The organism is Azospirillum thiophilum, assembly GCF_001305595.1.
In the GTDB taxonomy this organism is placed as follows: Bacteria; Pseudomonadota; Alphaproteobacteria; order Azospirillales; family Azospirillaceae; genus Azospirillum; species Azospirillum thiophilum.
Genome location: NZ_CP012401.1, coordinates 1,937,750 through 1,994,122, shown reverse-complemented (window position 1 = coordinate 1,994,122; position 56,373 = coordinate 1,937,750). Strand labels below are relative to the sequence as shown.

54 protein-coding genes and 1 other RNA gene (2 of these 55 only partly in view) are annotated in these 56,373 nt (G+C 68.4%); 20 read left to right on the top strand and 35 right to left on the bottom strand.

Features of this window, described 5'->3' with window-relative positions:
- A protein-coding gene (locus AL072_RS09255; RefSeq protein WP_045580576.1) for a cation diffusion facilitator family transporter crosses the window boundary here: on the bottom strand, positions 1 to 443 show its 5' end (the start). Its footprint begins 469 nt before the window's first position; only the first 443 of its 912 coding nucleotides appear in the window; it begins with the start codon at positions 441 to 443; its stop codon lies off the left edge, out of view.
- Between the two features lie 108 nt (positions 444 to 551).
- On the bottom strand, positions 552 to 1,163 hold the full coding sequence (gene pdxH, locus AL072_RS09250) for a pyridoxamine 5'-phosphate oxidase (RefSeq protein WP_045580577.1): 612 nt from the start codon (positions 1,161 to 1,163) through the stop codon (positions 552 to 554).
- Positions 1,164 to 1,360: 197 nt separating this feature from the next.
- Between pdxH and AL072_RS09245 the strand changes: the two genes are divergently transcribed.
- From AL072_RS09245 to AL072_RS09235, 3 genes are all read left to right on the top strand, one after another.
- The gene (locus AL072_RS09245; RefSeq protein ID WP_082108812.1) at positions 1,361 to 1,834 is read left to right on the top strand and encodes an RT0821/Lpp0805 family surface protein; all 474 of its coding nucleotides are present in this window, start codon (positions 1,361 to 1,363) and stop codon (positions 1,832 to 1,834) included.
- Positions 1,835 to 1,877: 43 nt separating this feature from the next.
- Positions 1,878 to 2,834: a DnaJ C-terminal domain-containing protein gene (locus AL072_RS09240; RefSeq protein ID WP_045580578.1), complete on the top strand. Its 957-nt coding sequence runs from the start codon at positions 1,878 to 1,880 to the stop codon at positions 2,832 to 2,834.
- A 202-nt stretch (positions 2,835 to 3,036) separates the two neighbouring features.
- Positions 3,037 to 3,423, top strand: a complete 387-nt coding sequence (locus AL072_RS09235) for a DUF805 domain-containing protein (protein WP_045580579.1) — start codon at positions 3,037 to 3,039, stop codon at positions 3,421 to 3,423.
- A gap of 3 nt (positions 3,424 to 3,426) precedes the next feature.
- Here AL072_RS09235 and AL072_RS35965 read toward each other — a convergent pair whose 3' ends face one another.
- Positions 3,427 to 4,812, bottom strand: a complete 1,386-nt coding sequence (locus AL072_RS35965) for a YihY family inner membrane protein (RefSeq protein WP_045580580.1) — start codon at positions 4,810 to 4,812, stop codon at positions 3,427 to 3,429.
- Between the two features lie 118 nt (positions 4,813 to 4,930).
- On the opposite strand from AL072_RS35965, the gene fabI reads away from it, so the two are divergent.
- The gene (gene fabI / locus AL072_RS09225) at positions 4,931 to 5,782 is read left to right on the top strand and encodes an enoyl-ACP reductase FabI (protein WP_045580581.1); all 852 of its coding nucleotides are present in this window, start codon (positions 4,931 to 4,933) and stop codon (positions 5,780 to 5,782) included.
- Between the two features lie 233 nt (positions 5,783 to 6,015).
- Positions 6,016 to 7,104, top strand: coding sequence for a hypothetical protein (locus AL072_RS09220; protein ID WP_245636633.1), 1,089 nt, complete (start codon positions 6,016 to 6,018; stop codon positions 7,102 to 7,104).
- A gap of 87 nt (positions 7,105 to 7,191) precedes the next feature.
- Here the strand turns inward: AL072_RS09220 and ftsH are convergent, their stop codons facing one another.
- From ftsH to AL072_RS09130, 18 genes are all read right to left on the bottom strand, one after another.
- Positions 7,192 to 9,132, bottom strand: a complete 1,941-nt coding sequence (gene ftsH, locus AL072_RS09215; protein WP_045580583.1) for an ATP-dependent zinc metalloprotease FtsH — start codon at positions 9,130 to 9,132, stop codon at positions 7,192 to 7,194.
- 82 nt (positions 9,133 to 9,214) lie between these two features.
- The gene (gene tilS, locus AL072_RS09210; protein WP_052710022.1) at positions 9,215 to 10,603 is read right to left on the bottom strand and encodes a tRNA lysidine(34) synthetase TilS; all 1,389 of its coding nucleotides are present in this window, start codon (positions 10,601 to 10,603) and stop codon (positions 9,215 to 9,217) included.
- Complete coding sequence (gene ybgF / locus AL072_RS09205) at positions 10,603 to 11,466, bottom strand: tol-pal system protein YbgF (RefSeq protein WP_052709891.1); 864 nt, start codon at positions 11,464 to 11,466, stop codon at positions 10,603 to 10,605. The genes tilS and ybgF overlap by 1 nt, the downstream gene beginning before the upstream one ends.
- 259 nt (positions 11,467 to 11,725) lie before the next feature.
- Positions 11,726 to 12,196 carry a peptidoglycan-associated lipoprotein Pal gene (gene pal, locus AL072_RS09200; protein WP_045582361.1) on the bottom strand — a complete coding sequence of 157 codons (471 nt, stop codon included), beginning with the start codon at positions 12,194 to 12,196 and terminating at the stop codon, positions 11,726 to 11,728.
- Between the two features lie 149 nt (positions 12,197 to 12,345).
- The gene (gene tolB, locus AL072_RS09195; protein ID WP_045580584.1) at positions 12,346 to 13,698 is read right to left on the bottom strand and encodes a Tol-Pal system beta propeller repeat protein TolB; all 1,353 of its coding nucleotides are present in this window, start codon (positions 13,696 to 13,698) and stop codon (positions 12,346 to 12,348) included.
- Between the two features lie 2 nt (positions 13,699 to 13,700).
- Entirely contained in the window at positions 13,701 to 14,894 is a 1,194-nt protein-coding gene (locus AL072_RS09190; protein ID WP_045580585.1) for a hypothetical protein, read from the bottom strand.
- A gap of 16 nt (positions 14,895 to 14,910) precedes the next feature.
- Positions 14,911 to 15,393 (bottom strand): ExbD/TolR family protein, encoded by a 483-nt coding sequence (locus AL072_RS09185; RefSeq protein ID WP_045580586.1) that lies wholly within the window; start codon positions 15,391 to 15,393, stop codon positions 14,911 to 14,913.
- 3 nt (positions 15,394 to 15,396) lie between these two features.
- Positions 15,397 to 16,131 (bottom strand): protein TolQ, encoded by a 735-nt coding sequence (gene tolQ, locus AL072_RS09180; RefSeq protein WP_045580587.1) that lies wholly within the window; start codon positions 16,129 to 16,131, stop codon positions 15,397 to 15,399.
- Positions 16,132 to 16,185: 54 nt separating this feature from the next.
- Entirely contained in the window at positions 16,186 to 16,680 is a 495-nt protein-coding gene (ybgC, locus tag AL072_RS09175; protein WP_045580588.1) for a tol-pal system-associated acyl-CoA thioesterase, read from the bottom strand.
- Complete coding sequence (gene ruvB, locus AL072_RS09170; protein WP_045580589.1) at positions 16,673 to 17,773, bottom strand: Holliday junction branch migration DNA helicase RuvB; 1,101 nt, start codon at positions 17,771 to 17,773, stop codon at positions 16,673 to 16,675. The genes ybgC and ruvB overlap by 8 nt, the downstream gene beginning before the upstream one ends.
- Complete coding sequence (gene ruvA, locus AL072_RS09165) at positions 17,770 to 18,396, bottom strand: Holliday junction branch migration protein RuvA (protein ID WP_045580590.1); 627 nt, start codon at positions 18,394 to 18,396, stop codon at positions 17,770 to 17,772. Before ruvA ends, ruvB begins: the two co-directional genes overlap by 4 nt.
- A complete protein-coding gene (gene ruvC, locus AL072_RS36255; RefSeq protein WP_425388542.1) occupies positions 18,393 to 19,466 on the bottom strand; it encodes a crossover junction endodeoxyribonuclease RuvC in 1,074 nt (357 codons plus the stop codon). Before ruvC ends, ruvA begins: the two co-directional genes overlap by 4 nt.
- 36 nt (positions 19,467 to 19,502) lie before the next feature.
- Positions 19,503 to 20,255, bottom strand: a complete 753-nt coding sequence (locus AL072_RS09155) for a YebC/PmpR family DNA-binding transcriptional regulator (protein WP_045580592.1) — start codon at positions 20,253 to 20,255, stop codon at positions 19,503 to 19,505.
- Between the two features lie 179 nt (positions 20,256 to 20,434).
- Positions 20,435 to 21,271: a TIGR00282 family metallophosphoesterase gene (locus tag AL072_RS09150; RefSeq protein WP_045580593.1), complete on the bottom strand. Its 837-nt coding sequence runs from the start codon at positions 21,269 to 21,271 to the stop codon at positions 20,435 to 20,437.
- A gap of 21 nt (positions 21,272 to 21,292) precedes the next feature.
- Positions 21,293 to 21,877 (bottom strand): 5-formyltetrahydrofolate cyclo-ligase, encoded by a 585-nt coding sequence (locus AL072_RS09145; protein WP_045580594.1) that lies wholly within the window; start codon positions 21,875 to 21,877, stop codon positions 21,293 to 21,295.
- A 41-nt stretch (positions 21,878 to 21,918) separates the two neighbouring features.
- Positions 21,919 to 22,082: non-coding RNA, 6S RNA (ssrS, locus tag AL072_RS09140), on the bottom strand.
- A gap of 14 nt (positions 22,083 to 22,096) precedes the next feature.
- Positions 22,097 to 22,405 (bottom strand): cell division protein ZapA, encoded by a 309-nt coding sequence (locus tag AL072_RS09135; protein WP_045580595.1) that lies wholly within the window; start codon positions 22,403 to 22,405, stop codon positions 22,097 to 22,099.
- A gap of 4 nt (positions 22,406 to 22,409) precedes the next feature.
- Positions 22,410 to 22,634 (bottom strand): hypothetical protein, encoded by a 225-nt coding sequence (locus AL072_RS09130; RefSeq protein WP_045580596.1) that lies wholly within the window; start codon positions 22,632 to 22,634, stop codon positions 22,410 to 22,412.
- 581 nt (positions 22,635 to 23,215) lie between these two features.
- Between AL072_RS09130 and tkt the strand changes: the two genes are divergently transcribed.
- Positions 23,216 to 25,210 (top strand): transketolase, encoded by a 1,995-nt coding sequence (tkt, locus tag AL072_RS09125; RefSeq protein ID WP_045580597.1) that lies wholly within the window; start codon positions 23,216 to 23,218, stop codon positions 25,208 to 25,210.
- A gap of 74 nt (positions 25,211 to 25,284) precedes the next feature.
- Positions 25,285 to 26,292, top strand: a complete 1,008-nt coding sequence (gene gap / locus AL072_RS09120) for a type I glyceraldehyde-3-phosphate dehydrogenase (RefSeq protein WP_045580598.1) — start codon at positions 25,285 to 25,287, stop codon at positions 26,290 to 26,292.
- Positions 26,293 to 26,353: 61 nt separating this feature from the next.
- On the opposite strand, the gene AL072_RS09115 is transcribed toward gap, so the two are convergent.
- Positions 26,354 to 28,042 (bottom strand): methyl-accepting chemotaxis protein, encoded by a 1,689-nt coding sequence (locus AL072_RS09115; RefSeq protein ID WP_045580599.1) that lies wholly within the window; start codon positions 28,040 to 28,042, stop codon positions 26,354 to 26,356.
- A gap of 163 nt (positions 28,043 to 28,205) precedes the next feature.
- A complete protein-coding gene (locus AL072_RS09110) occupies positions 28,206 to 28,550 on the bottom strand; it encodes a type II toxin-antitoxin system HicB family antitoxin (protein WP_045580600.1) in 345 nt (114 codons plus the stop codon).
- A gap of 229 nt (positions 28,551 to 28,779) precedes the next feature.
- Here AL072_RS09110 and AL072_RS09105 point away from each other — a divergent pair, with 229 nt between their 5' ends.
- From AL072_RS09105 to AL072_RS09080, 6 genes are all read left to right on the top strand, one after another.
- The gene (locus AL072_RS09105) at positions 28,780 to 29,274 is read left to right on the top strand and encodes a hypothetical protein (protein ID WP_063840335.1); all 495 of its coding nucleotides are present in this window, start codon (positions 28,780 to 28,782) and stop codon (positions 29,272 to 29,274) included.
- 51 nt (positions 29,275 to 29,325) lie between these two features.
- Positions 29,326 to 29,571 (top strand): hypothetical protein, encoded by a 246-nt coding sequence (locus AL072_RS09100; protein WP_245636632.1) that lies wholly within the window; start codon positions 29,326 to 29,328, stop codon positions 29,569 to 29,571.
- Between the two features lie 166 nt (positions 29,572 to 29,737).
- On the top strand, positions 29,738 to 30,667 hold the full coding sequence (locus AL072_RS09095) for a class I fructose-bisphosphate aldolase (RefSeq protein ID WP_045580602.1): 930 nt from the start codon (positions 29,738 to 29,740) through the stop codon (positions 30,665 to 30,667).
- Positions 30,668 to 30,670: 3 nt separating this feature from the next.
- Positions 30,671 to 31,345: a thiamine phosphate synthase gene (thiE, locus tag AL072_RS09090; RefSeq protein WP_045580603.1), complete on the top strand. Its 675-nt coding sequence runs from the start codon at positions 30,671 to 30,673 to the stop codon at positions 31,343 to 31,345.
- Positions 31,346 to 31,428: 83 nt separating this feature from the next.
- Positions 31,429 to 32,235, top strand: coding sequence for a TSUP family transporter (locus tag AL072_RS09085; protein WP_045580604.1), 807 nt, complete (start codon positions 31,429 to 31,431; stop codon positions 32,233 to 32,235).
- A gap of 252 nt (positions 32,236 to 32,487) precedes the next feature.
- Positions 32,488 to 33,819 (top strand): OmpP1/FadL family transporter, encoded by a 1,332-nt coding sequence (locus AL072_RS09080; protein WP_045580605.1) that lies wholly within the window; start codon positions 32,488 to 32,490, stop codon positions 33,817 to 33,819.
- Positions 33,820 to 33,875: 56 nt separating this feature from the next.
- Here the strand turns inward: AL072_RS09080 and epmA are convergent, their stop codons facing one another.
- A complete protein-coding gene (epmA, locus tag AL072_RS09075; protein WP_045580606.1) occupies positions 33,876 to 34,955 on the bottom strand; it encodes an EF-P lysine aminoacylase EpmA in 1,080 nt (359 codons plus the stop codon).
- A 418-nt stretch (positions 34,956 to 35,373) separates the two neighbouring features.
- On the opposite strand from epmA, the gene efp reads away from it, so the two are divergent.
- The 5 genes from efp (at position 35,374) to AL072_RS09050 (ending at position 40,358) form a co-directional block, all read left to right on the top strand.
- Positions 35,374 to 35,940 (top strand): elongation factor P, encoded by a 567-nt coding sequence (efp, locus tag AL072_RS09070; protein ID WP_045580607.1) that lies wholly within the window; start codon positions 35,374 to 35,376, stop codon positions 35,938 to 35,940.
- 97 nt (positions 35,941 to 36,037) lie between these two features.
- Complete coding sequence (locus tag AL072_RS09065) at positions 36,038 to 36,835, top strand: inositol monophosphatase family protein (RefSeq protein WP_045580608.1); 798 nt, start codon at positions 36,038 to 36,040, stop codon at positions 36,833 to 36,835.
- 67 nt (positions 36,836 to 36,902) lie between these two features.
- Positions 36,903 to 37,658, top strand: coding sequence for an OmpA family protein (locus AL072_RS09060; protein ID WP_045580609.1), 756 nt, complete (start codon positions 36,903 to 36,905; stop codon positions 37,656 to 37,658).
- Positions 37,659 to 37,732: 74 nt separating this feature from the next.
- On the top strand, positions 37,733 to 38,926 hold the full coding sequence (locus AL072_RS09055) for a DNA repair protein RecN (protein WP_045580610.1): 1,194 nt from the start codon (positions 37,733 to 37,735) through the stop codon (positions 38,924 to 38,926).
- Positions 38,927 to 38,963: 37 nt separating this feature from the next.
- Complete coding sequence (locus AL072_RS09050; RefSeq protein ID WP_045580611.1) at positions 38,964 to 40,358, top strand: peptidoglycan -binding protein; 1,395 nt, start codon at positions 38,964 to 38,966, stop codon at positions 40,356 to 40,358.
- 12 nt (positions 40,359 to 40,370) lie between these two features.
- Here AL072_RS09050 and AL072_RS09045 read toward each other — a convergent pair whose 3' ends face one another.
- The 11 genes from AL072_RS09045 to AL072_RS08995 all read right to left on the bottom strand — a co-directional run bounded on the left by AL072_RS09045 (position 40,371) and on the right by AL072_RS08995 (position 54,397).
- Entirely contained in the window at positions 40,371 to 40,961 is a 591-nt protein-coding gene (locus tag AL072_RS09045; protein WP_052709892.1) for a GNAT family N-acetyltransferase, read from the bottom strand.
- A gap of 79 nt (positions 40,962 to 41,040) precedes the next feature.
- A complete protein-coding gene (locus AL072_RS09040; protein ID WP_045580612.1) occupies positions 41,041 to 42,300 on the bottom strand; it encodes a M16 family metallopeptidase in 1,260 nt (419 codons plus the stop codon).
- The gene (gene thrC, locus AL072_RS09035) at positions 42,297 to 43,718 is read right to left on the bottom strand and encodes a threonine synthase (protein WP_045580613.1); all 1,422 of its coding nucleotides are present in this window, start codon (positions 43,716 to 43,718) and stop codon (positions 42,297 to 42,299) included. The genes AL072_RS09040 and thrC overlap by 4 nt, the downstream gene beginning before the upstream one ends.
- Positions 43,719 to 43,941: 223 nt before the next feature.
- Positions 43,942 to 44,664 (bottom strand): protein phosphatase CheZ, encoded by a 723-nt coding sequence (locus AL072_RS09030; RefSeq protein ID WP_245636631.1) that lies wholly within the window; start codon positions 44,662 to 44,664, stop codon positions 43,942 to 43,944.
- Positions 44,665 to 44,873: 209 nt separating this feature from the next.
- The gene (locus AL072_RS09025; RefSeq protein ID WP_045580615.1) at positions 44,874 to 46,052 is read right to left on the bottom strand and encodes a protein phosphatase CheZ; all 1,179 of its coding nucleotides are present in this window, start codon (positions 46,050 to 46,052) and stop codon (positions 44,874 to 44,876) included.
- 134 nt (positions 46,053 to 46,186) lie between these two features.
- A complete protein-coding gene (locus tag AL072_RS09020; protein WP_012974572.1) occupies positions 46,187 to 46,552 on the bottom strand; it encodes a chemotaxis response regulator CheY in 366 nt (121 codons plus the stop codon).
- Positions 46,553 to 46,860: 308 nt separating this feature from the next.
- Complete coding sequence (locus AL072_RS09015; protein WP_052709893.1) at positions 46,861 to 48,912, bottom strand: aminopeptidase P family protein; 2,052 nt, start codon at positions 48,910 to 48,912, stop codon at positions 46,861 to 46,863.
- A 261-nt stretch (positions 48,913 to 49,173) separates the two neighbouring features.
- A complete protein-coding gene (locus tag AL072_RS09010; protein ID WP_045580616.1) occupies positions 49,174 to 49,644 on the bottom strand; it encodes a tellurite resistance TerB family protein in 471 nt (156 codons plus the stop codon).
- An 80-nt stretch (positions 49,645 to 49,724) separates the two neighbouring features.
- The gene (locus AL072_RS09005) at positions 49,725 to 50,615 is read right to left on the bottom strand and encodes a 50S ribosomal protein L11 methyltransferase (RefSeq protein WP_045580617.1); all 891 of its coding nucleotides are present in this window, start codon (positions 50,613 to 50,615) and stop codon (positions 49,725 to 49,727) included.
- Positions 50,616 to 50,739: 124 nt separating this feature from the next.
- The gene (locus AL072_RS09000; RefSeq protein WP_045580618.1) at positions 50,740 to 51,948 is read right to left on the bottom strand and encodes a hypothetical protein; all 1,209 of its coding nucleotides are present in this window, start codon (positions 51,946 to 51,948) and stop codon (positions 50,740 to 50,742) included.
- A 103-nt stretch (positions 51,949 to 52,051) separates the two neighbouring features.
- Complete coding sequence (locus tag AL072_RS08995; protein ID WP_045580619.1) at positions 52,052 to 54,397, bottom strand: ATP-dependent helicase; 2,346 nt, start codon at positions 54,395 to 54,397, stop codon at positions 52,052 to 52,054.
- Between the two features lie 657 nt (positions 54,398 to 55,054).
- On the opposite strand from AL072_RS08995, the gene AL072_RS08990 reads away from it, so the two are divergent.
- Together AL072_RS08990 and AL072_RS08985 are read left to right on the top strand one after the other, a co-directional pair.
- On the top strand, positions 55,055 to 55,735 hold the full coding sequence (locus AL072_RS08990) for a LuxR C-terminal-related transcriptional regulator (protein WP_045580620.1): 681 nt from the start codon (positions 55,055 to 55,057) through the stop codon (positions 55,733 to 55,735).
- Between the two features lie 257 nt (positions 55,736 to 55,992).
- On the top strand, positions 55,993 to 56,373 hold the 5' portion of the coding sequence (locus AL072_RS08985) for a LuxR C-terminal-related transcriptional regulator (RefSeq protein ID WP_045580621.1). Its footprint extends 282 nt past the window's final position; only the first 381 of its 663 coding nucleotides appear in the window; it begins with the start codon at positions 55,993 to 55,995; the stop codon falls past the right edge of the window.

Sequence of the window (56,373 nt, the reverse complement as noted above, 5' to 3'; positions counted from 1 at the left end):
GCGACCGAGCCGGTGGCCGCCTGCACCCGGCGCTGGAAGGTGACGAGGCCGGCCGTCAGCACGATCGACAGCAGCATCACCGCGATGCCCATCGCCCCCTCGCCGATCGGCTCCGGCCGGATCATGCGGCGCACCGCCTCGACGCTCAGCAGCACGGCCGAGCCGGCGATGAAGGCCGCCTGGGCCAGTCCCGCCAGTGCTTCCGCCTTGCCATGGCCGAAGCGGTGGTGGGCGTCGGCCGGGCGCAGGGCGTGGCGCACCCCCAGCAGCGTCACCACCGAGGCCATCAGGTCGGTGCAGGAATCGATCAGCGACGACAGGATGCTGACCGAGTCGGTCAACAGATAGGCCCCCAGCTTCGCCACGATCAGGGTGGAGGCCACCGACACGCTGGCGTAGGTGGCGTAACGGCGCAGGCGATCCCCCTGCGCGCCGCTCTCCATTCGTCCACTCACATCCACCCCCTGCCCCGATCCCATGCCCCGGCCCCTGGCCCGATCGGCACCCTGCCCGCCTGCGCCCGCGGCTATCGCCGCTGCCGATACAGCCGCTTACGGATACAGCCGTTCGGTCGACCAGACCGGCGGATTGCCGTCCGCGTCCTCGCCGGCGCGGCTGTAGACCAGCCGGTCATGCAGCCGGAAAGGGCGGTCGCGCCAGAACTCGATGCGAGACGGCAGCACGCGGAAGCCGGTCCAGTGCGGCGGCCGCGGCACCGCGCCCAGCGCGAACTTCGCGGCGAACTGCGCCACCCGCTTCTCCAGCTCCCATCGGCCCTCCAGCGGGCGCGACTGCTGCGAGGCCCAGGCACCGATCCGGCTTTCGCGCGGGCGGCTGTCGAAATAGGCGTCGGCCTCGGCATCGCTGACGATCTCGACCGGCCCCTCCACCCGCACCTGACGGCGCAGGGACTTCCAGTGGAAGCACAGCGCGGCGTTCCGATTCGCCAGCAGTTGCCCGCCCTTGCGGCTCTCGGTGTTGGTGTAGAAGACGAAACCGCGCGGATCGATGCCCTTCAGCAGCACCATGCGGACCGACGGCACCCCCGCCGCGTCGGCGGTGGCCAGCGCCATGGCGTTGGGGTCGTTGGGCTCGCTCTGTTCCGCCTCCTTCATCCATTCGGTGAAGAGTTCGTAGGGGTCGCGCTCGTTGGTGTCCGTCATGCCTCGTGGGTCCTGTCCCGATGGGTCCCGCTCCGTCCCGCCGCCGGCCTGGGCCGGCGCGGGGCGATCCCGTGCAAGAAAGCGTAAGGGTCACAGCCTCATCACAATTCACAGCAAGGATAGGGTCGCTTATATCACTGTCCACCGCGACGCCACCGATAAGCTGCCGCGGCAACCAACCTTTTCGAGGCGCAAGTATGTTCGTGAAGAAAGTCGTTCCGGCCCTGATCGTGACGGCCCTGCTGGCGGGCTGCACGATGGGCGGCCAGAAGGAATCGATCGGCACCGTCGGCGGCGCCGTGGCCGGCGGCCTGATCGGCTCGCAGATCGGCGGCGGGACGGGCAAGCTGGTCGCGACCGGCGTCGGCACGCTGCTGGGTGCCTTCATCGGCCGCGAGGTCGGCAGCTCCCTCGACAAGGCCGATGCCGGCTATGCCGAGACCGCGGCCCGCCGGGCCTATGCCGCCCCGCTCGGCGACCGCATCGACTGGAACAACCCGCAGTCCGGCAATTCCGGTACCATCGTAACCACCCGCGACGGCTACAGCAACTCCGGCACCTACTGCCGCGAGTTCCAGCAGACCATCGTGGTGAAGGGGCGTACGGAGCAGGCATACGGAACCGCTTGCAAACAGGCCGACGGTACGTGGAAGATCGTCGGCAACTCGTAACCCGCAACCCTTGAGCCCCGGTTGGGGCGGGAACTCTCTGCCCGTGGCAACGCGCGATCCCTACAGCGTTCTCGGCGTCAGCCGGTCCGCCAGTGCCGACGACATCAAGAAGGCGTACCGCAAGCTCGCCAAGCTGCATCACCCGGACCTGAAGCCGGGCGACTCCGCCAACGAGGAACGGTTCAAGGAAATCTCGGCCGCCTACACGCTGCTGTCGGATGCCGAGAAGCGCGCCCGCTACGACCGGGGCGAGATCGACCCGTCGGGGCAGGAGCGGCACGCGGGCTTCGGCCCGCGCGGCCGGACCAGCCGAGGCCGGGCCTACAGCGGCACCGCCGACGATTCCGTCTTCAGCGGCGGCGGCGGCGACGACTGGTTCTCCGACCTGTTCGGCGGCGGCCGGCGCCGTCCCGGCACCGCAGGGGCGGGAGCCGGCGGCGCTTCCACCGGCCCCAAGGTGCGGGGCAGTGACATCTCCTACTCCGTCACCGTCCCCTTCATCGAGGCCGCGGCCGGGGCAAAGCGCCGCATCAACCTGTCCAACGGCAAGAGTATCGACGTCGCCATCCCCCCCGGCACGGAGAACGAGGCGAAGCTGCGGCTGAAGGGCCAGGGCCTGCCCGGCATGGGCGGCATGCCCGACGGCGACGCCATCGTCGAGGTGCATGTCGAGCAGCACCCCTATTTCACTCGGCATGACAGCGACATCCATGTCGAGCTGCCGATCACCCTGAACGAGGCGGTGCTCGGCGCGACCATCCATGTCCCGACCATCAGCGGCAAGGTGGCAGTGAAGGTGCCGGCGGGCGCGAACACCGGCTCCGTCCTGCGGCTGCGCGGCAAGGGGGTCATGAACCAGGCCACCAAGCAGCCGGGCGACCAGTATGTGAAGCTGAAGGTCGTCCTGCCCGACCCGCCCGACGCGGAGCTGGTCAAGTTCGTCGAGCAGTGGGCCAAGACCCGCAGCTACGATGTCCGCAAGAAGGCTGGGCTGGAGTAACCTCCCGCACCCTTCCCGTCGTCCCGATCAACGGCCTGCCCTTCCGGGGTGGGCCGTTTCCATAACCACGCCATCCTCCCTGCGACAGCGCGCTACACGCAACCTCCCGGAGATGGAATGTTGCACCGCAAAGATTGCTTGCGGATCGTGAAACGACAGAAGAGTTCCACCCGCGCGGGGCCTTCACGCCAGGAGAGCGATCATGGGATTTTCCGACGCCGTCAGGTCGGTGCTGTCGCAATATGTCGGTTTCTCAGGCCGCGCGCCGCGGTCCGAATATTGGTATTGGGTCCTGTTCACGATTCTGATCAGCATCGTTGCCGGCATCCTCGATGCCGTTCTTTTTTCCGACAGCGGCGCCAGCCCGCTGGACTCGATCATCACCCTGATCCTGCTCCTTCCAGGACTGGCAGTATCGGTTCGCCGCCTCCACGACATCGGCCGGTCGGGCTGGTGGGTGCTGATCAGTCTGGTGCCTGTGATCGGTTGGATCCTCCTCATAGTCTGGGCGGCGACGAAGGGCGAGCCGACGGAGAACCGTTTCGGCCAGCCGCCCTTGGTGACAACCGGGTCGCCGATGGCTGCCTGACAATCACTTCTTCACCGCCCGCAACGGCACGGCTCCCGGCCCGGCGGCCGCTGGTCCGGTCGCTGGTCCGGTCGCCCCCTGCCCGATCGGCTGTCCTTCCGGCGGCGGTTCGTCATTCAGCAGCAGCTTGATCGGCACGTTCAGCAGATCGCCCTGCCGCGCCTCGGCGGCGTCGAGCAGGCGGGCGGTGCGCTCCTGCCAGGGCAGATCGAGCCCGCCCAGCCCATGGACGGAGCCGCGCATGCCGATGCCGAGCGCCTTCATCAGGTCCAGCAGCGTCGCCTCTCCCATGTCGCGGGTCGCCACCCAGGCGTCGCGCGTGGTGTGGGCGACCCAGTGGGCGTCGCGCAGCTGTTCCAATATGCCGTCGATCAGCAGGGTGCCCACCGGCACGCGGCCGACCAGGGTGCGGCGGCGCAGGCCGACGCCCAGGCGGCTCGCCTCCATCAGCTCGTGCAGCACGGCCAGCGCCAGCGCCAGCCGTTGGGCCGGCAGCAGCCCCTCCATGCCGCCGCGGGTGACCTTGCCGGCCCGCCATTCCGGCAGCGAGGCGGCGACCACCGCGCCGAACAGCACCGTCGACCAGGCGATGTAGAGCCAGAACAGGAAGATCGGCACCACCGACAGGGCGCCGTAGATGGTCTGGTAGGCCGGATATTCGCGCATGTACCAGCCGAAGACCGCCTTCGACCCCTCCAGCAGGATGGAGCCGATGGCGCCGCCGCACAGCGCATCCAGCCAGAAGACGTCACGGTTGGGGATGATCAGGTAGAGGAGCGAGCAGCCCAACAACTGCAGGCCGAAGGGCAGCAGCATGCCGATGCCGGCCAGCGGATGGACCACCCCTTCCAGATGCGCGAGCTCCAGCGCGGTCCACAGCGTGCTGGACAGCGACAGGCTGGCGCCGGCGAACAGCGGCGTCAGCGAGACCACCGCCCAGAAGGACAGGATGCGGGTCACATAGGACCGGGGTTCCCGCACCCGCCAGACGGTGGCGAAGGATCCCTCGATGGTCCAGATCAGCAGCACCGCCGACATCGCCAGCCCGATCACCCCGAAGATCGGCATCTGCCCGGCGTTGGCCATGAAGCGGCCGAGATATTCCAGGATCGCGTCGCCGATCTCCGGCACCAGATTCTTGATCAGCGCGGTCTGGATTCGCATCTGCAGCGCGCTGAAGGCCGGAAAGGCCGAGAAGATGGCGAAGCCGATCGTCATGATCGGCACGATCGCCAGCAGCGAGGTGTAGGTCAGCGCCGCCGCGGTCTGGAAGCAGTTGTCGTTGTAGAAGCGCAGCATCGAATGGCCGAAGAAGCCGCCCAGTTCCCGGAGGCCGGACAGGATGCGACCGCGCTCCTCCTGGTGGCGCAAGCCGTCAGGATGGGGCATGCGACGACTCCCGCGGCAAGACTGCCCGCGTCGGTTTGACCGGTGGATGCTTTCGTGTAGGATGCGCCCCACTTTTCGCGGCAATACCCGCAGCACTTCCGTCGTTCACGAGGTTCCGATGTCCAATCCGATGCCGCTCATGGCCGGCAAGCGTGGCCTGATCATGGGCGTGGCCAACGATCGTTCGATCGCTTGGGGGATCGCCTCCACCCTGGCCCAGCACGGGGCGGAGCTCGCCTTCACCTATCAGGGCGATGCCCTGCTGAAGCGGGTGAAGCCGCTGGCCGAACAGGTCGGCGCCAAGCTGGTCCTGCCCTGCGACGTGACGGACGAGGCCAGCATCGACGCGACCTTCGCCGCCATCGAGACGGAATGGGGTGGACTGGACTTCGTGGTTCATGCCATCGCCTTTTCCGACAAGAACGAGCTGGACGGGCTGTATCTGGATACGACGCGGGCGAACTTCCTGCGCACCATGGACATCTCCTGCTACTCCTTCACCGCGGTGGCGCAGCGCGCCGTGCCGCTGATGAAGGACGGCGGCAGCCTGCTCACCCTATCCTATTACGGCGCCGAGCGCGTCATGCCCCATTACAATGTGATGGGTGTCGCCAAGGCGGCGCTGGAGGCCAGCGTGCGCTATCTGGCCGTCGATCTGGGGGGCCGCGGCATCCGTGTCAACGCCATCTCCGCCGGTCCGATCAAGACGCTCGCGGCCAGCGGGATCGGCGATTTCCGCTATATCCTGAAGTGGAACGAGCTGAACGCCCCGCTGAAGCGCAACGTCACCATCCAGGAGGTCGGCGGCGCCGGCCTGTTCCTGATGTCCGACCTGGGCAGCGGCGTCACCGGCGAGGTGATGCATGTCGACAGCGGCTATCACACCGTCGGCATGGTCGCGGTGGACGAGGCGGCCGAGGTTGCCAGCCTGCTGGGCTCCCTGGGCGGCGGCCCGAAGGCCGGCGCCTGAGCCAACCGGACTTCGACCGGACGGCAATGGCCGGTTGAACGCCATCAGCGCCAGCGCAATATCATGATGAGTTGGGGGATCGGTCTGCCGATCCCCCTTTGCGTTTGCGAAAACGACGTCTATGATTTGTACGAAATTCGCGGAGCTAGGTAATATTCATGCGCGCTCGCAAGAAAATGGATTCGGTTTCTCCGATTCTTGAGCAGATCCTTTATGGCGGCTCCAGCGTATCGATGAATCTCATCGCCATCACGCGCGAGATCCCAGAAGAACAGCGCATGTTCAAGGCGCAGGGGCTGAACAACTCGATCCTGTTCAAGTACCCCAGCTTCGACGATCGCGACGATGACGGCGGCGATCCCATCGCCGAGGACGAGGAGATGGAGGGCGGCGAACGGCCGGTGGAAACCGGCATCTACGTGCCGCATAATGCAAGGTCGCCGGAGGCCGGCGGCGTCGCCGTCTATCTGCGCGGCCGCAACAGTGCCGCCCTGCTGGAAGAACAGTTCGGCATCAAGCACGGCCCGAAGGAAAACGGCATCATCGGCGACATGAAGATGCTGTCGATGATCGACGACGTGCCGTCGCTCGACGCCTTCCTGCTGAAGACCTGCTTCGAGGCCGAGAAGGTCAACGTCGACCCTCGTCATTGGCTGATCAGCAACGAGGAGGATCACCAGCTTCGCCGCCTGATCCGCGCCCGCATCGAGCCGATCGTCCGCAAGGCCCTGTCCGGCAGCCAGGGCAGCGCCCAGAGCGTCGAGCGCTTCCTGGAAGCCATCTGGAATCCCAACCTGGAAGAGGCTGGCCTGTTCGTGTCCGCCTTCGGCATCGAGCGGTCGGAAGCCGACACCATCTTCAGCGCCTGGAAGGGCACCACCTTCTACGAATACCAACTGCGCCGCATCGCTCCGCGCGCCCGCACCATCCTGACCTGGCTGAAGTCGCGCGACTGCATCCCGGTCGACATCCGCATGCACAAGCCCTACGAGACCCAGCTGCTGATGCACATCGAGAAGGTGGGCAAGCTGCTGGAGACGACGCTGCTCGACATCCGCACCATCCTGTCGGATTACGAGACCTCGTTCAGCAGCTTCATGAACGGCCAACCGGAGCCCTTCCGCGACTATCTGCGCAGCATCCGCTCGCGCTACTGGCTGCTCGGCTACTGCGTGTCGGCACTCACCAGCGTGGCCCATCTCGATGCCCGCTGCATGAAGAACACGCCGTCGCGCAAGCTCTACTTCGAGGGTTTGCAGAAGCTGCTGCGCCAGTTCGACGTCGCGCTCGACCGCCGGCGCGAACAGAAGGGCGCCTTCTGAGGCTGCCTTCTCTCCATCACCGGAAGCCCCAAAGAAGAAGGGCGGCGCCTTGCAGCGCCGCCCTTCTTCTTTTTACAACCCGCTGGATCAGGTGCCCTGCGGCTCCGGACCCATGCCGCTGCCTTCCTGCCCGCTGCTGGGCGGGACGGAGGAGCGGCGGCCGCTGCCGGTGGTCGGACGCGGCGGGACGGCGGAAATGCTGTCACGGTCGTCGTCGCGCAGGATCGGCTCGCCGCGCAGCAGACGGTTGATCTCGTCGCCGCTCAGCGTCTCATACTCCAGCAGTCCCTTGGCCAGGGTGTGGAGCTGGTCGATGTTCTCGGTCAGGATCACCCGGGCGCGGTCGTAGCTCTCGTCGACGATGCGGCGGATTTCCTCGTCGACCAGTTGGGCGGTGCGGTCGGACATGTTCTTGTGCTGGGTCACCGAATGGCCCAGGAACACCTCTTGCGTCGGCTCGCCGTACAGCAGCGGACCGAGCTTGTCGCTCATGCCCCACTCGGTCACCATGCGGCGCGACATCTCGGTCGCCATCTTGATGTCGCCCGACGCACCGGTCGTCACCCGATCCTTGCCGAAGATCAGCTCCTCGGCGATGCGGCCGCCCATGGCGACGCACAGGTCGGCCAGCAGCTTGGCCTGCGACAGGCTGATGCGGTCGCCTTCCGGCAGGCGCATCACCATGCCCAGCGCACGACCGCGCGGGATGATGGTGGCCTTGTGGACCGGATCGCTGTCGGCGCAATGGATGGCGCAGATCGCGTGGCCGGCCTCATGGTAGGCGGTCAGCTTCTTCTCGTCCTCGGTCATGACCATGGAGCGGCGTTCCGCACCCATCATGACCTTGTCCTTCGCGTTCTCGAACTCGCTCATGCCGACGACGCGCTTGCCGATGCGGGCCGCAAGCAGCGCCGCCTCGTTGACCAGGTTGGCCAGGTCGGCGCCGGAGAAGCCGGGGGTGCCGCGGGCGATGACCTTGGCGTCGACGTCCGGAGACAGCGGCACCTTGCGCATGTGGACCTTGAGGATCTTCTCGCGGCCCAGCACGTCGGGGTTCGGCACCACGACCTGACGGTCGAAGCGGCCCGGACGCAGCAGCGCGGGGTCGAGCACGTCCGGACGGTTGGTCGCGGCGATGAGGATCACGCCCTCGTTCGCCTCGAAGCCGTCCATCTCGACCAGCAACTGGTTGAGGGTCTGCTCACGCTCATCGTTGCCGCCGCCCAGGCCGGCACCGCGATGGCGGCCGACCGCGTCGATCTCGTCGATGAAGATGATGCAGGGGGCGTTCTTCTTGCCCTGTTCGAACATGTCGCGGACACGGCTCGCGCCGACGCCGACGAACATCTCGACGAAGTCCGAACCGGAGATGGTGAAGAACGGCACGTTGGCCTCGCCGGCGACGGCGCGCGCGGTCAGCGTCTTGCCGGTGCCGGGAGGGCCGACGAGCAGGCAGCCCTTCGGGATCTTGCCGCCCAGCCGCTGGAACTTCTGCGGATCCTTCAGGAACTCGACGATTTCCGTCAGCTCCTGCTTGGCCTCGTCGATGCCGGCGACGTCGTCGAAGGTCACGCGCCCGACCTTCTCGGTCAGCAGGCGGGCACGCGACTTGCCGAAGCCCATCGCCTTGCCGCCGCCGGACTGCATCTGGCGCATGAAGAAGATCCAGACGCCGATCAGCAGCAGCATCGGGAACCAGGACAGCAGCACCGAGAACAGCGACGGCACGTTGCTGTCGTCGGGGACCGCATTGATCCGGACGTTCTTGTTGGTCAGGCGCTCCACCAGGCCCGCTTCGGGCGGGACATAGGTGCTGAAGGAGCGGCCGTCGGTGAAATGGCCGGAGACCTGGTTGCCTTTGATCGTCACGTCGGCGACCTGGCCCCGATCCACTTCGGCGAGAAGCTCGCTGAACGGAACGGTCGTCTGCGGGCTGCGGGTGGAGGAACTCTGGAACAGATTGAACAGGGCCACGAGCAGCAGCCCTATGATGATCCAGAGCGCGAGGTTCTTGCCGAAATTGTTCACGTCACACGCCTTTCTGCGAACCCATCGCCATGCGGTGCGCCGACAAGGCCGCACCCCGGTCTCCTACGGGCACGTTCCCAGATTAAATAATGCCGCCCCGGTCCGAAACAACCGTAAAAGCTGGTCTTCCCAACGACAAAAGCGGAACGAAGGTCGCGCGATCCATCGGGTGCTGTCCATCCGCGTCAAACCCGTATGCGCCGCCAAACGTCGGCAATGCAAGCAGTTCGCTTCCCGACCAAAGGCTTGGCAGCGAATCCCGCACCGGGGCGGGCAGTTCGGGCACGCATCCGGCAGGCTGTCGGCCCGCCCAGTCTCGCCAGCCGACGGCCCCAAGCGCCGCGACTGTGACGGGGTGTTGGCGGAGCGGAGACAGCCGAAGGTTGAAACGCCGGTCCCAACGGACCCGCCCGCCGGGCGGCACCGTCAGGCGTTCGACCGCCGCGGCCGGCTCGCGCGCGATCATCACCATGCCGCGCCGCATCCGCACCGTGCAGCCGGCGAGCGTGCCGCCCTGCCCTGCGGCCAAGGCGCCGAGAAGTCGCTCGACCGCCTCGTCGCGAATGGGATGCGTCGGGGCGCCGATGGCCGAGAGCGCGCGGGCCAGCAGCCGCAACGCGATCTCCTCCGGCGCGGCCAGCAGCGGTCCAGGCGCCAGCGTCAACCAGCCTTCGGGGTGCAGGGTCGCGACCTCCGCCAGCAGTGCGGCGGTCGCCTGCTCCAGCGCGGCGCGCGCCCGGCCGGCACGGCGGGCGACCTCGCACAGGCGGTCGCGGTCCAGCCCCTCCCCCGCCAGCGATTCACGGACGGCGCGCAGCCGGGCACGGGCGAAGCGGGGATTGCGGTTGGAGGGATCCTCGACCCAGTCCAGCCCCTCGGCACGGCAGGTCGCCAGCAGCCGGTCATGGGAAAAGCCCAGCAGCGGCCGGATCACCCGCACCGCGCCCTCGGCGCGCACCGGTGCCATCCCGGCCAGCCCGTCGATGCCGGAGCCGCGGGCCAGCCGCAACAGCACGGTCTCCGCCTGATCGTCCTGGTGATGGGCGAGCGCCAGATGCAGGATCCCGGCATCGACGCAGACCTCGGCGAGCAGGCGGTGCCGGGCCTCCCGCGCCGCCGCCTGCAGCCCGGCGACGGGCTTCTCCCCTTCCCAGCGCAGGATGCGGTGGGGCACGCCGAGCCGGGCCATCGTCCGGCCGACCGCCTCCGCCTCCGCCCCCGAATCGGGCCGCAGGCCATGGTCGACCGTCAGCGCCAGCAGGCTGCCGCCGCGCCCGGCGATCCAGCGGCGCAGCAACAGGACCAGCGCCAAGCTGTCGCCACCGCCGGACAGGCCGACCGCGACCGCCGGAGCCGGCTCGAACCCGCCCCGTGCCGCTTCCGGAAAGGCCCCCGGAAAAGTCATCGCGCGGTCGAACTCGCCCGACTCGATCGGGCGGTCGTCGTCGCGACCGGATGGCGCTCCGGCCATCAGGCCGGGCAATTGATGCGCTTGCGCTCGGTGTCGGCGCGGCGCTTCACGCTGGCCGATGCCTCGGGGAATTTGCTCAGCAGCTGGCCGAAGGCGGTGCAGGCGTCCGACTTCTTGTTCAGCTGCTGCAGGGTCATGCCCAGCTTCAGCAGGCTGTCGGCCGCCTTCGGGTTGCTGCGGTACTTCGACAGCACCTCGGCGAACGCCTGGGCCGCTTCCGGGAACTTGTTGCGGACGTAATAGCTCTCGCCCAGCCAGTACTGCGCGTTGCCGGCATAGGCATGGCTCTTGTTCTTGACGATGAACTCCTGCAACGCCTTCTCTGCCCGGTCATAGTCGGAATTGCGCAGCAGCTCGAAGGCCTGCTCATACTGCTTTTCCGGCGATAGTCCGGCGGTGGAGGGCGGATTGGCCGCCGCGCTCTGCGCCGGCTTGTCGGCTGGCTTCCTGTCCTCTGTCTTCACGGCCTTGGGCGGGGCCGAATCGGACATCGCGCCGCCCATCGCCCCTCCCATGGCGCCGCCGCCCTTCTCCAGCTCCTTCAGGCGGAAATCGATGTCGGCGTTCACCTTCTCCAGCCGCTCGCGCAGCTGGGAGATCTGGTAGGTCGATTCCTCGTACTTGCCGGTCAGATCCGACATGACCCGTTCCAGATTCTGCAGCCGGATCTCGAAATCGGCAGCCACGGACGGCGACAGCTGCGCCACCTCCACCGGACCGCCGGATGCCGCGCCACCAAGCGCCGCAACCTGGGTTTCCAGCGAGTGCAGGCGGTCGATCTGGCTCTTCGACTGGGCAAAAGCCGGGCTTGCCGCGAGCAGGCTGCCCAGCATCAAGGCGGCGACGGGACGGATGTGGGTCATGCGCGTGGGATCCTGGGAGAGATCTGGGAGAGACCTTAGGAGAGATCGGGGCCGGAAGCGGGCCGAAGCCCTGCCCACGGCGACCGTAGGAAACGAAAGAGGCGAGGCGATGGCGGCTGTTTAGCAGAACTCGCGCGCGCCCGCCAACAACCAGCCGACCAAAAGACCCGGGCCAAAAGACCCGGGCCAAAAGAAAAGGCGCCGCACCGGTTGCCCGGCGGCGGCGCCCATTCCAATCCCCCTGAGGCGGGGACCGGCGTCAGTTGACGACGGTCACGCCACGGCGGTTCTGCGACCAGGCGGCCTCGTTCGAGCCGACCACCGCCGGACGCTCCTTGCCGTAGGACACGACATTGACGCGGTTGGCGGGGATGCCCTTGGCGGCCAGGTAGTTCTTCACCGAGTTGGCGCGGCGCTCACCCAGGGCGAGGTTGTACTCGCGGGTGCCGCGCTCGTCGGCATGGCCCTCGACGGTGACGGTGACCGAACCGTAGGTCTGCAGCCACTTGGCCTGACGGTCCAGCGTGGCGCGGGCCTCCGGCGACAGGTCGAAGCGGTCGAGACCGAAGAAGACGCGATCGCCGACGTTGACGACGAAATCTTCCGCCGAGCCCGGACGGACCGACGACTGCTGGGCACCGGTGTTGGCGCCGTTGGCGGCGTCGTTCGGCGTGGATTCGCAAGCGGCGAGCAGAGCGACCGCGGCGAGAGCGAGGAACTTCATACGCATGTTCAGGGACCCCTTGAACGACACTCGTTGATTGGCCGGTTCTTGTCTGCACGGGAACCGCTTCTTTCCGCCAAGCCCCGACGAAAAGACGACATCCGACCTTTGTCTTGAGCATTGCTCCCGCGCTGCCGCAAAATAGGACTACTCCACTAGGGAATCAAGGGCGACCACGCCGGATCCGATCCGTCGACGGGCGTGCTGACTCGGCGTTCGTTGGCGCCGGTGATGTCGATGCTGTACAGCTTTGCATTGCGGCCGCGACCGTCGCCCGACGGCAAGTCCTTGAAGAACATGAGGACGCGGCCGTTGGGTGCCCAGGTCGGCCCTTCGACGTGGAAGGCTTCGGTCAGGATCCGTTCCCCCGTCCCATCCGGACGGACTACGCCGATTGCAAAGCTGCTACCCCGTTGGCGCGTGAAGGCGATCAGATCACCGCGCGGCGACCAGACCGGCGTCCCGTAGCGGCCCTCGCCGAAGGTCAGCCGCTTCACGCCCGACCCGTTGGCGCTCATGGTGTAGAGCTGCTGCGTGCCGCCGCGGTCCGACTCGAAGACGATCCGCTGGCCGTCCGGCGAATAGCTGGGGCCGGTGTCGATGCCCGGCGCGTCGGTCAGCTGGGTCTGCCGGCGGGTGCGCAGGTCCAGCGTGTAGATGTCGGTGTTGCCGTTCTGGGCCATCGACATGATGACCTTGTTGCCGTCCGGCGAGAAGCGCGGAGCGAAGGTCATGCCGGGGAAGTCGCCCAGCACCTCCTGGCGGCCGGTGTCGATGTTGAACAGGTACACGCGCGGCTTCTTGTTGAAGTACGACATGTACGTGATCTCCTGCGACGTCGGCGAGAAGCGCGGCGTCAGGACCAGCGTCTGGCCGTCGGTCAGGAACTGATGGTTGGCGCTGTCCTGGTCCATGATGGCCAGCTGCTTCTTGCGCACGTTCGCCGGGCCGGATTCGGCCACATAGACGATGCGCGTGTCGAAATAGCCGTCCTCGCCGGTCAGGCGCTTGTAGATGGCGTCGGCGACGATGTGGGCGATGCGGCGCCATTCCTGCGGCGAGGCGCTGTAGCTCAGCCCCTGCATGTACTGGCCGGCGGCGACGTCCCACAGGCGGAAATCGACCTTCATGCGGCCGTCGCCGCCGGTCGTGGTGTTGCCGGCGACCAGCGCCTGGGCGCCCAGCGCCTTCCAGTCCTGATAGCGCGGTTCGCCGGTGCGCAGCTGGTCCGGCGTCTGCAGGAAACCGCGCGGGTCGAGCGGCTTGAACAGGCCGGAGCGCTCCAGGTCGTCGGAGATGACCTTGGAGATGTCGGCGCCCATCTGCGCGTCACGCCCGCCCGATCCGGCAAAGCTGGTGATCGCGATGGGGAGCGGCTCGGACACGCCCCGCGTGATGTCGATGCGCAACTCGGCGCGCGCCTCCTGCGGAGCGGCAACGCCGAGGGAGAGGAGAAGCGCGCCGGTGGCCCCGGCCAGCTTCATCAGAAGCCTGGTCTTCGTCGTCATGGTCAGAACATGTCCCTCGGGTCGAAATTGAACACGATGAAGCGCCAATCCTCATAGGTCTGGGCCGTGAACTCGCTGGCCAGCAGTTCCAGCGGGCTGGAGCGCTTGACCGCACGCACGGCGGCATCGGCCGACGCGCGGAAGGCGGCATCGCTCATGTAGCGCGACCGGTACTTGTCGTCGATCCAGGCGCGCACCACGCTGTGGTCGCGTCCGACCTCCACATGGATCTCGATCTGCATCGAGCCGGCGTCCTTGCGGCCGCTGTCGAAGTTCCAGTTCTTGCTGAGCTGCCCGCGGATCGCGTCCAGCGCCCGGCCCGACGGCTTGAACGGCCGTTCGGGGCCGTTCGTCGCCTTTGCCGCCCCGGCCGGAGCCGCGGATGCGGTCTTCTGGCTGGGCTTGGCATCGCTGTTGGCGCTGGCCGATGCCTTGCCGTCAGCCTTCGGATTGTCCGACGGCTTGATCTTCCCGACGTTCGACAGCAGGTCGGACAAAGGGTCGGTCTTGGCCGCCGGCTTCTCCGGCTGCTTGGCGGGGGCATCGGGCTTCTTGGGCTCGGCCTTGGGCGGCTCGGCCTTGGCGACCTCCTTGGCCGGCTCCGGCTTCTTCGGCTCCGCCTTGGGCGGTTCCGGTTTCGGCGGCTCGGGCTTGGGAGGCTCGGGCTTCTTGGGCTCGACCTTGGGCGGTTCGGGCTTGGGAGGCTCAGGCTTCGGCTCGTGCTTCGGCGGCTCCGGTTTGGGCGGTTCCGGCTTCGGCGGCTCGGGCGGTTTCGGAGTCGGCGAGGGCGCCGGATCCGGCGGAGGGGGTGGCGGCGGAGGTGGAGGGGGCGCCGGGGTCGGCTTGGGCGGCGGCGTCGGCTCGCGCGGGGGCGGCGGCACCTGGGCGACCTTCGGCGGCTCCGGAGTCCTGGTCGGCGGCGGGGGCGGCGGAGGCGGTTCGTCCTCCTCGTCCGGCGGCTCGGGGGCCGGTGGCGCCGGTTTCGCCTCGGGCATGGGAGGGCGGGCCGCGGCGCTGGCCGGCTTCGGTTCGCCCTTTTCGACGCGGGCGGCCTGGGTGATCTCGCCGATGTCGACGATCTCGATCGGGATCGAGGCCGTCACTTCGAGCTTGCGATCGCTGGGCGGCAGGCCGAGCACCATCAGCGCGACCAGCGCGACGTGCAGCACCGCCGAGGCGATCAGGGGCTTGCGCATGGGAGTTCCGCCCGCCTCAACGCGCCGGTTTGGGCGCGCCGACCCGCGCGCTCGGCGCGGCCGGACCGTTCGGCATCTCGGCGACCAGCCCGACCTTCTTGAAGCCGGCGGCGCTCATCGTGCCCATCACCTCCAGCATCTTGCCGTAGGCGATCTTGGCGTCGCCACGGACCAGGATGCGGGCCTCGGGGTTGTTGTTGGTCACCGCGATCAGCAGCGGCACCATATTCGCCAGCTCAACCGGCGTCTCCTGCACGAAGACGCGGCCGTCGGTCTGCACGGTGACGAACAGCGGATCCTTCTGCTGCTCCAGCGGAGCGGCGTTGGTCTTGGGCAGGTCGACCGGCACCCCGACGGTCAGCATCGGGGCGGCGACCATGAAGACGATCAGCAGGACCAGCATGACGTCGATGAACGGCGTCATGTTGATCTCGGCCATCGCGCGATAGCCCCGGCGCTTTCCGCGCCCGTGGGTTTTGCCTGCGAGTTGTCCGGCCATGGTTCAGGCGGCTCCCCGCTCCTCGAGGTGGCGGGACAGGATCGCCGAGAACTCGCCCGAGAAGGTGTCCAGCCGGTCGGCGTAGCGGCCGAGGTCGGTGGAAAACTTGTTGTAGGACAGCACCGCCGGGATGGCGGCCAGCAGGCCCATGGCGGTGGCGAACAGCGCCTCGGCGATGCCGGGCGCCACCACGGCGAGGCTGGTGTTGCCCGACCCGGCGATCGAGGTGAAAGAGTTCATGATGCCCCACACCGTGCCGAACAGGCCGATGAAGGGGGCGGTCGAGCCGACCGAGGCCAGGAAGGTCATATAGCGCTCGGCCCGCGCCATCTCGCGGCCGATGGTCACCGCCATCACCCGCTCCACCCGCTGCTGCAGCGAGCTTTTCATCGTGCCGCCGATGCCGCGGTCGGCGGCGTGGCGCCACTCGCGCATGCCGGCGGCGAAGGTGGCGGCCATCGGGTCGGCCGGCGTCTGGCCGATGCGGTCGTACAGCGCATCGAGCGACCCGCCGGACCAGAACGCCTCCTCGAAGGAGTCGGCCTGGGCGTTCAGGCGGCGGATGCGCATCAGCTTCTCGATGATGATCGCCCAGCACCAGATCGAGGCGACGACGAGCATCAGCATCACGATCTTGACGATCGCATCCGCCTGCCAGAAAAGGCCGAGGATGGTGATCTCATGTGCCGTCGTGGCGGCGGCGTTGCCGGCCAGTTGGGCGGTTTGCAGGGCGTCCATCGCAGTCAGTCTCGCGTTTGCGCAGTTGGCACGGGGTAGAGGCGGGAAGAGGGGTCAGGCGGGCTGTAGAGAGTTTTGCTTGGCATGCAGTGTCTCCATCGCCGTGCGCACCGGTTCGGGTAGGCGCACGGCCCGACCGGCCCGGTTGATGGTCACCAGCTGCAGGTCGGCGCGCGCCAGCACGCGACCGTCGCGGCGGATGGCTTGTGCAACTGCGAAGGAGGCACCGCGGATATCGACCATTCGGGTTTCGACTTCAAGCGTGTCCTCCAGCTTGGCAGGCGCGTCAAAATCGATGGTCAGGCGCCGTACCGCAAATGACACACCTGTGACATCGCCCGAACCGGCCGCCATTTCCGCCTGACGGAAGCCCATCAGGGTGAGCATCTCCGTCCGCGCCCGCTCGGCGAAGCGCAGGTAGTTGGCGTGGTAGACGATGCCGCCGGCGTCGGTGTCCTCATAATAGACCCGCAGCGGGTAACGGTGGGTGCCGTCCGCCGCGAACCAGCCGGAGAGGGACGGCGCCGCGGTCGGCACGGCGTCAGTCATCGACATCGCCTCCGGTGGCATCGCCCTCGGCTGCGTCCGGAATCCGGTCGAGCAGGTCGAGCTGCCGGATCGGCGCGCTCGGCGGGTTGAGGCCGAGATAGCGGAAGCCCTGGTCGGTCAGCATGCGCCCGCGCGGCGTCCGCTGCAGGAAGCCCTGCTGGATCAGGTAGGGTTCGACCACCTCCTCCAGCACGTCGCGCTGCTCGCCCAGCGCCGCGCCCAGCGTCTCCACCCCGACCGGCCCGCCGCCATAGTTGGCGGCGACCAGCCCCAGATAGCGGCGGTCCATGCTGTCCAGCCCCAGCCGGTCGACCTCCAGCCGGGTCAATGCCGCGTCGGCGACCCGCTTGTCGACCTCCTCCACGCCGGCGACCGCGGCGAAATCACGCACCCGGCGCAGCAGCCGGCCCGACACGCGGGGCGTGCCACGCGCCCGGTTGGCGATCTCGCGCGCCCCCTCCGGCGTGATGCCCATGCCGAGCACGCCGGCGGCGCGGCGCACGATCAGCTCCAACTCGTCCGGTTCGTAGAATTGCAGGCGGACGGGAATGCCGAAGCGTTCGCGCAACGGGCGCGTGATCAGGCCGCTGCGCGTCGTCGCGCCGACCAGCGTGAAGGGCGGCAGGTCGATCCGGATGGACCGTGCCGAGGGGCCTTCGCCGATGATGAGGTCGAGCTGGAAATCCTCCATGGCGGGATAGAGCACCTCTTCCACGGCGGGATTAAGGCGATGAATCTCGTCGATGAAGAGGACGTCGTGCGGCTGCAGGTTGGTCAGCAGCGCGGCGAGGTCGCCGGCCCGCGCGATGACCGGCCCGGAGGTGGCGCGGAAGCCGACCCCCAGCTCGCGCGCGACGATCTGGGCCAGCGTGGTCTTGCCCAGTCCCGGCGGACCGAACAGCAGCACATGGTCGAGCGCCTCGTTGCGGGAACGGGCGGCCTGGATGAAGATCGACAGGTTCTCGCGCGCCTGGCGCTGGCCGATGAACTCGGCGAGCGTCAGCGGGCGGATCGACGACTCGGCCGAGTCGCCGGTGCCCTGGCCGGGCTGGACCAGCCTGTCCCCTTGGCGGTCGTGGTTGGGGTCGCTCATTGGCTCAGTTCCTTGAGTCCCTGGCGGATCAGATCGGACACGCCGGCATCATCGCCAAGCACACGCCCGGCGGCTACGACCGCGCCGAAGGCCTCGGACCGGCCGTAGCCGAGATTGACCAGTGCCGACACCGCATCGGCCAGCGCCGGGCCGGGGCCCGGAGCGGCGGCGGGGGCGCCCTTGCCGGCCGGCGCGCCCGCACTTGCCGCGGGGCCGAGCGCCAGATTGCCGACCTTGTCCTTGAGTTCGTTCAGGATGCGCGCCGCCACCTTCGGCCCGACGCCGTCGGCCCGCACCAGCGCGGTCTTGTCCTGCGCGGCGATGGCGCGGGTCAGCTGGTCGGGGTCGAGCACGCCGAGGATCGACAGCGCCAGCCGGGCGCCGACGCCCTGGATGGTGGTCAGCAGCTTGAACCAGTCCCGCTCCGCCTGGTCGCCGAAGCCGTGCAGGACGATGCGTTCCTCGCGGATGAAGGTTTCGACCACCAGCGACAGCCGCTCGCCCACCGCCATGCGCGACAGGGTGCGGTTGGAGCAGGACAGCAGGTAGCCGACACCGTTCACGTCGAGCACGACCCAGTCGGTGCCGGTGGAATCGACGATGCCGGTCAGCTTGGCGATCATGGGAACTCCCGGCCGGAAGGCTGGCTGCGAAGAATGGGGGTTTCGGCAAGGCGCGCCCGAATGGTTTCCAGCACGCCGTCGAGATTGTCGATCACGTCTGTGTTCCAGAAGCGCAGGATGCGGAAGCCGGCCTGCTCCAGCATGCGCGTGCGCCGCTCGTCATGGGAGGCGCGCTGTTCTGCATGCTGGCCGCCGTCCAGTTCGACGATCAGGCGATGGTCATGGGCGACGAAATCGGCAACGAAGCCCAGGATCGGCTCCTGCCGCCGGAATTTCGCGCCAAGCTGGGCATTGCGCAGCCGCTGCCAGATGATTTTTTCCACATCGGTGGCGTTCATCCGCAGATCGCGCGCGCGCTCGGTTAAGTAATCAGTGGGCTTTGCCTGCGCAACCCGCGCCATATTCCCCTCTCCCCCCCGGGGAGAGGGTCGGGGTGAGGGGGAAGCGCTTGCCGGACGTTTCAAGGAACGGGGTGCATCCCCCTCACCCTGCCCTCTCCCCGGGGGGGAGAGGGAATTCCGCGACGGTTCGGCATTCTTCCGCCACATCTGCCAGCTGGCGCGGTGGTGCGCGTGGCAGATCGCCACGGCCAGCGCGTCGGCGGCGTCTGGGCTGCCGATCTCGCAGCCGGGCAGCAGCAGGCGCACCATCGTCTGGACCTGCGCCTTCTCCGCGCGGCCCTGCCCGACCACCGCCTTCTTGACCATGTTGTTGGCGTATTCCGCCACCGCCAGCCCGGCCTGGGCCGGCACCAGCAGGGCCACGGCGCGGGCCTGCCCCAGCTTCAGCGTGGAGACCGCGTTGCTGTTGACGAAGGTCTCCTCCACCGCCGCCTCGTCGGGGCCGTAGCGCTCGACCACCGCCGACAGGGCGTCGTGCAGTTGCACCAGCCGCTCGGCCAGAGGACACGAGTCGTCGGAATGCACCGCGCCGTCGGCGACGTGGGTCAGGCGGTTGCCCGCCACGTCGATGATGCCCCAGCCGGTGTGGCGCAGGCCGGGGTCGATCCCCAGCAGCCGCACCGGCGAAGCCCCCGCCGCATCATTCCGCCGTCCGGCCCGCGCAAACACGGCACCCGCTCTCCGCCTGCAAGACCAGCGTCCAGATCACGCAGTCAGCTTCTGCATCAGCTCGTCGGAGATGTCGAAGTTGCCCTCGACCACCTGGACGTCGTCGTTGTCCTCGAGTACGTCCAGCAGCTTCAGCAGGCTGGCCGCGGCATCCTCGGAGGGCGCGACGGTGTTCAGCGGACGCCAGGTCAGGCGCGCGCTCTCCGCACCGCCGAACTTGGCCTCCAGCGCGTCGCGGACAGCGCCGAAATTCTCCACCGTGCTCGTCACCTCATGGCCGTTCTCGTCGGATTCGACGTTGTCGGCACCGGCTTCCAGCGCTGCCTCGAACACGGCGTCGGCATCCGCCGCGGCCGCCGGGTAGTAGATGGCGCCGATGCGGCTGAACATGAAGCTGACCGAATTGGTCTCGCCCAGGCTGCCGCCATACTTGGTGAAGCTGGAACGCACTTCCGCGGCGGTGCGGTTGCGGTTGTCGGTCAGCGCCTCGACGATCAGGGCGACGCCGCCGGGGCCGTAGCCCTCGTACCGCACCTCTTCATAGTTGGCGTCGTCGCCGCCGCCGGGCGTGCCCTGCTTGATGGCACGGTCGATGCGGTCGCGCGGCATGTTCTGCGCGCGGCCGGCCAGGATGGCGGCACGCAGGCGCGGGTTGGCCGCCGGGTCCGGCAGGCCGCTCTTGGCGGCGACGGTGATCTCGCGGGCGAGCTTGTTGAAGATCTTGGACCGCTTGGCGTCCTGCGCACCCTTGCGGTGCATGATGTTCTTGAACTGGGAATGACCGGCCATGGGTCGAACGAGCCTCGAAACGGAATTTGAGCGATCGGCGGGGTGAGCGCACGACACATGTAACAGGTCTGCCGCCCCACCGCACCTCTTCGGCGCGGGAGACGACACCCACGGGATTAGAAAGTCAATATGGCGAGAGTGCGGCGTCTGCGTCAGCGCGCCTCACGCCGTCCGGCCGGCTACTGCATGCGTTCCGGCAAGGTCTGGCTCAGCCGGCCGCCGACGCGCAACGGTTCGATACGGACAGCCAGTCCCGTTCGGTCGTCGGTCTCGACATAGCAGCCGCAGACGGTGCCCTCGCCTTCCGCCGGCGTCAGCCGCTCGGTCGGCAGCTTGCGCACCATCTTGGCCAGCGCGATCTCCTTCTTCATGCCGATGGCGCTGTCATAGTCGCCGCACATGCCGGCGTCCGACTGGTAGGCGGTGCCCTTCGGCAGGACCATGTGGTCGGCGGTCGGCACATGGCTGTGGGTGCCGACCACCAGCGAGGCGCGACCGTCGCAGAAATGGCCCATGATCATCTTCTCGCTGGTCGCCTCGCCATGCATGTCGATCAGCACGGCATCGACGCCACCCGCTCCCTGGCCGGCCCCGAGCCGATGCGCCTTCAGCACCCGGTCGACCGCGGCGAAGGGGTCGTCCATCGGCTCCATGAACAGGCGCAGCAGGACGTTGACCACCAGCACCTTACGCCCGCCGCGCGCCTGCAGCAGGACGAAGCCGCGGCCGGGCGTGCCTTCCGGATAGTTCAGCGGCCGGATGATGCGCGGCTGCTGCTCGATGGTGCCGACCAGTTCCTTCTGGTCCCAGGTGTGGTTGCCCAGCGTGACGACGTCGATGCCGGCGGCGAAGAACTCCTCGGCGAGCTTGACCGTCACGCCATAGCCGCCGGCCGAATTCTCGCCGTTGACCACGGTCAGGTCGGGGTCGAGCCGCTCGCGCAGCGCCGGCATGTGGGCGATCACCGCATCGCGCCCGGCCCGGCCCACCACGTCGCCGAAAAACAGAATCCGCATCGCCGCCCTTGCTCCTGAAACCTATTTGCGTATCCGAAGCGTCTCGCGCTCCGTGACGATCCAGTCCAGCCGCTCGTCGTGGCCGTCGGCCGGAACCGCCGGCATCTCCTGCGCGGCAAAGGCGACGCCGACCGCCAGCACCGCCCCCTCCTCCCGCAGCATGTCGAGCGTCCGGTCGTAATAGCCGGCGCCATAGCCCAGCCGGTGGCCGCCGCGGTCGAAGGCGAGCAGCGGCACCAGCAGCAGCGACGGGCGCAGCAGCGCGCGGCCCTCCGGCGGCTCGTGGATGCCATAGCGTCCGACCGTCATCGGCCCGTCGGAATCCCAATCGCGGAAGGCCAGCGCGGTGCCGCGCGGACCCGACACCGGCAGGGAGACCGGGTATCCGAGCTGTCCAAGATGGAGCAAAGCCGGCCGCGCGTCGAGTTCCGAACCGAGCGGCCAGTAACCGCCGGCCGCGCCCTGCGGCAGGTGCCCGTCCCGCCCAAGCTCGGCGATGCGGTCGCGAACCGATGCTGCGGCGGCGACGCGGTCGGAGTCTGCGATGGCGTCGCGCCGGGCGCGCGCCTCGCGTCGGGCGGCGTCCTTGGCTTGCGGATCTGTCATCGCGGATGGGGCTTGCGGACGGGAACGAAAGGAAAAGGGTGGAAGGGGCCGCCTCGGCCGGTGACCATATGCCTATCCTCCATGGCCTGCATGAGCAGGTGGGCGCCATGTACCCGGCCCGATGGGCCGGACAGGGACAGCTCCCTAGAGATCAAGGTTATCGGCCCTGGGGATTATTGCGGCCTGTCGAACCAGGCAGCGGTCCTTCCACGCACCAATCTAGGCGCGCTCGAGCCGCGCGGCAACCTCTTCTATGCGTTTTGCGACATGATCGAGCGCGCCGGCGACCGCGGCCTCGTCGATCGCGGGCGCGATGCCCTTGCCGGACAGCACGTCCTGCAACTCGTCGGCCAGCACCAGGCAGGTCATCAGCATCATCTGCGTTTCCGAGCCGCTGCGGCCGCCACCGGTCAGCCGGCGCAGGCGCTCGTCGACATAGGCCGCCAATTCGCGCAGCCGCGCCTCCTGCCCGTCCTCGCACAGCATCCGGTAGAGGCGGCCGTTCACCTCGATGTCGACCTGGGGCATGGCGTCAGCTCTCCAACACATGTTGCAGGCGGGCGATGGCGACCTCCAGCCGCTGGGACACCGCCTCCGCCGTCGCCTGGGCAGTCGCCCGCTCGGCCCGCGCCGTCTCCAGCGCCTGCGCCAGCTCCTGCTCGCGCCGGCCGACCCGCTCCTCACGGGCGGCGGCCGCATGATCCAGCCGCTCCACGGCCCGGCCGAGGCGGTCGATTGCGGCTTTCAGAATGTCCATGGGCAAAGAGGGCCCTTGTTCTGCCATGACGATGCGCCGGATCGTCGCCGACCGGTCCAGCTAGAGTTGGGCAGCCGGCGGCGTGGCGTCAACCGTCATTCGCCGCGACGGCCCTGGACGGGACGCCGCAGCCCGCCTGCAACCGGACGGTTTCCAGGACGCTCACCCTCCATTCCGAACGGCACCCCGACCTCGTGGACCTCGTCCGCCCGTTCCAGATTCTCCATGTTGACGCCGCACTCGTTCCCCTCCACCTCACCGGCCCTGTCGCGTTTTCCGCCGGTTGTCGGGACTGCCTGTGGCTTGGATGCTCGACACCCATCGGTTCGTGAAGGACGGGGAAACAGTTTCCTTCATTCCTGATTGTTTGTTCTGCAATTTCTCGCCATGAGTGTATGCGCCATCTCGGGCGTGTCATCCCCTCGCGCTCTCCCAGCCATGCCCGCGCCTATCCCATTCCCATGTTGACCTGCGGACGGCGGTTCTGCATGGTGCGCCCGTTTCGCGGCGCCCAAAGGGTGACCCGCGCGACCAATGTTGCCGACGCCGCACCGCGCACCCGCCCCTTCAGGAATCGCCAGATGTCCGCTGCCTCCGCCCAGCCCTCCCTCCACATGATGGCCAGCGCGATCCGCGCGCTCTCCATGGACGCGGTCGAGGCCGCGAAGTCCGGCCACCCGGGCATGCCGATGGGCATGGCCGACGTCGCCACGGTCCTGTTCACCCAGCACCTGAAGTTCGATCCGAAGAACCCGGCCTGGCCCGACCGCGACCGTTTCGTGCTGTCGGCCGGCCATGGCTCGATGCTGCTCTACTCGCTGGCCTATCTGACCGGCTACGAGCGGATGACCATCGACGAGATCAAGCGCTTCCGCCAGCTGGGCAGCCTGACCCCCGGCCATCCGGAAGTCGACCCCAGCCTCGGCATCGAGATGACCACTGGCCCGCTGGGCCAGGGCGTCTCCACCGCGGTCGGCATGGCGCTGGCGGAGCGGATCACCAACGCCCGCTTCGGCGACGAGCTGATCGACCATTACACCTACGTCATCGCGTCCGACGGCGACCTGATGGAGGGCGTCAGCCACGAGGCCTGCTCGCTGGCCGGCCATCTCGGGCTGAACCGCCTGATCGTGCTGTGGGACGACAACCACATCTCCATCGACGGCTCGACCGACCTCAGCTTCACCGACGACACCCAGGCGCGCTTCCGCTCCTACGGCTGGAACACCATCGCCGTCGACGGCCACGACACCGACGCGGTGTCGAAGGCCATCGCCCAGGCGCGGACCTCCACCGACAAGCCGACGCTGATCGCCTGCCGCACCATCATCGGCAAGGGTGCGCCGAACAAGGCCAACACCCATGGCTGCCACGGCTCGCCGCTGGGCGCCGACGAGGTCGCCGCGACCCGCGCCGCCATCGGCTGGACCCATGAGCCCTTCGTCGTTCCCGACGAGGTGCTGTCGGCGTGGCGCGCCGCGGGCACCCGCAGCGCCGACGCCTACAGCGCCTGGAGCAGCCGTCGCGCGACCATTACCGAGGCCGCCGGCAAGGCGTTCGACGAGGCCTTCGGCCGCGGCGTGCCCAGCGCCCTGGCCGACACCATCGTCGCCTTCAAGGAGAAGGTCAGCGCCGACAAGCCGAGCTGGGCGACCCGCGTCGCCTCGGGCAACACGCTGGAAGTCCTGGTCCCGGCGATCCACGAGCTGATCGGCGGCTCCGCCGACCTGACCCCGTCGAACAACACCAAGGTCAAGAACACCGCCGACGTGAAGGGCAAGGGCGAGTTCGCCGGCCGCTACGTCCGCTACGGCGTGCGCGAGCACGGCATGGCGACGCTGATGAACGGCATGACGCTGCATGGCGGCGTCATCCCCTACGGCGGCACCTTCATGCAGTTCGCCGACTATTGCCGTCCGGCGATCCGCCTCGCCGCGCTGATGAAGCAGCGCACGGTCTTCGTGATGACCCACGATTCGATCGGGCTGGGCGAGGACGGTCCGACCCACCAGCCGGTCGAGCATCTGGCGGCGTTGCGCGCCATCCCCAACCTGTTGGTTCTGCGTCCGGCCGACGCGGTCGAGACCGCCGAGTGCTGGCAGATCGCGCTGGAGGCCACCGGCGCCCCGTCGGTGCTGGCGTTGACCCGCCAGAACGTGCCGACGCTGCGCACCGAGCATACGCCTGAGAACCTGTCCGCCCGCGGCGCCTATGTCATGGCCGAGGCCGAGGGCGGGCGCAAGGCGACCCTCCTCGCCACCGGCTCGGAAGTGTCGCTGGCGATGGAGGCCCGCAAGGCGCTGCAGGAGCAGGGCATCGGCACCGCCGTTGTGTCCATGCCGAGTTGGGAACTGTTCGCCCGCCAGGACGATGCGTACAAGGCGTCGGTGCTGGGCACCGGCGTGCGCGTCGGCGTCGAGGCGGCGATCCGGCTGGGCTGGGACCGCTGGCTGGGCGACAAGGGCGCCTTCGTCGGCATGGCCGGTTTCGGCGAGTCGGCGCCCTACCAGGAGCTGTACAAGCACTTCGGCATCACCGCCGAAGCGGTCGTGGACGCCGTCAAAGCCCGTCTGTAAGGGCGCGTCTCTGAGAGAAGCCGAAGGGACGCCCCGCCCATCCCGGGCGTCCCGTATCCAAACTGGAGGAAGTCATGGCTGTACGGGTAGCGATCAACGGTTTTGGCCGCATCGGCCGTCTGGTTCTGCGCGCCATCTACGAGAGCGGCCGCAAGGACGTCGAGGTGGTGGCGATCAACGACCTGGCCGACTTGCACGCCAACGCGCACCTGCTGAAGTACGACAGCGTCCACGGCCGCTTCCCCGGCACCATCGAGACGGGCGACGGCGTCCTGATCGTCAACGGCCACTCCATCAAGGTCGTGCAGGAGCGTGACCCGGCCAAGCTGCCGTGGAAGGATCTGGGTGTCCAGATCGCCATGGAATGCTCGGGCATCTTCACCAAGCGCGCCGACGCCGCCAAGCATCTGGAAGCCGGCGCCGAGAAGGTGCTGATCTCCGCCCCGGCGACCGACGAGGACATCACCGTCGTCTACGGCGTCAACCACGACAAGCTGACGGCCGAGCACAAGATCGTCTCGAACGCGTCCTGCACCACCAACTGCCTGGCTCCGGTCGCCCATGTGCTCCACAATCTGGTGGGCATCGAGAAGGGCTTCATGACGACGATCCACTCCTACACGGGTGACCAGCGGATCGTCGACACCAACCACAAGGACCTGCACCGCGCTCGCGCCGCGGCCCTGAACATGATCCCGACCTCGACCGGTGCGGCCAAGGCGGTCGGCAAGGTCATGCCGGAACTGAAGGGCAAGCTGGACGGCACCGCCATGCGCGTGCCGACCCCGAACGTGTCGGTCGTCGACTTCAAGTTCACCTCCAAGCGCGCCACCTCGGTCGAAGAGATCACCAAGGCGATCAACGACGCCGCCAACGGCCCGCTGAAGGGTGTGCTGGAAGCGTACACCGAGGATCTGGTTTCGACCGACTTCAACCACGACCCGCACAGCTCGATCTTCGCGCTGAACGAGACCAAGGTCATCGACGGCAACTTCGTCCGAATCATGACCTGGTACGACAACGAGTGGGGCTTCTCCAACCGCATGAGCGACACCGCCGTCGCCATGGCGAACGCGAAGTAATCTACGCTCCGGCATGAAAAAGGCGCCTTCCCCCGGGAAGGCGCCTTTTTTGTTTATCCCCTTACGCCGCCCGCACGGTCGCCAGGAAGTCGCCGACCTGCGCGGTCAGGCCGGCCGCCTCCTTGGACAGCCCGGCCAACGCCTGGGTCAGTTCGCGCGCGGTACGGCCGCTCTCGTCGGACGCCGCGGTGACGCCGGAGATGCTGGACGACACCTCCCCCGTCCCGGCCGCCGCCTGCTGGACCGAGCGGGCGATCTCGGCGGTGGCAGCGTTCTGCTGCTCCACGGCGGCGGAGATGGCGGTGGCGATGGCGCTCAGCCGTTCGATGACCGCCGAGACCTTCTGGATCTCCATCACCGCCTGACCGGTCACGGCCTGTATGCCGCTCATCTGGCCGCCGATCTCGTCGGTCGCCTTGGCCGTCTGGTTGGCGAGCGCCTTCACCTCGCTCGCCACCACGGCAAAGCCCTTGCCCGCCTCGCCGGCCCGCGCCGCCTCGATCGTCGCGTTGAGCGCCAGCAGGTTGGTCTGTCCGGCGATGTTGTTGATCAGCCCGACGACGGCGCCGATCCTGTCCACCGCCTGGGCCAGGCTGCCGATGCGGCCAGTTGCCTCCTGGGCCATCCCGACGGCGTCGGTCGCGACGCGGCTGGCCTCCGACACCTGCTGCCCGATCTCGACGATGGAGCCGGACAACTGCTGCGACGCAGCGGCGACGGTCTGCACATTGGCCGCCGTATCGGTGCTGGCGGTCGCCATGACCCCGGCGAGCCGGCTGGTCTGTTCGGCGGCCTCCGACATCGCCCGCACCTTCTGCTCCAGCGCGCCGGTCGTCGTCGTCACCGAGCGGACCATGCCTCCCACCGTTCCCTCGAAGCGGGCGGCCAACTGGTCCATGGAGCGCCGCCTGTCGTCCTCGGCGCGGCGGACGGCGTCGGCCTGCTCGGTCTCCAGGCGGCGGCGGGCGTCGGCGTTCTCCTTGAAGACCTGCACCGCGCGGCCCATGTCGCCCAACTCGTCCCGGCGGTCGAGTTCAGGAACGGCGACCGACAGGTTGCCGTCCGCCAGGGACCGCATGCTGTCCGACAGACGCCGGATCCGCCGGCTGATCGAGTTGCCGACCAGCGCGATCAGGACCACCACCGGCAGGGCCAGGCCGCCGACGATGGCCGCCATGGTCCAAAGACTGCTGGTGAAGCGGGCGTCGAGATCGTCGATATAGACGCCGGTGCCGATCGTCATTTGCCAGGGCTCGAACATCTTGACGTAGCTGAGCTTGGGCAGCGGCAGCTCGGTGTTCGGCTTGGGATACATGTATTCGATGAATCCTTCGCCCTGGTTCCGCGCGGTGTCGACCAGCGCACGGACGAAGTACACGCCGTTCGAATCCTTGTTGTCGCGCTGGTCCTTGCCGATCACGTCGGGCCGGACCGGATGGATGATGGTCTGGTAGGTCATGTTCTGGGCGAAGATGTAATCCTTGCCGTTGTAGAACATGGTGTTGACGTTCGCCTTGAACCGCTCGAACGCCTGCTCGCGCGTCAGGCGTCCCGCCTTGACCTCTGCCTCGTACCCGGTCGCCAGCCCATGGGCTGTCTGCACGACGGAGCGCAGGGTCTCCTTCCGATCCTCCAGCATGCTGCGCTGGTTGAGCCACAGGGCCGAAGCGGCAAGCGCGATGGACACGGCGCCTGCCAGCGCCACAAGCGCCCACAGCCTGGCCCGCAAGGTCATCTTCGGTCCGTTCATTGCGGCAATCCCCCTTATCGTTCAGGGATCATGCAGCAAGGACGATGCCAATCGAAGGAGCCGGCGGCGTTACGGCCGCGCAACGATCAAACACACGGACGGCTTGCCATTCCGCCAATCCGTCGGGGCGGCATCCGCATTCGGCATCGCATTCTGCGACGGCTCACCGGGCCTTCGCATCCATCACGCCGGCGGCGCGGCCCAGGCATTCGGCGATCCAGGCGGACAGGCTCTTCCCTTCGCGCGCCGCACAGTCGGCAAGCGCTCGGTGCAGGATCGGGTTTATGCGGATGGCAAGGCGTCCGGAGAAGGGCTGCTCCCCCTCCCCCCCCATGTCGCAGGAGAGATCGAGGTAATCATCCACCGCACGGCGGAAAGACTCCTGCAACTCGTCCACAGACCGGCCGGAAAAGGTGATGCCGTCGTGGGTGTTGATGACCTCGCCGACAAAGACGCCTTCGTCGTTGTCGAAGTCGATCTGGGCCTTGTAACCCTTGTATTCCATCATCGCGGCAATCCCGAGGGAGCTATTCCCATGAAACGGACACCGGCATGCACAGGCCGTGTCCGATATGACCGACCATATACCGGGAGCGCGATCGCAGGGTTTGACCTGCCTCAATTCTCTCAACCGGTTGGCCGGCGGGCCGCTGAATCGCCGGTTCCGGTTGTGCTGCGGCCGGCGCTAGACTGCGCCTCTGCCCGCCCTGCCCGTCCGTCAACCGATGATCCCGCCCATGCCGCCCTACCCGATCCTGATCCGCGACCTCGATGACGCGCTGGCCGCCGCCGCCGCCGCCGATGCGCTTGCGGTGCCGCTGACGCTGATGGCGCCGGAGGGTTGCGGCGCGCTGTGGCTGCTGGAGCTGCTGGAGCGGGTGCGGCGTGCCCATCCGCGACTGGAGGTCGCCGCGCTGCTCGATTGCGGCGACCGCGCCGGGGAGGCGCAGGGTGCGCTGGCCGCCGGCGTGCCGCAGCTGCTGTTCACCGGGCGCGCCGATCTGGCCGAGCGGCTGGCGGCCATCGCCGCGGCCGGCGGGGCGACGCTGCTGACCTGCTGCCCGCCGTTGCTCGACCTCGGCGCCTGCGGCCTGGCCGAAGGTCAGGGGCTTCGCCGCCGTTCCGCAAGGGAGGCCCTATGCCGCGACTGGCTGTCCGGGAGCCAAGGTCAGCCCGGGACTACCGCTTTTTCGCACAGCGCTGCCGCGCAAAGGTGGTGTAAATTCACCTAACGATATTTTTGTGACACGCGCCTCCTCCCTCCGATGTCGGACGAACTGCCCATGAGCATCACCAGCCTGACCCCGCCGGAGAAGACGATTGCGCAGCCCCGCTATTCGGGACAGGCCGGACTCCACCGGCCGGATGGCCGGACGGGGCGCCACCCGGCCGATCCGGAGCCCGGATCGGAAAAGATGCGCGGCCTTCGGCTGGTGGCCGTCTGGGTCGGGCTGACCGCGGCGTCCTGGGCGGTGCTGGGCGGCGCCGGCTATGGGCTCTATGCGGTGGTCGGGTCTCTTCTGCCTTAACCCGTTCGGCCAGCGGAAATCACCCGGTCGGGCTGCCGCCGGCCGCAGGCCCTAGGCCGTTCAGGCGTGGCAAATGGCCGCTTTATGCCCCTCCCGCCGTTGCAAAATGGCCGAATACGGGCTAAGACGGCGCCATTTCCAAGAATGCCCCAGGGGAAGAGCCACAATGAAGCTCACGCGCCGCGTCAAAGACATTCTCGCCAATTACGAGAGCGACAATCCCGGCACCAAGGCGAACCTCGCCCGCATCCTGATGGAAGGCAAGCTCGGCGGCACCGGCAAGCTGGTGATCCTGCCGGTCGACCAGGGCTTCGAGCATGGCCCGGCCCGCAGCTTCGGCCCGAACGACGCCGGCTACGACCCGCACTACCACTACCAGCTGGCCATCGACGCCGGCTGCAACGCCTACGCCGCCCCCCTGGGCTCGCTCGAGGCCGGTGCCGGCACCTTCGCCGGCTCGATCCCGCTGATCCTGAAGATGAACAGCGCCAACAGCCTGTCGACCCAGAAGGAAGCGGCCGACCAGGCCGTGACCGCCTCGGTCCAGGACGCTCTGCGCATCGGCGCGTCGGCCATCGGCTTCACCATCTATCCCGGCTCCGACTGCATGTACGACCAGTACGAGGAGTTCCGCGAGCTGTCGAAGGAGGCGAAGTCCTACGGCCTCGCCACCGTGCTGTGGTCCTACCCGCGCGGCGGCGCCGTCACCAAGGACGGCGAGCTGGCCATCGACGTGATCGGCTATGCCGCCCACATGGCCGCGCTGCTGGGCGCCCACATCATCAAGGTCAAGCTGCCGTCGGCCACGCTGGAGCAGCCGGAAGCCAAGAAGATCTACGAGTCCAAGCAGATCCCGATCGCCACCCAGGCGGAGCGGGTGAAGCACATCATGCAGTGCACCTTCAACGGCCGCCGCATCGTGGTCTTCTCCGGCGGCGCCACGAAGGGCGAGGATGCGGTGTTCGAGGACGCCCGCGCCATCCGCGACGGCGGCGGCAACGGCTCGATCATCGGCCGCAACGCCTTCCAGCGCCCGCGCGAGGATGCCCTCAAGCTGCTCGACCGGATCATGAAGATCTACCAGGGCCGGGAGTAACACTTGGCCAAGGGAAAGCCGTCGCAGGCGGAACCTGCCGCCTGCCGACTGTACCTCGTGACGCCGCCGGCCCTGGAGCCGGCGGCGTTCGCGCCGCTTCTGACGGAGGCGCTGGATTCCGGCGACGTCGCCTGCGTCCAGCTGCGTCTGAAGGACTGTTCTGACGACGACATCCGCCGGGCCTGCGACCTGCTGCGCCCCATCGCGCAGGAACGCGAGGTCGCCTTCATCCTCAACGACCATCCCCGGCTGGCCCGCGAGACGGGATGCGACGGCGTGCATGTCGGCCAGACCGACACACCCTATCGCGACGCCCGCAAGATCCTCGGCAACGATGCCATCGTCGGCGTCACCTGCCATGATAGCCGCCATCTCGCCATGCTCGCCGGCGAGGAGGGGGCGGACTATGTCGCCTTCGGCGCCTTCTTCCCCACCGCCACCAAGACCGCAGAGTATCAGGCCGAGCCGGAGCTGCTGCGCTGGTGGTCGGAACTGATGGAGGTTCCCTGCGTGGCGATCGGCGGCATCACCGCCGACAACTGCGCGCCGCTGGTCACCGCAGGCGCCGATTTCCTGGCCGTGGTCAATGCGGTCTGGGGCCATGCCCAAGGTCCGGCTGCCGGGGTCAGGGCGCTGAATGCCGCCATCGAGGCGGCGCTTGCCGGTTCGGCCGGCTGAGCGTACATATGCCGGCCCTGCCGGTTCGTCTTCTGGATGCCGGCCCTGCCGACCGGCACCCTTAAGCGGACTTTCCCAGGATCATGGACCTTCTGACGCCCGAGTCGCTGGGCATCCTGTTCGCCGTCGGCCTGCTGGCCGGTTTCGTCGATTCCATCGCCGGCGGCGGCGGCCTGCTGACCATCCCCGCCCTGCTGGCGGCCGGACTGTCCCCCGCCGAGGCGCTGGCGACCGGCAAGCTGCAATCGAGCTTCGGGTCATTGTCCGCCACCATCAAGTTCGTCCGCCGCGGCGAGGTCCACCCTTCGTCGATGCGGACGATGATCGTCTGCACCTTCGTCGGGGCCGGGGCCGGCGCCACGCTGGTCCAGATGCTCGATCCCAGCTTCCTGCGCGACGTCATCCCGATCCTGCTGATCGGCATCGCCGTCTATCTGCTGCTGTCGCCCAAGGCCGGCGACGTCGACGCCCACCAGCGCATCGGCGAACATGCCTTCGCGCTCAGCATCGGCACCGGGATCGGCTTCTATGACGGCTTCTTCGGGCCGGGCACCGGCACCTTCTTCGCCATCGCCTTCGTCTCGCTGCTCGGCTACAACCTGCGCAAGGCGACGGCCCATACCAAGGTGCTGAACCTGACCAGCAATGTCGCGTCGCTGCTGTTCTTCATCGTCGGCGGCCATGTGCTGTGGACGGTGGGGCTGGTGATGGGCGTCGCCCAGTATATCGGCGCCCAGGCAGGCGCCCACATGGTGATCCGCAACGGCGCGCGGATCGTGCGGCCGATGCTGGTGGTCGCCTCCATCGTCATCACCGCCAAGCTGGTGTGGAGCGACGACCAGAACATCCTGCGCCAGATGTTCTCCGCCGCGGTCGCCTGGATCGCCTGACGGCCTCCGCCCGCCGGCTCTTCCCGATCGCCCGCGATAATTCGCCGCACTGACCGACCGCCGAAGGTACGCACCGCCGGAGCGCCCCTTCGGGCCGGCGGCGGTACTTCGCCCCATTCACATTTTTGCCTTCCGCTTTCCGATCCGGCCGGCAAAACTGTTCGTTCGTCCAACAAAAACTGGTGACCGCCCCTTTACGTAAGCGTCAGTTCGTGTATCATTGCGTCAACAACACAATTGGGGGAAGGAACCATGTCTCCGACGACGCTCAAGACACGCCTGACGACCGCCGCCGCCATCGCCATGACCGTGCCGCTGGCGACCGCCTCGACGGCCTTCGCCGCCGGCTTTGCGTTGAAGGAGCAGAGCGTATCCGGCCAGGGCACCGCTTATGCCGGCGTCACCGCCGGCGGCAACGGCGATGCCAGCGCCATGTTCTACAATCCGGCGACCATGGGGCTGGTCACCGGGACCGAGTTGGTCCAGACCGCCACCGGCGTCATCGTCAAGTCGAAGGTCGAGAACGCCCGCGCCTCCCGCGCCGCGAGGCTGGGCGGCACCTCGATCGCCGGCAACGCCTCGCCCGGCGACATCGCCCAGGACGCCATCGTCCCGGCCGGCTATTTCGTCTATTCGATCGACGACGACCTGAAGGTCGGCCTGTCGGCCAATGGCCCCTGGGGCCTCGTCACCGACTACGGCGACAACTGGATCGGCCGCTATCACGGCATCCGTTCCGACCTGCGCACTTACAATTTCGTACCGTCGGTGTCCTACCGCATCAACCCGATGATCATCATCGGCGGCGGCGTGCAGATCCAGTACGCCAAGGCGAAGCTGTCGCAGTCGTCGGACTTCGGCGCCAGCCGGCTCGGCCGCCCGGGGTCGCTCGACGTCAAGAGCGACGTCACCGGCGACGATTGGGGCTGGGGTTTCACGCTCGGCGCCCTGGTCGAGCCGGTCAAGGGCACCCGCGTCGGCCTCGCCTACCGCTCGGCGGTGAAACACACGCTGACCGGAAACATCTCCTTCACCGGCCTACCGTCCGCACTCGCCGGAGCCCTGCCGGCCCAGGGCGCCAACGCGGATCTGACCACCCCGGACATCGCCTCCATCGGCCTGTACCACGAAGTCGACGACCGCTGGGCGGTGATGGCCGACGTGCAGTGGACCAACTGGTCGCGCTTCCGGGAACTGCGGGTCAACATCGCCAATCCGGCGCTCAACTCGGTGACCGAGGAGCATTGGAAGGACACCTGGTATTACGCGCTGGGCACCTCCTACAAGGTGACCGACAAGCTGACGCTGCGCGGCGGCATCGCCTTCGACAAGGGGTCGGTCGATGTCGATTACCGCACGCCACGCATTCCGGAGCAGAACCGCTATTGGCTGTCGGTCGGCGCCGGCTATCAGGTCACCGACAGCATCCGGGTCGACGCCGCTTATTCGCATGTCTTCATCCCGAAGACCTCGGTCGCGCTGAGCGACGACCTGACCGGCCCCGAAGCCGGCCGCGGCAACCTGACGGCCGACTACAAGAGCAGCATCGACCTGATCGGCCTGCAGGCGAAGTTCACCTTCTGACCGGGCTTCCGGGGGCTTTATTGGGGGGCCGCCTGCGGGCGGCCCCTACCACCATCTCAGAACCCTGCAACCGGCAGCCACAGCACCTGATCGATGCTCTCCGCACCGCTGCACAGCATCGCCAGCCGGTCGAACCCCATGGCGATGCCGCTGCTCTGCGGCATGCCGAACTCCAGCGCGGCGAGGAAATCCTCGTCGACCGGGAAGCGTTCGCCGTAGATCCGCTCCTTCAGGTCCATGTCGGCCTCGAAGCGGGCGCGCTGCACCGCCGGGTCGGTCAGTTCACCGAAGGCGTTCGCCAGTTCCAAGCCGCAGGCATACAGCTCGAACCGCTCGGCCAGCCGCGGATCCTCTGGCTTCGGCCGCGACAGCGCCGCCATGCACAGCGGATAGTCGGTCAGCACGCAGGGCACTCCGGCGCCGAGATGCGGCTCGATCCGCTCGAACATGATGCGGAAGACGATGTCCTCCCAGCGGTCGCCCGCATGGGGCGCGATGCCGATGCGCGCGGCCTCCGCCGCCAGCGCCGCCGGATCGGGGTCATGGCTGCCGTCATAGGTCGCCATCAGGTCGATGCCGGCATAGTCGGTGAAGGCGTCCGGCACCGTCAGCACCTGCCAGGGAGCGAAGGGATCGCAGGTCATGCCGCGGAACTCGAAGCTCCGCCGCCCGCCCGCCTCGGCCCCGGCGCGCAACAGATCCTGACAGTCGCCGATCAGGGTGCGGTAGCCGTCGCCCGCCCGATACCATTCCAGCATCGAGAATTCCGGGGCGTGGGTGCCCGACCGCTCGCCGTTGCGGTAGACATGGGCCAGTTGCCACAGCCGCGGCACGCCCGCGACCAGCAGCTTCTTCATGGCGAATTCCGGGCTGGTGTGCAGGTACAGCCGCCGGCGGTCGTCCGGATGGGTTCCCTGCAGGTCGGTGGCGAAGGCCTGGAGATGCGGCTCCATCCCCGGCGAGACCTGGAGGGCCGGCGTGTCGACCTCGATGAAGCCCTGGTCCTCGAACACGCGACGGACGGCGCCCAGCACCCGGCCGCGCGCGGCCAGATAAGGCCGGCGCTCGCTCAATACCTCGGGATGCCAGGGGGGAAGACCGGGGGGGAGATCGGTGGATCGGGGACGAATGGACATGCTGAGTGCTCTTGAGGAAGGCTGGGGCCGGAAATTGGGCCGGAAAATTGGGCGATGTTGCGGGCCGGCAGGGCGGTTTCCACCCTGACCTTATCGCTGCCGGAGCGGCGTGATAGAATGGAACGGCCCGCATCCGATCCCGGAGCCTCCCGCATGTCCAGCCGCCGGCCGCCGATGCGATATACCCGTTTACGGGTTCGGACCGTCCCGGCCCGCGGCACAATGGAACATGGAACAGGGCCGGTCCACTGTTTCACCCGGTTTCAAATGTTCCATTCCGGCCTTCCGGCCGGCAGCTTGGCCCGATCCGGGGCACAATCGCCCGGCGCGCCGGCCTTTACCGTTCCGCGCCGTTGCCTATGCGCGGTCAAGCTGGTAGGGTCCGCGCCGCCCGCATCTTGGAATTCACGAGTACGCCATGAAGGTCAATGCCAATACGATGCGCCCCGGCCATGTGCTGGAGCACAACGGAAAGCTCTGGGTCATCACCAAAACCGCCATCGTGCAGCCTGGCAAGGGCGGCGCCTTCATCCAGCTGGAAATGAAGGACGTTCGCACCGGCAACAAGTCGATCGAGCGGTTCCGCACCCAGGAGACCGTCGAGCGCGCTCGCCTGGACGAGCATGAGATGACCTTCCTCTTCGTCGAAGGTGACAGCTTCACCTTCATGGACAAGGAATCCTTCGAACAGGTCAGCATCCCGCGCGACATCATCGGCGAGCCGGCGGTGTTCCTGCAGGACGGCATGGAAGTCACCGTGCAGAGCCACGAGGGCAGCCCGCTGGGCGTCGAGATCCCCGGCAAGGTCACGCTGCTGATCACCGAATCCGACCCGGTGGTGAAGGGCCAGACCGCGTCGTCCTCCTACAAGCCGGCCAAGCTGGAGAACGGCGTGTCGATCCTGGTTCCGCCGCACATCGAGGCCGGGACCCGGGTCGTCGTCGACACCGCGTCGGGCGAGTATGTCGAGCGCGCCAAGGACTGATCCTTCTCCGGTCCGTCCTGCTGTCACCGGTCTTCGCCAAGCGCGGAGGCCGGTGTATTGTTTTCTGGTTCCTGCATCAAACGGTACACCCACACCCATGGCCACCCGCTCCGCTCTCATCAACGTCATGGTCCGCGCCGCCGAGAAGGCCGCCCGGGGTCTCGTCCGCGACTTCGGCGAGGTCGAACATCTCCAGGTGTCGCGCAAGGGGCCGGCCGACTTCGTGTCCGCTGCCGACCTGAAGGCCGAACGCACCCTGCGCGAGGAACTGCAGAAGGCGCGGCCCGAATTCGGCTTCCTGATGGAGGAGAGCGGTGCGTCCAAGGGCAGCGATGCCGATGCGCGCTGGATCGTCGACCCGCTCGACGGCACCACCAACTTCCTGCACGGCATTCCGCACTGGGCGATCTCCATCGCCGCCGAGCGGGGCGGCGAGATCGTCGCCGGCGTCATCTACGCGCCGATCGGCGACCAGCTGTTCTGGGCCGAGAAGGGCGCAGGCGCCTTCGTCAACCACTCCCGCCTGCGCGTGTCCGAACGCCGCCGGCTGGAGGATTGCGTGATCGCCACCGGGATCCCCTTCAAGGGCCGCGGCGACCATGCCGGTTTCCTGAAGGAGCAGGAGGCGGTGATGAAGGAGGTCGCCGGCATCCGCCGCTTCGGCGCCGCTTCGCTCGACCTCGCCTATACCGCCGCCGGCCGATTCGACGCCTATTGGGAACGCGGCCTCGCGCCGTGGGATTGCGCCGCGGGCGTGCTGATGGTCACCGAGGCCGGCGGTTTCGTCGGCGAGATCGATGGCGGACGCAACCCGGTCTTCACCGGCAACGTGCTCGCCGCCAACAGCCATCTCCAGGTGCCGGTCGCCCGCCTGCTGAAGAGCGCCAAGGGCTGAGGCGTTGCGGCTGGAGCGATCGATAGGCTATGGTTCGCAGATCAAGGGTTTGAGTGGACACATCGCTTTGGGCCGCTGGGAACACGCCGACCGCAAGCTCCGTGCCGTCGCCGCCACGCTGTGCGCGGTCTGGGCGCTCTGTCCGCCTGCGCCCTCGCAGGCGGCAGCCCCGCCTGCGCTGTCTCTGGAAAACGCGGTTCCGCTGCCTGTCCCGCCGCGCCCGAGCCTGCGCACCCCTCCGGCCGTGAAGGCGCCGCCGCGGCTCATCCTGCCGCAGCCGCTGGAAGCGCCGCCGCTGCCCGACCTGACCGAAGGCCCCGCCCAACCGGCGCCGCGTACCGCCGCCCGCGATCAGGGGACGCAACCGTCCGCCCCGGCCTCTCAGGCGCCCCCGCCGGTCGTCGGCACCGCACCGGTGGAGCCGCCGCAGACGCCGCCAGCCCCGCGAACCGATACCGCGGCGCTGCCGCCCGCCCCGGAAGCGGCACCCCCTGCGGCTAGCCTGCCACCTTCGAGTGTTTTGAGCCTTGTGTTCCAGGGCGACGCCACCAATCTGCCCGATACGGCCGATGCCCTGGTCGACCGGATCGTCGAGCGGCTGCGCGCCAGCGACACCGCAAGGCTCCAACTGCGGTCCTACGCCAGCGGCACCGCGGACACGGCGCGCGAGGCACGGCAACGCTCGCTCGCCCGGGCGCTGGCTCTGCGCGAGCGGCTGACCGCCTTCGGGATCCGGAGCGCCCGCGTCGATGTCCGCGCGCTGGGCGTCGAAGAAGGAAGCGGGGCGGCCGACCGTATCGACATCGTCTTTCTGAACGAGTAGCGCCAACCACCAGAGCCCAACCAGTAGAGCCCACAGTGCGCGGGGTCTGATCGGAACATCCCCTTCGGAGCATCATGACCGCCACCATCCCGACGTCCCGACCGCAGGAGATATCCGCCCTCATGACACGCCCCGCGCGGTTCCTGACCCGGATGATCCTGTTCCTGGTGGTTGTCGGCATTGTATGCGGGCTGCTGTTCCCCGCCCTGCGCTCCGCCTTCCTGAACAACGCGCCGCTGAACGGCGTCATCCTCGCCACGCTGCTGGCCGGCATCGCCTTCATCTTCCGCCAGGTGCTGATGCTGCGCCCGGAGGTGGACTGGCTGGAGCAGTATCAGAGCGGGATCTCCCCCGCCAGCCTGCAGGAACCCGTCCTGCTGGCGCCGATGGCCCGGATGCTGGGCGAGCGGCGCGGCCGGCTGACCCTGTCGGCCCTGTCGATGCGCTCGCTGCTGGACGGCATCGCCTCGCGACTCGACGAATCGCGTGAGCTGTCGCGCTATCTGATCGGGCTGCTGATCTTCCTCGGCCTGCTCGGCACCTTCTGGGGACTGCTGCACACCGTGCAGTCGGTCGGCACCGTCATCGGCAGCCTATCTGTGCAGGGCGGCGATGTCGGCACCATGTTCTCCCACCTGCAGCAGGGGCTGGAAGCGCCGCTGGTCGGCATGGGCACCGCCTTCTCCTCCTCGCTGTTCGGTCTGGCCGGATCGCTGGTGCTGGGCTTCCTGGAGCTCCAGGCGAGCCAGGCCCACAACCGCTTCTTCCAGGATCTGGAGGATTGGCTGTCGAGCGCCACCCGGCTGTCGAGCGGCGCCGCCGGCGGGCTCGAATCGGGCGACCATTCGGCGTCGGCCTACCTCACCGCCCTGCTGGAGCAGACTGCCGAGAATCTCGACTCGCTGCAACGCACCGTCGCGACGGCGGAGGAAGGCCGCCGTGCCGCCAACGCCAACCTGATGGCGTTGACCGAACGGCTGTCGAGCCTGACCGACCATATGCGGGCCGAACAGCAGCTCCTGCTGCGGCTGGGCGAGAACCAGCTCGAGGTGAAGGGATTGCTCGACCGGCTGGCAGATAATGCAACCGCCGGCTTCGACGACGCCTCGCGCCAGCATCTGCGCAACATGGACATCTACCTCGCCCGCATCGTCGAGGAGTCCTCCAACGGCCGCGTCCAGGCGGTGCAGGAAATCCGCAGCGAGATCAAGCTGCTGGCCCGCACCATCGCCGCGCTGGCCGAAGAAGCCGACCAGCAGCAGCGCTGATCTTATCAGGGCATCATCGCGCCCGAACGGAGAGACCATGGCCAGCCTCAGCCGCCGCAACGGCCATCGCGACGCCAGCGCCTGGCCCGGCTGGGTCGACGCCCTGTCGTCGCTGGTGATGGTCGTCATCTTCCTGCTGATGGTCTTCGTGGTGGCTCAGTTCTATCTCGCCTCCGCCCTGACCGGCCGCGACGAACAGCTGACGGTGCTGAACCGCAAGATCGCGGAGATGAACGACCTGCTGGCGATGGAGCGCGACGCCAACGCCGACCTGCGGGTCAACATCACCCAGCTGTCGACCGAGTTGCAGACCTCCGTCGCCTCGCGCGACGACATGACGCTGACGCTGAGCCAACTCCAGGAAGACCGCGACCGCACCGCCCGCACCCTGGAGGAGCTGCAACGCAACGTCCGCGTCGACCGCGAGAGCCTGGACCTGAAGCTGAAGGAGGTCCTCAGCCTCCAGGCCGACATCAAGGCGCTGCGCGACGCCCGCCAGAAACTCGAAGGCGAACTGGCAGCCGCCGTCGCCGCGACCAAGCTGACCGAGCAGCAGCGCCAGGCATTGCTTGCGGAGCTCGGCACCACCCGCGACCGCGCCAAGGCGCTGGAAACGGAGCTGGCCACCGCTGCCGAAAAGACGATGCTGGCCCAGAAGGACATCGACCAGCGCGACATCCGGCTCAAAGCCCTCGAATCGCAGCTGACCGACAGCCGCACCCAGGCACAGAAGGAATTGGAGCAGCGCGACCTGCGCATCCGCGACCTGATGGCCTCCCTGACCGGCGAGCAGGCGGAGGGGGCGAAGAGCAAGCAGCAGGTCGATCTGCTGAACCAGCAGCTCCTTGCCCTGCGCGAGCAGCTGGCCCGCATCGCCGCGGCGCTCGAGGCGTCGGAGAAGGCGTCGTCCGAGCAGAAGGTCCAGATCGCCGAGCTGGGGGCGCGACTGAATCAGGCGTTGGCCGCCAAGGTGCAGGATCTCGCCCGCTACAAGTCGGAATTCTTCGGCCGCGTGCGCGAGGCGCTGGGCAGCCGGCCCGACGTCCGCATCGTCGGCGACCGCTTCGTCTTCCAATCGGAACTGCTGTTCCCCTCAGGCTCGGCAACATTGGAAGAGGCCGGCAAGCAGCGGCTGGCCGACCTCGCCCGCACCCTGCTCGAAATCGGCAAGGCCATCCCGTCGGACATCGCCTGGGTTCTGCGGGTGGACGGCCACACCGACGTCAAGCCGGTGCGCTTCCAGTTCGCATCCAACTGGGAGCTGTCCTCGGCCCGCGCCATCTCGGTGGTCAAGTATCTGATCGACCAGGGCATCCCGCCGGAACGGCTGGCCGCGGCCGGCTTCGGCGAGTTCCAGCCCCTCGATCCCGGCAATTCGGACGAAGCACTGGCGAAGAACCGCCGGATCGAGATCAAGCTGGACCAGCGATAGGAACCGGCGGCCTCAGCCCTTCCACTCCTCGCGCAGGATGGCGTAGAGGACATGGTCGCGCCATGCGCCGTCGATCCGCAGATAGCCGCGGGCATAGCCCTCGTGGGTGAAGCCGACCTTTTCCAGCAGGCCGCGGCTTGGCAGGTTGGTCGGCAGGCAGGCGGCCTCGACCCGGTGCAGGCCAAGCTGGCCGAAGGCGAAGTCGAGCACCAGCCGGGTGCCGCCGGACACATAGCCGCGCCGGGCATGGGGCTGGCCTGCCCAATAGCCGAGCGTGCCCATCTGCGCCACGCCGCGGCGGATGTTGGTCAGGCCGAGCCCCCCGACCAGGGCGTCGGTGGCACGGTCGAAGATCAGGAAGCTGTAGCCGAGATCGTCGCGCCATTCCTGCGCCTGCCGCCGCAGCCGGCGGGCGAAGGCGGTGCGGGTCAGCGCATCGGCCGGCCAAGTCGGCTCCCACGGGGTGAGAAACCCGCGCGAGGCGTCGCGCAGGTCGGCCCACTCCCGCCAGTCCCGCGGCAGGGGCGGCCGGATGTAGCAATGCGGCCCGTCGAGCCGCATCGCCGGCGGACTGATCAGGCCGCTGCCGAGAAGACGGATCATCGGATGACCGTATCCCCTTTCTCCCCCGGAAAGGGGGAGAAAGGCTCGGAAGGAGGGGCAGCGACCGCAGTCGTCATCGTCAGGCGAGGCGCTCCGCGATGCGGTCGTAGCTTTCCAGCTTGTCGATGGGGCCGAGGGCCGCCACGGTCGGGCGGCTGGCACGCAGGCGGGCGGCAGTCTTGATCACCGACTCGCGATCGACGCCGTCGATCTTGGCGACGATCTCCTCCACCGGGATCGGGCGGTCGTAGATCAGCACCTGCTGCCCCAACTGCTCGCAGCGCGACATGGTGCTTTCCAGCGCCATCAGCGTCCCGGCCTTCAGCTGTGCACGGGCGCGGGCGACCTCGTCCTCGGTGACGTCGGCGCCGACCTTGGCGATCTCGTCGCAGACGACCGGGATCAGTTCGGCCACCTCGTCCTCGCCGGTGCCGGCATAGACGCCGAACAGGCCGCCGTCATGGTAGCCGCCGGTGAAGGTGTAGATCGAATAGACCAGCCCGCGCTTCTCCCGCACCTCCTGGAACAGGCGCGACGACATGCCGCCGCCCAGCAGGGTGGAGAGCACCGAATGGGCATAGAAGTCCGGATCATGGACCCCCACCCCGTCGAAGCCCAGCACCAGATGCATCTGCTCCAGGTCACGGTCCTCGCGGAAGTCGCCACCGGTGTAGCTGGCCGGCTCCGGCTTGGGCGGCGCCCCGCTCGGCAGGTCGCCGAAGGCCTTCAGCGCCAGATCGACCAGCCGGTCATGCTCGATCCGGCCGGCGGCGGACAGCACCATGCCGGGCGCGCCGTAATGGCCGGCGATGTAGTCGACCAGCGCATCGCGCGGCAGCGCCCCGACGATCTCGGCCGAGCCCAGCACCGGGCGGCCGATGGCCTGCCCCGGATAGGCGGTAGACTGGAAATGGTCGAAGATGATGTCGTCAGGCGTGTCGGCGCTCTGCCCGATCTCCTGGAGCACCACGGTCCGCTCGCGCACCAGTTCCTCGGCGTCGAGCATGGAGTGCTGGAGCATGTCGGCGATGAGGTCGAGCGCCAGCGGCGCATCCTCGTGCAGGACCTTGGCGTAATAGGCGGTCTGCTCGCGGGTGGTGTAAGCGTTCAGTTGCCCGCCGACATTCTCGATCTCTTCGGAGATGCGGAAGGCGGAGCGGCGGCGGGTGCCCTTGAACAGCATATGCTCGACGAGATGGGCAACGCCGTTGACGCTCGCCGCCTCGTTGCGGGTTCCCACCCCGACCCAGCAGCCGAGGGATACGGACTGCACGTCGGGCATGGTGTCGGTCGCGACGCGAAGCCCGTTGGGCAACGTCGTCACACGAATGGAACTCATGCGGCCTCCTGGGCGGCGCGGGCGCGCGCGGTTACGAAGTCCTGCACTGCCTTCAAATCGTTCGGCAGCTCGGACAGGCGCTCCTCGCGCACATAAAGATCGGACAGGCGCGGCGGCAGGTCCGGCCGGCGGCCGGTCGCCTTTTCCACCGCGTCGGGGAACTTGGCGGGATGGGCGGTGGCGAGCACCACCATGGGGACGGACGGATCGACCCGGCCGGCGGCGACCGCGGCGCGGGCGGCGCCGATGCCGACCGCCGTGTGCGGGTCGAGCAGATAGAGGCTGCCCTTCCAGACGTCGGCGACGGTCGCCATGGTGGCGGCCTCGTCCACCCGGTGGCCGGAGAAGATCGCCAGCGCACGGGCGAGCTGCGCCTCGGTCACCGCGAACTTGCCTTCGGTGCGGAAGCGGTTCAGCGCAGCTGTCACCGCGCTGCCGTCGCGGTCGAGCAGGTCGAACAGCAGCCGTTCGAAGTTGGAGGAGATCTGGATGTCCATGCTGGGAGACAAGGTAGGCACGACGGGCGCCGCGACCATGGCCCCGCTGGCGAAAAAGCGCGCGAGGATGTCATTGCTGTTGGAGCCCACCACCAGCGCCTCCACCGACAGCCCCATGGCGCGGGCGCCGTAGGCGGCATAGACGTTGCCGAAATTGCCGGTCGGCACGGTGAAGGCAACCTTGCGCTCGGGCGCGCCCAGCGCCACCGCGGCGGTGAAGTAATAGACGATCTGGGCCATGATGCGCGCCCAGTTGATCGAGTTCACCGCCGACAGCCCCATCCGGTCGCGGAAGGCGGCGTCGTTGAACATCGCCTTCACCAGATCCTGGCAATCGTCGAAGGTGCCCTCCACCGCGATGTTGTGGACGTTGGACGACAGCACGCTGGTCATCTGCCGGCGCTGCACCTCGGACGTGCGGCCCTTGGGGTGCAGGATGAAGATGTCGACGTTCTGGCGGTCGCGGCAGGCCTCGATGGCGGCCGAGCCGGTGTCGCCGGAGGTGGCGCCGACGATGGTCACCCGCTCGCCCCGCTTGGTCAGCACATGGTCGAACAGGCGGCCGAGCAACTGCAACGCCACGTCCTTGAAGGCTAGCGTCGGCCCGTGGAACAGCTCCAGCACCCAGGTGGTGGGGTCGATCTGCACCAGCGGGGTCACCGCGGCATGGTCGAAGCTGGCATAGGTGTCGCGGGCGATGGCGCGGAACTCATCCTCGGCGATCGCGCCGCCCAGGAAGGGCAGCATGACCCGCACCGCGATCTCGCTGTAGGGCAGGCCACGGAGCGCACGGATGTCGTCGGCCGTGAACTGCGGCCAGCTCTCCGGCACGTAAAGCCCGCCGTCACGGGCCAGCCCGGCCAGGAGAACGTCTTCAAAACCCAGGACCGGGGCCGTGCCCCGCGTGCTGACGTACCGCACCGTTTCCACTCCGTCCGATGAAGTGGGCATAGTTAGCGAGGACCCCGCCCGCACGCAAGCGGTGCGGGACGCGCAACGCATATTCCCCCGGCGTGGGGGTGCCCCGGCGAACGGGGCCCGACGAGCGGGATGGAACGTTTGAAACACCGTGGAACGGTTTTCCGGGCGCTGTTCACCTGTTCCATCGCCGTACGGGGCGGCCCGGTGCCTGTCCGGCAGGCTCCTATCCGAACAGGGCGTCGATGTCGGCCTGGCTGATGTTGCCGCTGTCCGGGGTGGCTTCGGCCGGGCCGTGCAGGTCGAGATCCTCGTCCTTCTTGGTGACCGACGGCGGGAGCGGCATCGCCTCGAACTCGCGCTTGTTCCACAGCCCCATCATCGCGTCGACGCGCTCTTCGATGAAGGACATGGCGCGGACGACCTTGGTGATGCGCTGTCCGGTCAGATCCTGGAAGTTGCAGGCCTCGTAGATGCGGACGATGACGTCGACCATGTCGTTGACGCGGTCGTTGTGATAGCCCTCCGGCAGCGAGGATTTCAGCTCCGACACCACCTCTTCCAGCTCTTCGGCGCAGGCCATGATGGTGTTGGTCGCGGCCTCCGTCGCGGCGACGACGGCGCTCAGCTCCTGGCTGGCCTGCTCGAACTTGTCGTCACCGGCCAGCGGGTGGCGGATGGCGGCCATCTCCACCTTGGTCGCCTTGATGCGGCCGGAGATGTCGGCGATCTCCACCTGGATCTGATCAATCTGCGCCGCATCCATGGCGAGGAAGCGGTCCAGCTTCGCGCCGAGATCGCCGATCGCCCGGATGACCTCGGTGTTGTCGGCCTGGACCACCTGGGTCGGCGCCGGAAGAGCGGCGGCCGCTCCATCCTCGATCAATGCCTGGAACGGGTGCCCGGACTTGCGGGCTTTCTGAAGCTCGGCCATGAAGGGCTTGGTCATCTGCTTCATCCTCGGTCCCGCCTCTCGGAAACGGCCGGCTGTGGCCTTGTGTGGTGGAATATCGGTGGGTGTCTGCTGGCGTGTCTGTTCTGTGTCGTTAGGCTCGTCAGGCCCCCTCCGGCCAATTGGCCGGCCGGTCGGGTGAACCTGTTGGGGGACCATCGGGTGGAAGCAGGCCGGCTGCCGGACTGGCCGGGCCGGCCGGCCTCCTAACCGAAGAGGGCGTCGATGGCCGCCTGGTCGAGCGGGGTCGGAGGCTCCGCTGCGGCAGGCGGCGGGGACGATGCGGCAGGCTTGGGCGAAGCCTTGGCCTTCGGCGCGGCGCCGGGCGGCTTCGGCACCGGCTTCTTCGCCTGCGGGGGGGCGGCAGGCGCCGGAGCGTCGAACATGTTGTCGATGTCGGCCTGACTGGCCTTGGCAGGAGCCGCGGCGGGGGGAGGCGCGTCGAACATGCCGTCGATGTCCGCCTGACTGGCCTTGGCAGGAGCCGCGGCCGGCAGGGGCGCGTCGAACATGCCGTCGATGTCCGCCTGGCTCGCCTTGGCCGGAGCCGCAACCGGCGCAGCCTGGGCGGGAACCGGAGCATCGAACATGCTGTCGATGTCCGCCTGGCTCGCCTTGGCCGGAGCGGCCTGGACGGGCGGCGGTGGCGGTGGCGGCGCGGCCATCGGCGCCGGGCTGTCGAACATGCTGTCGACGTCGGCCTGGCTGACGCCATGGCCGTCCAGCTGCGGACCGTTCAGCAGATGAGCGTCGGGACGGCTGTCAGTCTGCTCCTCCTTCACGACGATGCCGGCGAGGCCGTCCTCGCCCCAGATGCTGATCATGGCCATCACGCGCTGCTCGATGTAGCGGAGCGCGTTCACCACCTTGCTGGTGCGCTGGCCGGTCAGATCCTGGAAGGAACAGGCGGTGAAGATGTCGTTCACCTGCGTGTCGATCTCGTTGCACATCGACGGGTCGGCCCCGCTCGCGCGCAGCTTGCCCGCCAGATCCATCAGCCGTTCGGCAGAGTTCAGGATCTCGAAGGACGCGCGTTCGGTCGATATGACGATGGCGTCCAGTTCGTTGGTGGCGGACAGGATCTTGTCGCCCGACCCGTCCGGGGGGCGCAATGCCGCCACCTCGCGCCGCGCCTGCTCGATCGAGGCGGCCATCTCCATCAGCTCGCGGCGCAGGACGCCGACATGCTTGCCGGCCTCCACCGCCTCGCTCTGCCGGCTCCAGGAGTCGCGGAACTCCTGGAGCATTGCCCGCACCTCCTCCGTCGCGGCCCCGAGGGACCGCCGGTGAAGCCGCCGCAGGAACGCCCTGCCCTTCGCCGACCGGGCGATGGCGTCCTCGATCTGCTCGAACTCTTCATCGGACAGCTGCGGAAGCTGCTCCAAACCGGTCCACTCCCCAAACTGGATGCGTCAGACGTCGCCCCTTGCGGGCGATCCGCCGGACTTGTGCCGCCGTCCGCCCGAACCGGTAGCGTTGACCGGTCGCGCTGGCCGATCGCCGGGATCGGCCGTCCCGATCAGCCGCCGATGACAGCCTGGATCTTCTGCTTCAGCGTGTCGGCGTTGAAGGGCTTGACGATGTAGTTGTTCACGCCGGCCTGCTTGGCGGCGATGACGTTCTCGGTCTTGCTCTCGGCGGTGACCATGATGAAGGGGGTCGCCGCCAGCTTGGCGTCCGCACGGATTTCCTTCAGCAGTTGCAGTCCGGTCATCGGCTCCATGTTCCAGTCGGAGATGATGAGGCCGAACTTGCTCTCGCGCAGCTTCGCCAGCGCCGACACGCCGTCGCCGGCCTCGTCGATGTCGGTGTAGCCGATCTGGGTCAACAGGTTCCGCACGATGCGCCGCATGGTGGCGTAATCATCGACGACGAGGATCTTCATCTAGACGTCTCCGCAATATTCCGTTGCCGGTGTCTCACCGGCCGTTACGCCCACCCGGCGCGGGGGCTGCGCCGTAAACCGGGAAGTGATGCCGACTGTAGTGCCCTAACTGCCGCCAAAAGTCATCCCCTTGGGGTCACACTGAAGCAGCTGGGTAAAGAACGTGTTACCACGGGCACAGGCATCCTAGCGATTCAGCCCCGGCCGGATATCGGGAGCGCCCCCGATGGACAGCGCTCCCACGATGGCGCAACCGCCCCGGCCGGTCATCGCGGCGGCTCACCCCAGTGGCCCATCACAGCGGCCCATCACAGCGGCGCGGTCGCCTCTTCCAGCCAGCGGCGGGTCTCCCCGTCCAGCAGCGGGGACAGCGACTCGCACACGCGGGCGTGGTAGGCATCGACCCAGGCGATTTCGGCACCGGACAGCAGCGCCGGCTCGATCACCTTGCGGTCGATCGGCACCAGCGTCAGCGGACGGAAGGCCAGCATCGGCCGCTCGGCCCCCGCCAGTTCGCCGTCCGCCTCCAGCGGCTCCACGACGATCAGGTTCTCGATGCGGATGCCGTAGGCGCCGGTCTTGTAGTAGCCCGGCTCGTTGGACAGGATCATTCCGGGCTGGAGCGCCACGCTGTTGCCGATCTTGGAGATGCGCTGCGGCCCCTCATGCACCGACAGGAAGCTGCCGACGCCGTGGCCGGTGCCGTGGTCGTAGTCCAGACCGGCCTGCCACAGCGGCAGCCGCGCCAGCGCGTCGATCTGCGAGCCGGTCGTGCCGCGCGGGAAACGGGCGGTGGACAGGGCGATGTGGCCCTTCAGCACGCGGGTGAAGCGGTCGCGCATCTCCGCCGCCGTTTCCGGGGCAAGGTCGCCCACCGCCAGCGTGCGGGTGACGTCGGTGGTGCCGTCGAGATACTGGGCGCCGCTGTCGAGCAGGAACAGGCTGCCCGGCTCCAGCCGGCGGTCGGTATCATGCGTGACACGGTAATGGACGATGGCGCCGTTCGGCCCGGCCCCGGCGATGGTGTCGAAGCTGACGCCGCAGAAGCGCTCGTTCTCGCGGCGGAAGGCCAGCAGCCGCTCCACCACCGCCAGTTCGGTCAACCCGCCCTTCGGCGCCTCTTCCGAGAACCAGCGCAGGAAGCGGACGATGGCGGCGCCGTCGCGGATGTGGGCGGCGCGGGCGCCGGCCAGCTCCGCCTCGGTCTTGCAGGCCTTGGGCAGGGCGCAGGGGTCGCCGTCGCGCTCCACCCTCGCCCCCGCCAGTTGCAGGCGGTCGACGATCCAGGCCGATGTGCAGGACGGATCGGCGAGCACACGGGCGGAGCCGCGGGCGACGGCGTCCAGCGCCGGCCCGAACTCCTCCACCGGCCGCACGCGCACCCGGTTGCCGAGATGGGCATGGGTCTGCGGCGCCAGCTTGCGCCCGTCCAGGAACAGGTCGACCGACGCGTCGGCCGACAGGATGGCGAAGGACAGCGGCAGCGGGGTACAGGGCACGTCGGCGCCGCGGATGTTCAGCAGCCAGGCGATGCTGTCGGGCTGGGTCAGCACCGCGGCGGCGATGCCCTTCCGCCCGAGCTCCTCGGCCAGCCGGCCGCGCTTGTCGGCGGAGCTCTCGCCGGAAAATGCCTCGTCCTGCGGCACGACGGGGGTGAGCGGGGACGGCGGCTGGCCCTGCCAGACCGAATCGACCGGATTGTCCTCGCAGGGGACCAGCAGGATGCCGGCGCGCTCCAGGGCGGGGCGGGTCTTCTCCACCCAACCGATGGTGTGCAGCCAGGGATCGAAGCCGAACCGCCCGCCCTGGGGCAGTGCCGCGACGATCCAGTCGGTCAGCGGATCTTCGACCAGATGCCGGTATTCATAGAGGTCGGCCGGCACCTCGGCCCGGACCTGGAGGGTATAGCGGCCGTCGACGAAGATGGCGGCGCGGTCGGCGGTGACCAGCATGTTGCCGGCGGAGCCGGTGAAGCCGGTCATCCAGGCCAGCCGCTGGGCACGCGGCGGCACATATTCGCCCTGATGCTCGTCGCCGCGCGGGACGACGAATCCGTCGAGATCGCGGCGCTTCAGCGCGGCGCGCAGGGCGGCCAGCCGCTCCGCCGGACCGGGGCGGGCCGGCTGCGGTTCGGCGGCCAGCAGCGCCTTCAGCGCTTGGAGCTGATCGGCCAGCGCCGCCGGCAGGGTCTCGCCGACCAGCACCAGCCAGGCCGCCGCATCCTCCGCCTCAGGCGCCGCCAGCACGCCGGCGAGCAGCGCGCGGACCTCCGCGGGGGTGCGGCCGGTCCCGGCCTCGGTCAGCAGGGTCGCAAGGGCGTCGTCGCCACGGTAAGCGCCGGAGTGGTTCGCACTGGGCACGGAACGGATTCCTCGGAAGGGTGGAGCCTGTGTCCCCAGGCTAGGCACCCGGCCGGGTCTGCGCAAGCGGCGGCGCTGCGTCCATGGCGGTTGGGGTGGTGGGATGGGGGGTGCGGCGGATGCCCCTCCCCATCCCTCCCCCGCGTTCCGCGGGAGAGGGGGCAGGATGCTCGATTGCGTCACCCAACTGCCGGAGCGGCGGCAGTTCCCTCTCCCGCGTGAGCGGGGGAGGGTTAGGGAGGGGGCATCCGGAGCGGACGCTCAGACCGGCAGCCCCGCGTCGTCGGGGAGCCCCAGCCGTTCCAGCACGCGCTTGCGCGCCTCGCCGCGCTCGACGTCGGAGACGTGCAGCAGCCCGCCGATCCGCCGTAGCAGGCTGGCTTCCAGGTCGTTCAGCACGCCGTCGGCGTAGGCGACCTCCCACAGCATCTCGACGATCCACAGGCGCCGGCCGGGCGGGCAGCGCTCCAGGATGACGGTGACATAGCGGTGGTAGGGAGAGACGTCCTCCGTGTCGAACACGGCGGCGGACAGCAGGTCCTGCGCCTCCTCCTCGCTCAGCTGGAAGTGGCGGCGGGCGGCGGCCATGATGCGGTCGCGCTCCGCCTGGGTGATGGTGTCGTCGGTACGCGCGGCCTCGACCATCAGGGCGGCGGCGGCGGCCTGCAGGGCGTCCTCGCCCGGCTCGGCGCCGTCGTCGCCTGCGAACAAGGACCGGATGCGGTTCAGCATGGTGGCTCCCCAGGACTGTGTCGGGACATCGTCCCTAGGGGAAATCGCAACCCGGCCCTTTGGTTTCAACGGTCCCTGGCTTAACGCTTGACCACAAGAGTGGTCCATTCCCCGACCGGGATGCGGGCGACCAGCCGCAGGCCCTGGTTGCGGTGCGCCTGGATGACGTGGCGCTCCTGCCGGTTGAGCAGGCCGGCCAGCACGGCATAGCCGCCCTTCTTCAGGTGGCGGCGCAGCTGCGGCGCCATGCGCGACAGCGGGCGGGCCAGGATGTTGGCGGTGATCAGGGTGTAGGGCTTGTGCCGCCCGACGATGCGGGTGTTGTAGCCGTCGCCGCCCTGGGCGCGGATGCTGCCCTTCGCCCCGTTCAGCGCGGCGTTGATGCGGGTGACGCGCACCGCCTCAGGGTCGATGTCGACGGCGGTCACGGCGACGCGCCAGCGCTTGGCAACCGCCAGCGCCAGGATGCCGGAGCCGCAGCCCATGTCGAGCGCCCCGCGCCGGCCGCCGCGCGGCAGCTTCAGGTGGCGCGACAGCCGGTCGAGCGCCTGGAGGCAGCCGTTGGTCGAGCCATGCTCGCCGGTGCCGAAGGCGGTGGCGGCATCGACCAGCAGCGGGATGCTGCCGGCGGGAACGGTACCCTCATGGTGCGAGCCGTGGACGAAGAAGCGCCCGGCGCGAATCGGCGGGAAGCCCTGGTAGCTGTGCGACACCCAGTCGATCGGCGGCAGGTTCTCGACCGCCAGCCTCGGCTCGTCGATGCCCAGCGCCTTGGCCAGCACGGCAACGCGGGACTGAAGGCGCGGTACGTCGGGGGGGCCGTACAGCGTCGCCTCGACCAGCCAGTCTCCGCCCTCCTCCAGTTCGAAGGTCGACACCGCATCGGCATGGTCGCCCACCGCCTCGGCGAAGGCCGGCACATGGGCTTCGGGAACGACAAGCGCGATGCGCCAGAGCGGGGTTTGCGACATGACAGGGGGCTTTCCGACGACGACGCGTGAACAGAGGCGGCGTTTTTAGCATCAAGCCGGAGCGAGACCAAGGCTTCCGGTTGTCGGGGACGATCCCTATCGCAGCCGTCCTAGCGACTCGGCCTCATCGCGCCGACAGCCGGTCGGCGATGTCGTGCATGCCCTGGGCGCGCAGGACCGTCTGGCGATGGCGCAGCAGGCGGCCTTCCAACGCCCTCTCCATCGCCGCACCGCCGAGCGTCAGGCCGTCGGCCCCCTTCAGCCGGTCGGCAAGGCCGCGGGTCAGCGCGCCTTCCGCCTTGGCGTCGCGGCGGTCGAGGGGCTGGTCGGCGGCGATGCTCCGGCGCAGGCGGTCCACCAACACGCTGCGGCTCTGCGGCGCGCGGCCTTGGAAGGCCAGGCGGCAGACCCGGCGCAGCGATTCCGCCATCGGCGCCAGCGCCGGGTCGGGGTCGCGGTCGAACAGGCCGTCGGCCAGCGCGCAGAGACCGTCATGGAGGCTGGCCTGCGGCCCCAGCAGCTCCTTCACAGTGTCGGCGGATCCCATGACGTCGGCCACCACCCCGTCCAGCAGCTCCAGATGGCGGGGCGCGGCCCCGTCGCCCATCATCGCCAGCAACAGGTCGAGCTTGCCGGCGAGCGGGCCGCCGGACTCCAGATGCTGGGACAGCAGCGTCAGGAACAGGGCGTCATGGCCGGCCTCCCCCACCGCCTCCCCCACCGCCTCGAAGATGCGGCGACTGGTCGCAGGCAGGTCGTCGGCGTCGAAGCGGGGCAGCCGGCGCCGTTCGGCCAGCGCATCGCGGGCAGCCCCGGTGACCGCCTCCACCAGCTGGCGCAGCTCGCGGGCGCGGGCGGCGTGCGATACGCCGTGGAGGTCGGCATGGTGGCGGGCGACGGCGTGGATGGCGGCGCCCAGCAGCGCCCCCTGCTCGTCCAGCCGGCGGAACAGCGGCCAGGAATGCAGCAGTTCGGTCGGGGTGATGCGCTGGGCGTCCAGATAAGGGCGCAGCAGCCGGCCGATCACCACCCGGCTCTCGAAGCTCCGCAGATCGCCCGGCTCGCGGCAGAGCGGCGCCCCCTCCGCCGTGCCGCCGAGAGTCAGCCCCTTGTGCTGGGAGCGGACCGCGGTCTTGTGCAGGATCACCGTTTCCAGCGACAGCCCGGCCACGGTGCGGAACTTCACCACCTTCGCCTCGTCGACGCCGGGGGCCGCCAGCTGCGAGCGGGCGGCGGACAGCGCCGACTCCTGGTCGGTGTAGGCCCCCTCGATGAGCCAACGGCCCTCGCGGCGGCTCTGGACCTCGTAACTGATACTGCCCGTCCCGAACACGGCGGAAGCCCCCGGTGCTGTTGCAGTCCTGCAATCCTGGACCGCAACGGCCTGCCGGCGCTGTGACGACCGTCACAGTGCGGCAAACCGTCCACCCCGAGGGTCAGGTCGCCTTGTCGGCGGGGACGACGAAGCTGTCCATCACCTTCTTGGCACCGGAATGGTCGAACTCGATCTCCAGCTTGTCCTCCGCCACCGCGATGACGGTGCCGTAACCGAATTTCTGATGGAACACGCGCGCCCCCTTGGCGAAGGGCGCGTCGGGCCGCGGACGCGGCGCCGCGGCATAGGCGCCCTGGTCGAGTGTGATGGTCTTGGGCGCCGGAGCCTGCCGGGTGGAGCCGCGGAACTGGAAGCCGCCCCCCATTGCCCCGCCCATTCCGCCGGTACCATAGCCTGCGGCCCCGCCGGCAAAGGCGCCGCGCCCGCCGCTGCCGGCGAACAGGCCATTTGCCGCCTCGATCTCCACATTGTCCTGCGGCAGCTCGTCGACGAAGCGCGACGGGATGGAGCTGACCCAGCTGCCGTAGAGCCGCCGGTTGGCGGCATGGCTGACATAGGCGCGGCGGCGCGCGCGGGTCAGGCCGACATAGGCCAGCCGCCGCTCCTCCTCCAGCCCGGCGATGCCGGTCTCGTCCAGCGCGCGCTGGTTGGGGAACACGCCCTCCTCCCAGCCCGGCAGGAAGACGCGGTCGAACTCCAGCCCCTTGGCGCCGTGCAGGGTCATCACCGTGACCTGCTCGATCCCGGCGGCCTCGGCATTCTCCATCACCAGCGCGACATGCTCCAGGAAGCCCGGCAGGTTCTCGAACTCCGCCATGGCGGTGATCAGTTCCTTCAGGTTCTCCAGCCGTCCGGGCGCCTCGGGCGTCTTGTCCTCCTGCCACATGCGGGTGTAGCCGGACTCGTCCAGGATGCTGCGGGCAAGCTCGGTGTGCGGCACCGTCGCCATCAGCGTCCGCCAGCGGAAGAAATCCTGCAGCAGGCCGCGAAGGGTGGCGCGCAGCTTCGGCTTCAGCTCGTCCGTTTCGGTCAGCAGCCAGCCGGCATCGGTCAGCGACAGCCCGCGCGCCCGCGCCGCGGTGTAGAGGGTCTGCATCGCCGCGGGGCCGACTCCACGCTTGGGCAGGTTGACGATGCGTTCGAAGGCGAGGTCGTCGTCACTGGAATTCACCACGCGGAAATAGGCCATCGCGTCGCGGATTTCCTGCCGCTCGTAGAAGCGCGGTCCGCCGAGCACCTTGTAGGGCAGGCCCAGCGTGATGAAGCGCTCCTCGAACTCGCGGGTCTGGAAGCCGGCGCGGACCAGGACGGCGATCTGCGACAGCGGCGTGCCCTTTCGCTGCAGCGCCTCGATCTCCTCGCCGACCCAGCGCGCCTCCTCCTCGCCGTCCCAAACCGCCTTGACCTTCACCGGCTCGCCGCCGTCGGCCTCGGTCCAGAGGGTCTTGCCGAGGCGGCCCTGGTTGTTGGCGATCAGGCCGGAGGCGGCGGCCAGGATATGGCCGGTCGAGCGGTAGTTCTGCTCCAGCTTGACGATGGTGGCGCCGGGAAAGTCGGTCTCGAAGCGCAGGATGTTGCCGATCTCGGCACCGCGCCAGGCATAGATCGACTGGTCCTCGTCACCGACGCAGCAGATATTCTTATGCGCCTGCGACAGGATGCGCAGCCAGAGATACTGGGCGACGTTGGTGTCCTGGTACTCGTCAACCAGGATATACCTGAACTTGCGGTGATACTCGGCCAGAACGTCCGGGTGGCCCTGGAAGATCGACAGGTTGTGCAACAGCAGGTCGCCGAAGTCGCAGGCGTTCAGGGTGCGCAGCCGATCCTGGTAGGCGCGGTAGATCGCCACTACCCGGCCGCCGGCCACGTCGCCGCCGTCGCTGTCGGCGAGGCGGTCGGGGGTCAGGCCGCGGTCCTTCCAGCGTTCGATGGCACCCAGCACCTGGCGGGCCGGCCATTTCTTGGAATCGATGTTCTCGGCTTCCAGCAGCTGCTTGATCAGCCGGACCTGATCGTCTGTGTCGAGGATGGTGAAGTTCGACTTCAGCCCGACCAGCTCGGCATGGCGGCGCAGGATGCGGGCGGCCAGCGCATGGAAGGTGCCGAGCCACCAGCCCTCCGGCTCGATCCCCATCAGGTGGGCGACGCGCTCGCGCATCTCGCGGGCAGCCTTGTTGGTGAAGGTCACCGTCAGGATCTGGAAGGCGGCGGCGCGGCGCGTCATCAGCAGATGGGCCAGCCGGGTGGTCAGCACCCGCGTCTTGCCGGTGCCGGCGCCGGCCAGCACCAGCACCGGACCGTCCAGCGCCTCCACCGCCGCCCGCTGGGTCGGGTTCAACCCGTCCAGATAGGCGAAGCGCTGCACCGCGGCCGCCATGGCGGCGGAAGAGGCTGCAGGGGGAGCGGCGTGGCTCAGCGGATCGTCGTCGTACGCGTCTGACATGGGCGGCCCGGCCTGGGGATAAGGAGAAAACTCGGCTCAAGCATGGGAATGCTGTCTTGCGATTGGAACGTATATAGCACAGGCCGCGCGTCCACGAACCCCGTGAGAGGCCATCGCACCCATTCTGGCGACGCGCCTCGCGGCGCACCCGGGGCGGACGGGGTTCCCGCACTCCGCGCGGGGATGGCCGGAACGGGCCGCTCTACGGCATCGTGACGAATTCCGCTTAGGCCGAAAGGCCAATGGCGCGGCCATACGCCTCTACCGATCGGGCGATGGGACAGTCGTCCATGGCTTATTCCTGCCGATAATCAAGTCTCAGGGTGCTTATGTTCAGAGTCCCGATCAAATCAAGGAAAGCACGTTAACGATTTCCCCGTTTATGTCACAGGCAGTTACTCCTACAGACCAGAGAAAACACAATTATGACCGCATCTTGTCTTATCCGGTCTTACGGCATATGCCCATTGCTGGACGCGAAATTTACCTAAGCGAAATTTTGCAGCGCGCAAATCGGGGGTATCTATGAGTCACAACGAGGCACCCCCGCACCCTGACGGGGAAGCGGACCGGACGCGGGAGCGACGGTCGGGGATGCCCCGGATGCGCCATTCGGCGCCACATCGATCGGAACGGAACAAAAGGCGGGCTGCGACCATGGATGCCATCAACGTTTTCCTCATCGACGCCAACAAGCTCTTCCGTGAAGGCATGAAGCGCCTGTTCGAAGGCACGCCCTTCAACGTCGTCGGCGAGGCCGGCACCCTGCGCGAGGGGCTGTCGTCGCTCGACACCGGCACCACCCCCGACCTGATCCTGATCGACCTGCCGAGCGGCGCCGATGAGGAGGTCGAGGCGATGCGCGTTCTGCGCGAAGCCCATCCGTCGATCCGGATCGTCATCCTGACCAACGACCTGTGCACCCGCCGCCTTTCGGCCGCGCTCGGTGCCGGCGCCGGCGGCTATCTGCTGAAGGACATCGCCTGCGAGGCGCTGATGCAGTCGCTGAAGCTGGTGATGATGGGCGAGAAGGTGTTCCCGACCCATCTCGCCGCGCTGCTGGTCAGCGGCCGCACCGACGACATGGGGACCGAACTGCCGACCCGCCGCAAGGGCCTGTCGCAGCGCGAGGTCCAGATCCTGCGCTGCCTGCTGAACGGCAACAGCAACAAGATGATCGCCAACCACCTGAACATCACGGAAGCCACCGTGAAGGTCCACCTGAAGAGCCTGCTGCGCAAGATCAACGCATCGAACCGCACCCAGGCCGCCATCTGGGCGCTGAACAACGGCATCGGCGACCAGACCGCCGAGGCCGGCGTCGCCGCCACCGTCTGATCCGCCGGCCTGCCGCCTTCTTCCGCCTTCCGCCATGGCCGCCCGCCCCTCCATCCGGGGGCGGCGGTCGGCGGAGCGGGCATTGGACGACCTGCGGGGCTGGCGCCGGGCGACCCGCGGAGCGGGCGCTGGGCATAGAGGAACCGGCCTAAGACCAAAAGCGGGCTACAGGGCCGGAATGACCATGCTTATGTGAACGTCCGGGCCGATGGCGCCACCCCGGCGCCCCATCGCCGCAACATCTGGAAATGCCCGCGATGAACGTGCTGATCGCCGACGATCACCTGTTGTTCCGAGACGGTCTGCGCCGCCTGCTGGCGCAATTCGATGCCGACATGACGTTCTTCGAGGCCAGCACCTATGACGAGGTGCTTTCCCTGTGCGACGGGACGCGGCCCTTCGACCTGATCCTGCTCGACCTCGGCATGCCCGGCTGGACCGGCTTCTCGGCCTTGGGCGACATCCACGCCAACCTGCCGAAGGCGCTGCTGGTGGTGGTTTCGGGATCGGAGAAGCGCTCCGACCTGCTGGCCGCGCTGGAGAACGGCGCCGCCGGATACATCCCCAAATCCTCCAGTGCCAAGGTGCTGCTGGGCGCCCTGCAGCTGGTGCTCGCCGGCGGCATCTACCTGCCCGAG

Coding starts and splice junctions, on each gene's coding strand:
- AL072_RS09235 (WP_045580579.1), top strand. CDS start 3,037: ATGGGATTTTCCGACGCCGTCAGGTCGGTGCTGTCGCAATATGTCGGT.
- AL072_RS35965 (WP_045580580.1), bottom strand. CDS start 4,812: ATGCCCCATCCTGACGGCTTGCGCCACCAGGAGGAGCGCGGTCGCATC.
- tkt (WP_045580597.1), top strand. CDS start 23,216: ATGTCCGCTGCCTCCGCCCAGCCCTCCCTCCACATGATGGCCAGCGCG.
- AL072_RS09100 (WP_245636632.1), top strand. CDS start 29,326: ATGAGCATCACCAGCCTGACCCCGCCGGAGAAGACGATTGCGCAGCCC.
- AL072_RS09050 (WP_045580611.1), top strand. CDS start 38,964: ATGGCCAGCCTCAGCCGCCGCAACGGCCATCGCGACGCCAGCGCCTGG.
- AL072_RS09030 (WP_245636631.1), bottom strand. CDS start 44,664: ATGACCAAGCCCTTCATGGCCGAGCTTCAGAAAGCCCGCAAGTCCGGG.
- efp (WP_045580607.1), top strand. CDS start 35,374: ATGAAGGTCAATGCCAATACGATGCGCCCCGGCCATGTGCTGGAGCAC.
- AL072_RS09115 (WP_045580599.1), bottom strand. CDS start 28,042: ATGAACGGACCGAAGATGACCTTGCGGGCCAGGCTGTGGGCGCTTGTG.
- tolQ (WP_045580587.1), bottom strand. CDS start 16,131: ATGGACGCCCTGCAAACCGCCCAACTGGCCGGCAACGCCGCCGCCACG.
- AL072_RS09045 (WP_052709892.1), bottom strand. CDS start 40,961: ATGATCCGTCTTCTCGGCAGCGGCCTGATCAGTCCGCCGGCGATGCGG.
- ybgF (WP_052709891.1), bottom strand. CDS start 11,466: ATGACCCACATCCGTCCCGTCGCCGCCTTGATGCTGGGCAGCCTGCTC.
- AL072_RS09155 (WP_045580592.1), bottom strand. CDS start 20,255: ATGGCCGGTCATTCCCAGTTCAAGAACATCATGCACCGCAAGGGTGCG.
- ybgC (WP_045580588.1), bottom strand. CDS start 16,680: ATGACTGACGCCGTGCCGACCGCGGCGCCGTCCCTCTCCGGCTGGTTC.
- AL072_RS09105 (WP_063840335.1), top strand. CDS start 28,780: ATGCCGCCCTACCCGATCCTGATCCGCGACCTCGATGACGCGCTGGCC.
- AL072_RS09040 (WP_045580612.1), bottom strand. CDS start 42,300: ATGAGTTCCATTCGTGTGACGACGTTGCCCAACGGGCTTCGCGTCGCG.
- AL072_RS08990 (WP_045580620.1), top strand. CDS start 55,055: ATGGATGCCATCAACGTTTTCCTCATCGACGCCAACAAGCTCTTCCGT.
- tilS (WP_052710022.1), bottom strand. CDS start 10,603: ATGGCCGGAGCGCCATCCGGTCGCGACGACGACCGCCCGATCGAGTCG.
- ruvA (WP_045580590.1), bottom strand. CDS start 18,396: ATGATCGCCAAGCTGACCGGCATCGTCGATTCCACCGGCACCGACTGG.
- AL072_RS08995 (WP_045580619.1), bottom strand. CDS start 54,397: ATGTCAGACGCGTACGACGACGATCCGCTGAGCCACGCCGCTCCCCCT.
- AL072_RS09055 (WP_045580610.1), top strand. CDS start 37,733: ATGACCGCCACCATCCCGACGTCCCGACCGCAGGAGATATCCGCCCTC.
- AL072_RS09110 (WP_045580600.1), bottom strand. CDS start 28,550: ATGATGGAATACAAGGGTTACAAGGCCCAGATCGACTTCGACAACGAC.
- AL072_RS09150 (WP_045580593.1), bottom strand. CDS start 21,271: ATGCGGATTCTGTTTTTCGGCGACGTGGTGGGCCGGGCCGGGCGCGAT.
- AL072_RS09005 (WP_045580617.1), bottom strand. CDS start 50,615: ATGTCGCAAACCCCGCTCTGGCGCATCGCGCTTGTCGTTCCCGAAGCC.
- gap (WP_045580598.1), top strand. CDS start 25,285: ATGGCTGTACGGGTAGCGATCAACGGTTTTGGCCGCATCGGCCGTCTG.
- tolB (WP_045580584.1), bottom strand. CDS start 13,698: ATGACGACGAAGACCAGGCTTCTGATGAAGCTGGCCGGGGCCACCGGC.
- AL072_RS09135 (WP_045580595.1), bottom strand. CDS start 22,405: ATGCCCCAGGTCGACATCGAGGTGAACGGCCGCCTCTACCGGATGCTG.
- ruvB (WP_045580589.1), bottom strand. CDS start 17,773: ATGAGCGACCCCAACCACGACCGCCAAGGGGACAGGCTGGTCCAGCCC.
- AL072_RS09080 (WP_045580605.1), top strand. CDS start 32,488: ATGTCTCCGACGACGCTCAAGACACGCCTGACGACCGCCGCCGCCATC.
- AL072_RS09145 (WP_045580594.1), bottom strand. CDS start 21,877: ATGACAGATCCGCAAGCCAAGGACGCCGCCCGACGCGAGGCGCGCGCC.
- AL072_RS09085 (WP_045580604.1), top strand. CDS start 31,429: ATGGACCTTCTGACGCCCGAGTCGCTGGGCATCCTGTTCGCCGTCGGC.
- pdxH (WP_045580577.1), bottom strand. CDS start 1,163: ATGACGGACACCAACGAGCGCGACCCCTACGAACTCTTCACCGAATGG.
- AL072_RS09095 (WP_045580602.1), top strand. CDS start 29,738: ATGAAGCTCACGCGCCGCGTCAAAGACATTCTCGCCAATTACGAGAGC.
- AL072_RS09185 (WP_045580586.1), bottom strand. CDS start 15,393: ATGGCCGGACAACTCGCAGGCAAAACCCACGGGCGCGGAAAGCGCCGG.
- AL072_RS09190 (WP_045580585.1), bottom strand. CDS start 14,894: ATGCGCAAGCCCCTGATCGCCTCGGCGGTGCTGCACGTCGCGCTGGTC.
- AL072_RS09065 (WP_045580608.1), top strand. CDS start 36,038: ATGGCCACCCGCTCCGCTCTCATCAACGTCATGGTCCGCGCCGCCGAG.
- fabI (WP_045580581.1), top strand. CDS start 4,931: ATGTCCAATCCGATGCCGCTCATGGCCGGCAAGCGTGGCCTGATCATG.
- AL072_RS09020 (WP_012974572.1), bottom strand. CDS start 46,552: ATGAAGATCCTCGTCGTCGATGATTACGCCACCATGCGGCGCATCGTG.
- AL072_RS09220 (WP_245636633.1), top strand. CDS start 6,016: ATGAATCTCATCGCCATCACGCGCGAGATCCCAGAAGAACAGCGCATG.
- pal (WP_045582361.1), bottom strand. CDS start 12,196: ATGCGTATGAAGTTCCTCGCTCTCGCCGCGGTCGCTCTGCTCGCCGCT.
- AL072_RS09245 (WP_082108812.1), top strand. CDS start 1,361: ATGTTCGTGAAGAAAGTCGTTCCGGCCCTGATCGTGACGGCCCTGCTG.
- epmA (WP_045580606.1), bottom strand. CDS start 34,955: ATGTCCATTCGTCCCCGATCCACCGATCTCCCCCCCGGTCTTCCCCCC.
- AL072_RS09010 (WP_045580616.1), bottom strand. CDS start 49,644: ATGCTGAACCGCATCCGGTCCTTGTTCGCAGGCGACGACGGCGCCGAG.
- AL072_RS09130 (WP_045580596.1), bottom strand. CDS start 22,634: ATGGACATTCTGAAAGCCGCAATCGACCGCCTCGGCCGGGCCGTGGAG.